The 56,434-nt window shown below is 71.8% G+C and carries 51 protein-coding genes and 8 pseudogenes (2 of these 59 running past the window's edge); 23 read left to right on the forward strand and 36 right to left on the reverse strand.

What is annotated here, in order from left to right:
* A protein-coding gene (locus Pflav_RS11660; protein ID WP_232071262.1) for a winged helix-turn-helix transcriptional regulator crosses the window boundary here: on the reverse strand, positions 1-137 show its 5' portion. The gene continues 346 nt to the left of window position 1, outside the view; the window shows 137 of its 483 coding nt (coding positions 1-137); its start codon is at positions 135-137; the stop codon falls past the left edge of the window.
* A 66-nt stretch (positions 138-203) separates the two neighbouring features.
* On the opposite strand from Pflav_RS11660, the gene Pflav_RS11665 reads away from it, so the two are divergent.
* The 3 genes from Pflav_RS11665 to Pflav_RS11675 all read left to right on the forward strand — a co-directional run bounded on the left by Pflav_RS11665 (position 204) and on the right by Pflav_RS11675 (position 2,686).
* On the forward strand, positions 204-809 hold the full coding sequence (locus Pflav_RS11665) for a dihydrofolate reductase family protein (protein WP_197938349.1): 606 nt from the start codon (positions 204-206) through the stop codon (positions 807-809).
* 160 nt (positions 810-969) lie between these two features.
* Complete coding sequence (locus Pflav_RS11670) at positions 970-1,632, forward strand: MBL fold metallo-hydrolase (protein WP_232071264.1); 663 nt, start codon at positions 970-972, stop codon at positions 1,630-1,632.
* Between the two features lie 178 nt (positions 1,633-1,810).
* Entirely contained in the window at positions 1,811-2,686 is an 876-nt protein-coding gene (locus Pflav_RS11675; protein WP_173036141.1) for an NAD(P)-dependent oxidoreductase, read from the forward strand.
* On the opposite strand, the gene Pflav_RS11680 is transcribed toward Pflav_RS11675, so the two are convergent.
* Positions 2,683-3,750: an epoxide hydrolase family protein gene (locus Pflav_RS11680; protein ID WP_173036143.1), complete on the reverse strand. Its 1,068-nt coding sequence runs from the start codon at positions 3,748-3,750 to the stop codon at positions 2,683-2,685. The genes Pflav_RS11675 and Pflav_RS11680 overlap by 4 nt on opposite strands.
* 50 nt (positions 3,751-3,800) lie before the next feature.
* On the opposite strand from Pflav_RS11680, the gene Pflav_RS11685 reads away from it, so the two are divergent.
* Together Pflav_RS11685 and Pflav_RS11690 are read left to right on the forward strand one after the other, a co-directional pair.
* Positions 3,801-4,763, forward strand: a complete 963-nt coding sequence (locus tag Pflav_RS11685) for a helix-turn-helix transcriptional regulator (RefSeq protein ID WP_173036145.1) — start codon at positions 3,801-3,803, stop codon at positions 4,761-4,763.
* Between the two features lie 82 nt (positions 4,764-4,845).
* A complete protein-coding gene (locus Pflav_RS11690; protein ID WP_173036147.1) occupies positions 4,846-5,475 on the forward strand; it encodes a carbonic anhydrase in 630 nt (209 codons plus the stop codon).
* Between the two features lie 9 nt (positions 5,476-5,484).
* Here the strand turns inward: Pflav_RS11690 and pip are convergent, their stop codons facing one another.
* Positions 5,485-6,429, reverse strand: a complete 945-nt coding sequence (gene pip / locus Pflav_RS11695; protein WP_173042373.1) for a prolyl aminopeptidase — start codon at positions 6,427-6,429, stop codon at positions 5,485-5,487.
* A gap of 37 nt (positions 6,430-6,466) precedes the next feature.
* Here pip and Pflav_RS11700 point away from each other — a divergent pair, with 37 nt between their 5' ends.
* Together Pflav_RS11700 and Pflav_RS11705 are read left to right on the forward strand one after the other, a co-directional pair.
* Complete coding sequence (locus tag Pflav_RS11700) at positions 6,467-6,967, forward strand: MarR family winged helix-turn-helix transcriptional regulator (RefSeq protein ID WP_197938351.1); 501 nt, start codon at positions 6,467-6,469, stop codon at positions 6,965-6,967.
* A 168-nt stretch (positions 6,968-7,135) separates the two neighbouring features.
* Positions 7,136-7,354 (forward strand): annotated as a pseudogene (locus Pflav_RS11705) (metallophosphoesterase family protein); the annotation flags it as partial.
* Positions 7,355-7,361: 7 nt separating this feature from the next.
* Here the strand turns inward: Pflav_RS11705 and Pflav_RS11710 are convergent.
* Both Pflav_RS11710 and Pflav_RS11715 read right to left on the reverse strand, forming a co-directional pair.
* Positions 7,362-8,198, reverse strand: coding sequence for a hypothetical protein (locus Pflav_RS11710; protein ID WP_173036150.1), 837 nt, complete (start codon positions 8,196-8,198; stop codon positions 7,362-7,364).
* Positions 8,199-8,207: 9 nt separating this feature from the next.
* Positions 8,208-8,726, reverse strand: a complete 519-nt coding sequence (locus Pflav_RS11715; protein WP_173036152.1) for a DinB family protein — start codon at positions 8,724-8,726, stop codon at positions 8,208-8,210.
* Here Pflav_RS11715 and Pflav_RS11720 point away from each other — a divergent pair.
* A complete protein-coding gene (locus Pflav_RS11720; protein ID WP_232071266.1) occupies positions 8,725-9,285 on the forward strand; it encodes an HNH endonuclease signature motif containing protein in 561 nt (186 codons plus the stop codon). The genes Pflav_RS11715 and Pflav_RS11720 overlap by 2 nt on opposite strands.
* 327 nt (positions 9,286-9,612) lie before the next feature.
* Here Pflav_RS11720 and Pflav_RS11725 read toward each other — a convergent pair whose 3' ends face one another.
* Positions 9,613-10,035 carry a nucleoside deaminase gene (locus tag Pflav_RS11725; RefSeq protein WP_173036154.1) on the reverse strand — a complete coding sequence of 141 codons (423 nt, stop codon included), beginning with the start codon at positions 10,033-10,035 and terminating at the stop codon, positions 9,613-9,615.
* 180 nt (positions 10,036-10,215) lie between these two features.
* On the opposite strand from Pflav_RS11725, the pseudogene Pflav_RS48635 reads away from it, so the two are divergent.
* From Pflav_RS48635 to Pflav_RS11740, 3 genes and pseudogenes are all read left to right on the forward strand, one after another.
* Positions 10,216-10,827, forward strand: a pseudogene (locus Pflav_RS48635) (MerR family transcriptional regulator); the annotation flags it as partial.
* Positions 10,828-10,920: 93 nt separating this feature from the next.
* Positions 10,921-12,003 carry a coiled-coil domain-containing protein gene (locus Pflav_RS11735; RefSeq protein WP_173036157.1) on the forward strand — a complete coding sequence of 361 codons (1,083 nt, stop codon included), beginning with the start codon at positions 10,921-10,923 and terminating at the stop codon, positions 12,001-12,003.
* A 205-nt stretch (positions 12,004-12,208) separates the two neighbouring features.
* Positions 12,209-12,553: an RNA polymerase-binding protein RbpA gene (locus Pflav_RS11740; protein WP_173036160.1), complete on the forward strand. Its 345-nt coding sequence runs from the start codon at positions 12,209-12,211 to the stop codon at positions 12,551-12,553.
* A 57-nt stretch (positions 12,554-12,610) separates the two neighbouring features.
* Here the strand turns inward: Pflav_RS11740 and Pflav_RS11745 are convergent, their stop codons facing one another.
* The 11 genes and pseudogenes from Pflav_RS11745 to kdd all read right to left on the reverse strand — a co-directional run bounded on the left by Pflav_RS11745 (position 12,611) and on the right by kdd (position 24,447).
* Positions 12,611-13,069: an FxsA family protein gene (locus Pflav_RS11745; RefSeq protein WP_173036162.1), complete on the reverse strand. Its 459-nt coding sequence runs from the start codon at positions 13,067-13,069 to the stop codon at positions 12,611-12,613.
* A 36-nt stretch (positions 13,070-13,105) separates the two neighbouring features.
* A complete protein-coding gene (locus Pflav_RS11750) occupies positions 13,106-13,900 on the reverse strand; it encodes an arylamine N-acetyltransferase family protein (RefSeq protein WP_232071267.1) in 795 nt (264 codons plus the stop codon).
* Positions 13,893-15,500 carry an apolipoprotein N-acyltransferase gene (lnt, locus tag Pflav_RS11755; protein WP_173042377.1) on the reverse strand — a complete coding sequence of 536 codons (1,608 nt, stop codon included), beginning with the start codon at positions 15,498-15,500 and terminating at the stop codon, positions 13,893-13,895. The genes Pflav_RS11750 and lnt overlap by 8 nt, the downstream gene beginning before the upstream one ends.
* Positions 15,501-15,930: 430 nt before the next feature.
* On the reverse strand, positions 15,931-17,211 hold the full coding sequence (locus Pflav_RS11760) for a glutamate mutase L (protein WP_173036164.1): 1,281 nt from the start codon (positions 17,209-17,211) through the stop codon (positions 15,931-15,933).
* A gap of 19 nt (positions 17,212-17,230) precedes the next feature.
* Positions 17,231-17,596 (reverse strand): 3-aminobutyryl-CoA ammonia lyase, encoded by a 366-nt coding sequence (kal, locus tag Pflav_RS11765; protein WP_173036166.1) that lies wholly within the window; start codon positions 17,594-17,596, stop codon positions 17,231-17,233.
* The gene (gene kamE, locus Pflav_RS11770; protein WP_269474491.1) at positions 17,593-18,342 is read right to left on the reverse strand and encodes a lysine 5,6-aminomutase subunit beta; all 750 of its coding nucleotides are present in this window, start codon (positions 18,340-18,342) and stop codon (positions 17,593-17,595) included. Before kamE ends, kal begins: the two co-directional genes overlap by 4 nt.
* Complete coding sequence (locus tag Pflav_RS11775; protein ID WP_173036168.1) at positions 18,339-18,908, reverse strand: RloB family protein; 570 nt, start codon at positions 18,906-18,908, stop codon at positions 18,339-18,341. Before Pflav_RS11775 ends, kamE begins: the two co-directional genes overlap by 4 nt.
* Complete coding sequence (locus Pflav_RS11780; protein ID WP_173036170.1) at positions 18,895-20,250, reverse strand: AAA family ATPase; 1,356 nt, start codon at positions 20,248-20,250, stop codon at positions 18,895-18,897. The genes Pflav_RS11775 and Pflav_RS11780 overlap by 14 nt, the downstream gene beginning before the upstream one ends.
* Positions 20,251-20,290: 40 nt before the next feature.
* A complete protein-coding gene (gene kamD, locus Pflav_RS11785; RefSeq protein WP_173036172.1) occupies positions 20,291-21,841 on the reverse strand; it encodes a lysine 5,6-aminomutase subunit alpha in 1,551 nt (516 codons plus the stop codon).
* A gap of 49 nt (positions 21,842-21,890) precedes the next feature.
* Positions 21,891-23,406: pseudogene (locus Pflav_RS11790) on the reverse strand (amidohydrolase).
* A pseudogene (gene kdd / locus Pflav_RS11795) lies at positions 23,403-24,447 on the reverse strand (L-erythro-3,5-diaminohexanoate dehydrogenase). Before kdd ends, Pflav_RS11790 begins: the two co-directional pseudogenes overlap by 4 nt.
* A 78-nt stretch (positions 24,448-24,525) precedes the next feature.
* On the opposite strand from kdd, the gene Pflav_RS11800 reads away from it, so the two are divergent.
* Positions 24,526-25,860, forward strand: a complete 1,335-nt coding sequence (locus tag Pflav_RS11800; RefSeq protein ID WP_173036174.1) for a KamA family radical SAM protein — start codon at positions 24,526-24,528, stop codon at positions 25,858-25,860.
* A 58-nt stretch (positions 25,861-25,918) separates the two neighbouring features.
* Here the strand turns inward: Pflav_RS11800 and Pflav_RS11805 are convergent, their stop codons facing one another.
* On the reverse strand, positions 25,919-26,113 hold the full coding sequence (locus Pflav_RS11805; protein WP_173036176.1) for a CsbD family protein: 195 nt from the start codon (positions 26,111-26,113) through the stop codon (positions 25,919-25,921).
* Between the two features lie 143 nt (positions 26,114-26,256).
* Between Pflav_RS11805 and Pflav_RS11810 the strand changes: the two genes are divergently transcribed.
* Entirely contained in the window at positions 26,257-26,823 is a 567-nt protein-coding gene (locus Pflav_RS11810; RefSeq protein ID WP_173036178.1) for a histidine phosphatase family protein, read from the forward strand.
* On the opposite strand, the gene Pflav_RS11815 is transcribed toward Pflav_RS11810, so the two are convergent.
* The 3 genes from Pflav_RS11815 to Pflav_RS11825 form a co-directional block, all read right to left on the reverse strand.
* Positions 26,801-27,259 carry an Lrp/AsnC family transcriptional regulator gene (locus tag Pflav_RS11815; RefSeq protein WP_173036180.1) on the reverse strand — a complete coding sequence of 153 codons (459 nt, stop codon included), beginning with the start codon at positions 27,257-27,259 and terminating at the stop codon, positions 26,801-26,803. The genes Pflav_RS11810 and Pflav_RS11815 overlap by 23 nt on opposite strands.
* A gap of 67 nt (positions 27,260-27,326) precedes the next feature.
* Complete coding sequence (locus Pflav_RS11820) at positions 27,327-28,454, reverse strand: acyl-CoA dehydrogenase family protein (protein WP_173036181.1); 1,128 nt, start codon at positions 28,452-28,454, stop codon at positions 27,327-27,329.
* 26 nt (positions 28,455-28,480) lie between these two features.
* The gene (locus Pflav_RS11825; RefSeq protein ID WP_232071269.1) at positions 28,481-29,581 is read right to left on the reverse strand and encodes a M24 family metallopeptidase; all 1,101 of its coding nucleotides are present in this window, start codon (positions 29,579-29,581) and stop codon (positions 28,481-28,483) included.
* 112 nt (positions 29,582-29,693) lie between these two features.
* Between Pflav_RS11825 and Pflav_RS45280 the strand changes: the two genes are divergently transcribed.
* Genes Pflav_RS45280 through Pflav_RS11835 form a run of 3 tightly spaced genes read left to right on the forward strand, consistent with a single transcriptional unit; the run spans position 29,694 to position 34,036 of the window.
* The gene (locus Pflav_RS45280; protein ID WP_232071271.1) at positions 29,694-30,395 is read left to right on the forward strand and encodes a hypothetical protein; all 702 of its coding nucleotides are present in this window, start codon (positions 29,694-29,696) and stop codon (positions 30,393-30,395) included.
* Complete coding sequence (locus Pflav_RS11830) at positions 30,377-33,010, forward strand: discoidin domain-containing protein (protein ID WP_232071273.1); 2,634 nt, start codon at positions 30,377-30,379, stop codon at positions 33,008-33,010. Before Pflav_RS45280 ends, Pflav_RS11830 begins: the two co-directional genes overlap by 19 nt.
* Positions 33,011-33,067: 57 nt before the next feature.
* On the forward strand, positions 33,068-34,036 hold the full coding sequence (locus Pflav_RS11835) for an aldo/keto reductase (RefSeq protein WP_173036186.1): 969 nt from the start codon (positions 33,068-33,070) through the stop codon (positions 34,034-34,036).
* A 61-nt stretch (positions 34,037-34,097) separates the two neighbouring features.
* Here the strand turns inward: Pflav_RS11835 and Pflav_RS11840 are convergent, their stop codons facing one another.
* The 4 genes and pseudogenes from Pflav_RS11840 to Pflav_RS11850 form a co-directional block, all read right to left on the reverse strand.
* Positions 34,098-35,474: a glycosyl hydrolase family 18 protein gene (locus Pflav_RS11840; RefSeq protein WP_173036188.1), complete on the reverse strand. Its 1,377-nt coding sequence runs from the start codon at positions 35,472-35,474 to the stop codon at positions 34,098-34,100.
* A gap of 123 nt (positions 35,475-35,597) precedes the next feature.
* A complete protein-coding gene (locus Pflav_RS47345) occupies positions 35,598-36,191 on the reverse strand; it encodes an ROK family protein (RefSeq protein ID WP_332107749.1) in 594 nt (197 codons plus the stop codon).
* Positions 36,143-36,766, reverse strand: a pseudogene (locus tag Pflav_RS47350) (ROK family transcriptional regulator); the annotation flags it as partial. The pseudogene Pflav_RS47350 and the gene Pflav_RS47345, both read right to left, overlap by 49 nt.
* Positions 36,767-36,892: 126 nt before the next feature.
* Positions 36,893-37,480 carry a DUF305 domain-containing protein gene (locus Pflav_RS11850; protein ID WP_173036190.1) on the reverse strand — a complete coding sequence of 196 codons (588 nt, stop codon included), beginning with the start codon at positions 37,478-37,480 and terminating at the stop codon, positions 36,893-36,895.
* 141 nt (positions 37,481-37,621) lie between these two features.
* On the opposite strand from Pflav_RS11850, the pseudogene Pflav_RS11855 reads away from it, so the two are divergent.
* Positions 37,622-38,364, forward strand: a pseudogene (locus Pflav_RS11855) (lytic polysaccharide monooxygenase).
* A gap of 113 nt (positions 38,365-38,477) precedes the next feature.
* On the opposite strand, the pseudogene Pflav_RS11860 reads toward Pflav_RS11855, so the two are convergent.
* The 4 genes and pseudogenes from Pflav_RS11860 to Pflav_RS11875 form a co-directional block, all read right to left on the reverse strand.
* Positions 38,478-39,678, reverse strand: a pseudogene (locus Pflav_RS11860) (ABC transporter permease).
* Between the two features lie 5 nt (positions 39,679-39,683).
* Positions 39,684-40,349: an ABC transporter ATP-binding protein gene (locus tag Pflav_RS11865; protein ID WP_173042380.1), complete on the reverse strand. Its 666-nt coding sequence runs from the start codon at positions 40,347-40,349 to the stop codon at positions 39,684-39,686.
* 133 nt (positions 40,350-40,482) lie between these two features.
* On the reverse strand, positions 40,483-41,547 hold the full coding sequence (locus Pflav_RS11870) for a peptidoglycan-binding protein (protein ID WP_173036192.1): 1,065 nt from the start codon (positions 41,545-41,547) through the stop codon (positions 40,483-40,485).
* A 76-nt stretch (positions 41,548-41,623) separates the two neighbouring features.
* Positions 41,624-42,172, reverse strand: coding sequence for a hypothetical protein (locus Pflav_RS11875; protein WP_173036194.1), 549 nt, complete (start codon positions 42,170-42,172; stop codon positions 41,624-41,626).
* Between the two features lie 128 nt (positions 42,173-42,300).
* Between Pflav_RS11875 and Pflav_RS11880 the strand changes: the two genes are divergently transcribed.
* Both Pflav_RS11880 and Pflav_RS11885 read left to right on the forward strand, forming a co-directional pair.
* A complete protein-coding gene (locus Pflav_RS11880) occupies positions 42,301-42,957 on the forward strand; it encodes a response regulator transcription factor (RefSeq protein ID WP_173036196.1) in 657 nt (218 codons plus the stop codon).
* Entirely contained in the window at positions 42,954-44,120 is a 1,167-nt protein-coding gene (locus Pflav_RS11885; RefSeq protein ID WP_173036198.1) for a sensor histidine kinase, read from the forward strand. Before Pflav_RS11880 ends, Pflav_RS11885 begins: the two co-directional genes overlap by 4 nt.
* A 60-nt stretch (positions 44,121-44,180) precedes the next feature.
* Here the strand turns inward: Pflav_RS11885 and Pflav_RS45285 are convergent, their stop codons facing one another.
* A complete protein-coding gene (locus Pflav_RS45285) occupies positions 44,181-44,477 on the reverse strand; it encodes a hypothetical protein (protein ID WP_232071275.1) in 297 nt (98 codons plus the stop codon).
* 90 nt (positions 44,478-44,567) lie between these two features.
* On the opposite strand from Pflav_RS45285, the gene Pflav_RS45290 reads away from it, so the two are divergent.
* Positions 44,568-45,188, forward strand: coding sequence for a PfkB family carbohydrate kinase (locus tag Pflav_RS45290; RefSeq protein ID WP_232071277.1), 621 nt, complete (start codon positions 44,568-44,570; stop codon positions 45,186-45,188).
* 81 nt (positions 45,189-45,269) lie between these two features.
* Here Pflav_RS45290 and Pflav_RS11895 read toward each other — a convergent pair whose 3' ends face one another.
* The 4 genes from Pflav_RS11895 to Pflav_RS11910 form a co-directional block, all read right to left on the reverse strand.
* Positions 45,270-47,762, reverse strand: a complete 2,493-nt coding sequence (locus tag Pflav_RS11895) for a penicillin acylase family protein (protein WP_173036200.1) — start codon at positions 47,760-47,762, stop codon at positions 45,270-45,272.
* A gap of 9 nt (positions 47,763-47,771) precedes the next feature.
* Entirely contained in the window at positions 47,772-49,187 is a 1,416-nt protein-coding gene (gene pdxR, locus Pflav_RS11900; RefSeq protein ID WP_197938353.1) for a MocR-like pyridoxine biosynthesis transcription factor PdxR, read from the reverse strand.
* 89 nt (positions 49,188-49,276) lie between these two features.
* Complete coding sequence (locus Pflav_RS11905) at positions 49,277-50,143, reverse strand: alpha/beta hydrolase (RefSeq protein ID WP_173036202.1); 867 nt, start codon at positions 50,141-50,143, stop codon at positions 49,277-49,279.
* 70 nt (positions 50,144-50,213) lie between these two features.
* Positions 50,214-50,561: a lipopolysaccharide assembly protein LapA domain-containing protein gene (locus Pflav_RS11910; RefSeq protein ID WP_173036204.1), complete on the reverse strand. Its 348-nt coding sequence runs from the start codon at positions 50,559-50,561 to the stop codon at positions 50,214-50,216.
* 130 nt (positions 50,562-50,691) lie between these two features.
* Here Pflav_RS11910 and Pflav_RS11915 point away from each other — a divergent pair, with 130 nt between their 5' ends.
* Positions 50,692-51,291, forward strand: a complete 600-nt coding sequence (locus tag Pflav_RS11915; RefSeq protein WP_173036206.1) for a pyridoxamine 5'-phosphate oxidase family protein — start codon at positions 50,692-50,694, stop codon at positions 51,289-51,291.
* Between the two features lie 55 nt (positions 51,292-51,346).
* Here Pflav_RS11915 and Pflav_RS11920 read toward each other — a convergent pair whose 3' ends face one another.
* On the reverse strand, positions 51,347-52,069 hold the full coding sequence (locus Pflav_RS11920; RefSeq protein WP_173036208.1) for a TetR/AcrR family transcriptional regulator: 723 nt from the start codon (positions 52,067-52,069) through the stop codon (positions 51,347-51,349).
* Positions 52,070-52,219: 150 nt separating this feature from the next.
* On the opposite strand from Pflav_RS11920, the gene Pflav_RS11925 reads away from it, so the two are divergent.
* Entirely contained in the window at positions 52,220-54,418 is a 2,199-nt protein-coding gene (locus tag Pflav_RS11925; protein WP_173036210.1) for an MMPL family transporter, read from the forward strand.
* 226 nt (positions 54,419-54,644) lie between these two features.
* Here the strand turns inward: Pflav_RS11925 and Pflav_RS11930 are convergent, their stop codons facing one another.
* Positions 54,645-55,850 carry an MFS transporter gene (locus Pflav_RS11930; RefSeq protein ID WP_232072660.1) on the reverse strand — a complete coding sequence of 402 codons (1,206 nt, stop codon included), beginning with the start codon at positions 55,848-55,850 and terminating at the stop codon, positions 54,645-54,647.
* A 219-nt stretch (positions 55,851-56,069) separates the two neighbouring features.
* Here Pflav_RS11930 and Pflav_RS45295 point away from each other — a divergent pair.
* Positions 56,070-56,434: pseudogene (locus Pflav_RS45295) on the forward strand (glycoside hydrolase family 95 protein) (its annotated part continues 1,840 nt past the right edge of the window); the annotation flags it as partial.

The raw sequence follows: 56,434 nt of genomic DNA on the forward strand, positions 1-56,434 counted from the left end.
CCCTCGGTCGACCCGGTGAGCAGCGCCCGGAAGTAGCGGCGGTCGCGGAAGATGACGTCGCGCAGCACGAGCAACGACCAGCGATCTCCGAGCACCTCGACGGCGGCGTTGATCGGACACCCGGACCGTGGTTCCACGACTTCCTCCTTGACAGGTATCTCGCCCTCAATATAGTAGTTGCGGAACGCAACCACTTTGAGGAAGTGGAGATAGATGGGCCGCTTCGTATATTTCATGAACGTGTCCCTCGACCTGCGGATCGAGCAGGTTCCGGGGACAACGGCGCGGGTGAGTGGCTGCGCATCAGCGAGGAGCTGCACCGCGAGTTCAACGCCCTGGCGCGGGATCTCGCGGTGATGGTCCAGGGCCGGGTCATCTACGAAGTGATGGAGGAGTCCCAGCCGCGGGCGCGCGACGACGCGTCGCTGCCGGACATCCTGCGTGAATACGGCGAGATCTGGACCTCCAAGCCCAAGGTGCTCGTCTCCCGCACCCGCCGCAGCGCCGACCACAACACCCGGATCATCGGCGGCGACGACGCGATCGAGCAGCTCGCCGCCCTCCGCGCCCAGACCGAGGGCACCATCAGTGTGGGCGGCGCGGCGCTCGCCACGCAGTTGCTCCGCGCGGGACTGCTCGACGAGCTGCTGCTCTGCACCCATCCGGCGATCCTCGGCTTCGGCAGGCCGCTGTTCGACGACTACGACGTGCCGATCGAGCTCGAACTGCTCGAGCAGCGAACCTTCGAGCGGGGCGTCACGCTGCACCGCTACGCCATCCAGGATGTAAGGGAGGCAAGCTCATGCTGAGGCAGGTCGCCGAGGGTGTGCTGATCCACCAGAGTGAGTTACTCCAGAACAACACCGTTGTCGTGCAGGGCCGGGCCGGCGTGTTGCTCGTCGACCCGGGATAACAGGCGGCGAGCTGGCCGCCCTCGCGGGCGACCTTCGTCAGCTGGGCCAACCCGTCGTGGCCGGCTTCGCGACGCATCCTGACTGGGATCACGTGCTCTGGCACGCCGAGCTCGGCGAAGCGCCCCGTTACGGCACAGCCCGCTGCGCGGCCTCTATCGCGGAGGTGCTGTCGGACGCGGACTGGAAGGCCCGCGTCGCCGAGGGGCTACCCCCGGAAATCGCCGAGGAGGTACCGCTGGACCTGTTCGGCCTCATCACCGGCCTGCCCGCCGACACCGCGCGGATACCGTGGGACGGCCCGGAAGTCCGGATCATCGAGCATCGGGCGCATGCCGTGGGCCACGCGGCGCTGTTCATCGAGGAACGCGGGGTGCTCGTCGCCGGCGACATGCTCTCGGATGTCTTGGTCCCGATGCTCGACCTGGACGGCGCCGCTGACCCGATCGAGGACTACCTCGCCGCGCTGCGGCTGTTCGAGGCCGTGGCGGACGGCGTCGAGGTCGTCATCCCCGGCCACGGGTCCACGGGCGGAGCTGACGAGCTACGCGCACGGATCGACCAGGATCGGGCGTACGTGCAGGCCCTGCGGGACAATCAGCAGGTGGTCAGCGACCCGCGGCTCGGCCCATCGGCCAAGCCCGGCTGGGAGTGGGTAGGCGACGTGCACGACTGGCAGGCCCAGCGCCTCGCCGGTCGCTCTTTGGAAAGCCATCCATAGACGGTCTATCCCGCGTCAACCGGGACCTTCTCCCTCCCAACCGTACTTACCAAAAGGTGAGTACCAGACTATTTAGTCGGTACTGGTCAACTTCTACCAGCAGCGGAGAGGATCGCCTAGACCACGATCACTCATCGGTTCAGGCCCGGTGGGCCGCACATGAGGGAGCCGGAAAAGCATGACGACGAGCCACGACGTCCAGGTGAGCGTTCTCGGGCTGGGTGCGATGGGCAGCGCCCTGGCGACCGCCCTGGTGAAGGCGGGACACGCGACAACGGTCTGGAACCGCTCGCCGGGCAGGACGAGCGACCTCGTCGCCCAGGGCGCGACCGCCGCCGGCACGGCAGGCGACGCAGTCCGGGCCAGCCGGCTGGTCATCGCCTGCCTGCTGGACCACGCATCGGTCCACGAGGTGCTCGACCCATTGTCCGGCGAGCTGGGCGGCCGGACCTTGGTCAACGTGACCACCACGACACCGGCCCAGGCGCGGGAGCTGGCCGCCTGGGCCGCCGATGCCGGCGTCACGTACCTGGACGGCGGCATCATGGCCATCCCGCCGATGATCGGCCAACCCGGGTCGTCAGTGCTCTACAGCGGGTCGGCCACCGCTTTCGACCAGTACAAGCCGCTGCTCGACCTGTGGGGAGCCAGCACCTACTTCGGTGCGGACCCCGGGCTGGCGTCGCTGTACGACCTGGCCCTGCTCGCCGGCATGTACGTCATGTTCGCCGGGTTCATGCACGGCGCCGCCATGCTCGCGCCCGAGGGTGTGTCGGCGGGCGAGTTCGCCGCGATGGCCGCACCGTGGCTGACCGCGATGACCGGCGCCTTCGGAGAGTTCGCCACGGTCATCGACGGCGGCGACTACACCGTCGACGGGCAGCAGAGCCTGGACTTCTCCGACCTCGGCGACATCGTGGCCGCCAGCGCCGACCAGGGCATCGACACCGGCGCCGTCGCCATGGTCCAGCAGCTCATCCGGCGCCAGATCGACGCGGGCCACGGACAGGAAGGCTTCGCCCGAATCATCGAGAGCATCAAGCAACCCAGCTAGGACACCTTGGCGAAGAACGCCGTGATGTCCGCCGCGTGTGCCTCCGGCTCCTCCATCGCCACGAAGTGGCCGCCCGGGTTGCCTTCCGGCCAGTGCACGATCGTGTTGTGCCGCTCGGCGAGGCGGCGGAAGAGGGCCGGGCCGCCGGAGTACACGCCGCTGGGCACCGCCTTCTGCCCGACCGGCCAGGTCGTCCGCTCCGTGTCGTACAGCGGCCACGACGAGGTGCCGAAGGTGCCGGTGAACCAGTACACGCTGGCGTTGGTGAGGAACAGGTCGCGGTCGACCACGTCGCCGAAGTCGCGGAACTTCTGCGCCAGCCAGGCCAGTGCGGCGGCCGGCGAGTCCTGCCACCCGTACGCGAACGTCTGCGGCGCCGCCCGCAGCAGCGCGTGATGGTCGACGCCGGCGCCGGCCCACTGCATCATCTCCTCGAACTCGGCGCGTTCGGCCGCGCTCATCTGCGCCACGTCCGACTCGCTCGGGAAGCCCAGCCCGCCGTCGATGTGCACGCCGACCACATGCTCGGGGTCGACGACCGCGACCTCCGGCGCCACGTACGCGCCCAGGTCGCCGCCCTGCGTGCCGTACCTGTCGTAGCCGAGCCGGGCCATCAGCTCCGCCCACATCCGGGCCACCCGGCCGACGCTGAAGCCGGCCTCCACCGGCGCCTGCGACCAGCCGAAGCCGGGCACCGACGGCACCACGACGTGGAACGCGCCGGTCAGCAGCGGGATGAGCCGCACGAACTCGACGAACGTGGCGGGCCACCCGTGGGTGAGCAGCAGCGGCAGCGCGTCCGGCCGGGCCGAGCGGGCGTGCAGGAAGTGCACGTCGAGGCCGTCGATCGACGTGGTGAACTGCGGAAACGCGTTCAGCTCGGCCTCCCGCGCCCGCCAGTCGAAGCCGCCGCGCCAGTAGTCGGCCAGCTCGCGCAGGTGCTCGACCGGCACGCCCCGGCTCCAGTCGTCGCCGGGCAGCTGGACCGGCCAGCGGGTACGGGCCAGGCGGTCGCGCAGGTCGTCGAGGTCGCGGTCGGGGACGTCGATCCGGAAAGGTGTCATGCGGTCCACGCTAGGAAGCAAGTAGGTCAGGATCTGTCACAGTTGACGGCGTGACTCGGCTGTTCAGTCTGCTGTCCCTGCTCCAGGCGCCCCGCGAGTGGCCGGGTACCGAGCTGGCCCGCCGCCTCGGCGTCAGCCTGCGCACCGTGCGGCGCGACGTGGAGCGGCTGCGCGACCTCGGGTACCCGGTGGAGGCCACGATGGGGGCAGCCGGCGGCTACCGGCTCCGCGCCGGGGCCGCGATGCCGCCGCTGCTGCTGGAGGACGACGAGGCGGTGGCGATCACGGTCGGCCTGCGCACCGCGGCCGGCCACGCGGTCGAGGGCATCGAGGAGGCGGCGGTACGCGCGCTCGCCAAGCTCGAACAGGTCCTGCCGAAGCGGCTGCGCCACCAGGTCTCCGCCCTCGGCGCGGCCACCCAGCCGATGCTGACCTGGGACCGGCCGACCGTCGACCCGGAGCTGCTCACGCTGCTGGCCGCCGCGGTCACCAACCGGGAGCGGGTCCGCTTCGGGTACCGCGGCCAGGACGGCGCGCGGACCGAGCGGCGGGTCGAGCCGCACCGCCTGGTCTCCGCCGGCCGCCGCTGGTACCTGGTGGGCTGGGACACCGACCGCGACGACTGGCGGATGTTCCGGGTGGACCGGATCGCGGACCCGGCCGTGATCGGCTACCGGGCGGCGGCCCGGGAGCTGCCCGACGGCGACGCGGCCGCGTTCGTGACCCGCCGGCTCTCCGAACGGGCACCGGTGTACCGGGCGGTGGCGACGCTGCACGCCCCGATCGAGCGGGTGGCCGGCCGGGTCGGCGACTCCCCCGGCGACCTCGTCGCGGTCGACGAGCGGACCTGCCGGCTCAACAGCCACAGCGACACGCTCGACTTCCTGGCCTGGCGGCTGATGACCCTGGGCTGCGACGTCGAGGTGCACGAGCCGCCCGAGCTGATCGCCCACCTCCGCGCGCTCGGCGCCAGGGCGACCCGGGCCGCGGGCGCACAGGTGTGGCGAACGTAAACCACTGAATATGGTTAAACATCAAGATTGAACCGGCACACTTTGGAGACGTGACCCGACTTGCCGCGGGAGTGTGTACGGGATGGACGACGACATCGACAGCGAGTGGCCGGCGTCGCCGGCCTCGGCGCTTCAGCTTCTAATCGACGGTAACAAGCGCTTCGTGGCCGGCGAGCGGCTGCACCCCCACCAGGACGCCGACCGGCGGGCCGCGCTCGCCCCGGAGCAGCGGCCGTTCGCGGTGCTGTTCGGGTGCAGCGACTCACGGCTCGCCGCCGAGATCATCTTCGACCAGGGGCTGGGTGACCTCTTCGTCGTCCGCACGGCCGGCCACGTGGTCGGGGCCGAGGTGCTGGGCAGCATCGAGTACGCGGTGGCGGCCCTCAACACCCCGCTCATCGCCGTGCTCGGGCACGACTCGTGCGGCGCGATCGCGGCGGCGTTCGACGCGGTACGGCACGGGACGACGCCGGAAGGGTTCGTCCGGGACGTGGTCGAGCGGGTGATGCTGAGCGTGCTCGCCGTCCAGAGCAACGCCCTGGCCGACGCGGACGCGGCCGTCGAGGAGCACATCCGGTACACGGTCGACCTGCTGCTGCGCCGCTCCAAGGTGATCGGCGACCGGCTCGCCGACGGCCGCCTGGGCGTGGTCGGCCTGTCATACGGCCTGGCCGAGGGCAACGTGCGCCGGATCGCCGGCAACGGCGTCTGAGCTCTTGTTTTACGGGGCCGCGGCGAAGCGGTCCAGCGCCGCCAGGCAGGCCTGGGCCATGCCGGGGTAGCCGGCGCCGTGGCCCGCGTCGTCGACCACGACGAGGTCGGCGTCCGGCCACGCCTGGGCCAGGTGCCACGCGTCATCGAGCGGGCCGCTCACGTCGAGTCGCCCGTGGATCAGCACGCCCGGGATCCCGGCGAGCTTGGCCGCGCCGCGCAGGATCTCGTCGTCGTCCAGCCAGGCCCCGTGCCGCCAGTAGTGCGTGACGAGCCGGGCGAAGAGCAGCCGGAAGTGCGGATCGGCGTACCGGGCGGAGGGCTTGTGGCCGGCGGTGACCGCGACGTGGCTGTCCTCCCAGTCGCACCAGTCGCGGGCAGCCTTGTCCCGTACGGCCGGGTCGGGGTCGGCCAGCAGCCGGGCGTACGCGTCGACGAGCCTGCCCTCGCCGCCGGCGCCGGCCTTGAACGCGGCCCACTGCGCCGGGAAGAGGCGCCCCATCGACTCCGTGATCCACTCCACGTTGCGGACGGTGGCCACCGCCACGCTGAACAGCACCAGCGCGGAGACCCGCTCGGGGTGCCGCTGCGCGTACGCCATGCCCAGCGTGGAGCCCCACGAGCCGCCGAAGACGAGCCACCGGTCCACGCCCACGTGCTCGCGCAGCCGCTCGATGTCGGCGAGCAGGTGGTGGGTGGTGTTGGTGGACAGGTCGACGTCCGGGTCGCCGGCCGACGGGGTGCTGCGGCCGCAGCCGCGCTGGTCGAACAGGACCACCCGGTAAGCCTCGGGGTCGAAGAAGCGCCGCCACGCCGGCGTGCACCCCGAGCCCGGGCCGCCGTGCAGCACGACCGCCGGACGCCCGTCGGGGTTGCCGCAGGTCTCCCAGTACACGTGGTGGCCGTCGCCGGCGTCGAGCATGCCGTGCGCGTACGGCTCGATGTGCGGGTACATCACTCCCCCAATCTAACAGCACTGTTACATTACCGTGGTGACACCATCGCCTGACCGTGAGGCCGTCGGCACGCTCATGCGCCACGTCCTGGAGCTGCTCGACGGCGACGTCGCCGCCGTCTACCGGGACGCCGGCCTGCCCGAGTACCGGCCGCGCTTCTCCCCGCCGATCCGCGCACTTGTCGCCGCCGGCCCGATGACGATCCGCGACCTGGCCACCGCGGTCGGTGTGACCCACTCGGCGGCCAGCCAGACCGTGGCGCAACTGACCCGCGCCGGCCTCGTCGAGCTGTCGCCGGGTACCGACGCGCGGCAGCGGATCGTGACGCTCACCGGCCGCGCCCGGGAGCTGCTGCCGGTCATCGAGGCCGAGTGGGCCGCCACCGCCGCCGCGATGCGGGAGCTGGACGCCGAGCTGCCGATGCCCCTCGCAGGCCTGCTGCGGGCGGTGGAGGCGGCGCTGCGCGACCGCCCGTTCCGGGAGCGGATCCAGGCCTGTCTACCGGACCCTCCGCAGGCCGCTCTAGAGAACTCATAGAGTTGGGTGGCCTTGTGTCATGCCGCGGATGAAGATCCAAATCCAAAAGGATTGAGCTACCGCGACGTCCGTGGTGGTCCGGACCGTCGCTCCCGCGGCCTCGCCCTTCGCGGTTGGTCAAGCTCACCCCGGGTTGTGGTCGGCCGGCCGCGACTCTTCGCTACCGCCGGCCGCGAGACCCGCTGCGCCGCCCGCTTCCCCGACGCGGACGTGCTCGTCTTCGGCCACTCGCACATCCCGTCGGACACGGTCGCGCCGAGCGGCCTGCGCCTGCTCAACCCGGGATCGCCCACCGACCGCCGCCGCCAGCCGTACGCCACATTCCTGACCGCGACGGTGGCAGCCGCTGCCCTCCGGGACGTCCAGCTACACCGGATAGAGCGCTGATTGGCCGTCAGCAGGAGTCGGCCTCGGCCCCGCTGGCGAGGTCCTTGCAGCCGGCCTGCTGAAACCTCGTCAGCGCCAGCGCGTACAACTCGCCGTGGTCCGACCTGAGCCTCCCGCCCACCGCCATGCCCAGAGCCAGGACCTCATCGGTGTCGACGGCGAACACGTTGGCCGGCCAGGGATCCACCGAAGGGTAGAGGGAGTCGTGCATCCAGCTGGCGACGATCAGCCCGTGGACGCACCGCCGCGCGTTCTCCCCGAACGACGGACACTCGACCCTCGGCAGCAGCAGCGTGAGGCGCTGTGCGGCCGAGACGGTCTCTCGCGTACCCCACTGGTAGACCGCGTTGAACGCCTTCTCCGCCTGGTGCCGCGCCTCGGCGTAGGCTGCCGCGCCCGGGCGGCACGCCGCGTGCTGCGCCGCGGCCAGCACGGGCGTGCTGACCCGCAGGTACATCGTCTGCTCATCGGGCCCCGGCGAGAACGCGACAAACTCCCAGTTGGCGCTGTTTTCGGCGGTGCACGCATGGACGTCGGCCAGCGTGGCATTGGCGTCGGCGACGGCGTTGAGGAACGCCTCGTACACCCGCCCTCTCGCCTCGCGCAGCTGGATGGCGCGGTCGGCCTCGGCCTGTATGCGGGTGGTGTCGCGCTGCGCGGTCACGCTGGTCCCGGCGACGTAGGCGGTGACGAGCCCACCGACCACGGCACCCAGGAGCGAGCTGATCACCGACAGGATCGCGATCAGCAGATTCTGGTCGATGCCCCGTCGCCGCGGCGGTGTGGCTGGCGCCGGTTCCTCCTCGTCGCCGGCCGGTGCGGACTCGGGCGACGTGGTTGCCATGCCGTGAGGCTAGTAGTAGCCCTTTTCGCCGTCGAGCAGCTCGCGGATCGTGTCGAGGTGCCCGGCGTGCCGCGCGGTCTCCTCGACCATGTGGATGACCATCCACCGCAGCGTCGCCTGCGCCGACCGGAACTGCGGGTGCCGGCCCACCTCGTCCAGCGCGTGCGCGGCCACGATCTCGTTGGAACGCTGGCACTGCCGGTCGTACTCGTCGAGCAGCTTCGCCAGGGGCACGCCCTCGTCGACGCGCATGTCGGCGTCCTCGGGCTCCTCCAGGTACTGCGGGTTGTCCGCGTACGAGCCGCCGAGGAACAGCACCTCGAACCAGCCGTGCTCGGTCCACCGCATGTGCGAGATAAGCCCGGCCACGGTCATCAGTGGTGAGGTGGGCAGCACCACGCGGTGGGCGTCCACGTCGGACAGTCCCTCGCACTTGTAGTGCACGATGGCCCGCTGCGTGTCGAGCCAGCCGACGAGCTGCGTACGCTCGTCGGCGACGAATGGTGGGCGCTCCCGGGGTGGCGGCATGTCCGGGACCGTACCGGACCGGCGTGGCGTGGGCACCCGCATTTGCTGGCCATGGGTCATCCTGGAGGCCGTGCTCGACCACGTGGGCGGACTGTCCAAGCACCACACACCCGAGTCGCTGCGCGCCCTGCTGCTGGCCCGCTCGACCCGCCGCCCGGACGGCTGCCTGATCGTCCAGGGCTACGGCACCCGGCGCGGCGTCTACCAGAAGATCGCCGGCCGGGCCTGGGCGCACATCGTGGCCTACGCGGTCTTCGTCGGCCCGATCGACCCCGACCTGGAGGTCGACCACACCTGCGGGGTCGAGGACTGCGTCGAGCCCACCCACCTGCGCCAGCTCAGCCACGCGGAAAACTGCCGCACCCGCGCGCAGGCGCCCACCTGCCGCAACGGCCACGGGCGCGAGGTCGACCCGTCGACCGGACGGCTGCGGCGGCAGTGCCGGGCCTGCAACGCCGAGGCCCAGAAGCGCTGGCGCGAGCGCCAGGCCGCCGAACGCGCCGCCTCCCTGACTCCCCAGGGCCTGGCCGAGTCGAAGGCCCGCTGGGACGCCCGCTAACGAAAGCTGCTACACCAGCCTAAGTCATCACACTTCATAACCGTCATTATGATGCGCGACCCCAAGTGCTCCATTTGGATTACTGGATTACCAGTAATCCAAATCCGGTAATCCGCAGACGGCATCGTCAGGGCGATTGGCGAGATACCGGCACGTCTCCTCGGCGCAAGAGGTGCTCACTGACCGCCGAGGTGAGGAACGCGTTCTACTGGCGGCGCCGCGCGACCCCGTACCCGGCCGACGACGTCGCGCGGGCGACGGCCCGGTCCCGGCTGGCTGTGAGCCCGCGGCCAGAACCAGGGCCAAAGAGCCGGCCGGGCGGCCGGCTCAGTAGTAGCCGGCGACGACCGCGCTGGCCTCGTCGTACAGGGCCGGGCCGTCCTGCGGCACGATCGGCCAGCCGCCGCCGGGCTTGATGGCTTCGAGCTGCTCGGTCGAGAGCGCGAAGACCACCCGGCCCAGCCCGGACCGCACGATCGCGCCGCCGCACATCCCGCAGGGCTCGCAGCTGGTGTACATCGTGGTCGCCGCCACCGTCTCCGCGTCCAGCTCGCGGGCGGCCCAGCGGGCGAGCTTGAGCTCGGGGTGGGCGGTGATGTCGTTGTCGGTGACCGAGCTGTTGCGCTCCTCGGCCAGCACGGTGCCGTCCGGGCCGACCAGCAGCGACCCGAAGGGCGGGTTGCCGGCCGCACGGGCCTCGGCGGCGAGAGCGATGGCACGGCGCAGGAACGCTTCGGGGGCAGGAGTCACCGCGCCACCGTAACCCCTTGACCCTCACGCGGCGTGAGGCCATAGCGTTCGCGATGTGGGAGACGGACGCACCTGGCGGGTCGGTGAGCTGGCCACCGCGGCTGGGCTGACCGTGCGGGCGCTGCATCACTTCGACGAGATCGGCCTGGTCCGCCCGGTCGCTCGTTCCCCGCCGGCCACCGCCTCTACACGGCGCCGGACGTGCGCCGCCTGTACCGGGTGCTCAGCCTGCGCCAGCTCGGCGTACCGCTCGCGGAGATCGGGGAGGCGCTCGACGGCGGCGTCGACGACGTGGAGCAGGCGGTCCGCGCCCAGCTCGGCCAGGTCGACGACCACCTGGTACGCCTGCGCGAGCTGCGCCGCCGTCTGGACGCGCTGCTGCGGGCCCGCGCCGAGGTCGGCGAACCGACGATCGACCAGCTACTGGAGACGATGGAGGCGATGATGGCGGCGAGTTACTTCACGCCGGAGCAGATGGACCGGCTGCGGGAGCGGCACCGGGAGGCGGGCGACGCCGGGTTCGCCCGGTGGCAGGCCCGCTGGGCGGAGCTGGCCGCCGAAGTCCAGTCGCATGTGGACGCCGGCCGTGACCCCGCCGACCCGGCCGCGCAGGAGACCGCCCGGCGGTGGACGGCGCTGATGGACCGGATGACCGGCGGCGACCGGGGCATCCTGTCCGCGATGTACGCGAGTATCGACGGCAAGGGCCCGGAGGCGGCCACCCGCGGCGTCGTGACCGCGCAGGTGTGGGAGTACGTGAAGCGCACCTTCGCCGTGGGCTACCCGGCCTAGCGGCCTCGGAAGCCGAGGCTCAGGCCGCAAAGAGCCGGCAGCCGCGCGTCTGCGCCTGCTCGACGGCCACCCGCGGCTAGACTCCGGGCCACGATGGACACTTCTGTCGAGACCCGCCCGTGCACGCACTGCGGCAAGCCGGTGCCGCAGCGGTCCAGCGCCGGCCGGCCGTTCCGGTACTGCCGCGACAACGACGGCGCCTGCCAGAAGGCGTCCCGCAACGTCCGGATGCGGCACCGCAACGCGCCCGGCCTGGCCGGCCAGGTGTCCCGGGCGTGGGAGGTGGTCGACAAGCTCGACCAGGCCGTGGAGACGCTGACCGAGGCGCTGCACGCCGAGCTGTCCCCGGCCGGCGTCGACCGGCAGGTCGCCGAGGTGCGCGCGGCGGCGGCCGCCGAGATCGCCGCCGCCCAGGCCGAGCGGGACGAGGCTCGCCGCGACGCGGAAGGTGCCGCCGAGGCGCTGGGCCGGGCGCGGCAGGAGCAGGCCGCCGCCGTACACGAGAAGGAGCGTGCCCTCGCCGAGGCCGCCCATGCGGCGCAGACGGCCGCGGCGGCGGGTGAGCTGGCCGCGGCGGCCGACGCGGCGCGGGAGGAGGCGCAGCGGTCGGCGACGGCCGCGGACGCGCTGCGGTTCCAGGCCGAGCGGGACCGTGACGCGGCCCGGGCGGAGGCGGACGCGCTGCGGCAGGAGCGGGACGCGGACCGCCGCCAGCTGGCCGAGACGGTCCGCGAACGGGACGCGATCCGCGTGCACGCCGAGCAGGTTGCCCGGGCCGCCACGGAGGCGGTGGAGGCCGCCGACGCGTTCCGGGCCGAGAGCGAGGCGGCCACCGCGGCGTCCGTGCGGGCCCGCACGGACGCGGAGACGGCGCGGGCGGCCGCGGAGGGGTTCCGGGCCGAGGCGGAGGCCGCCAACGCCGCCGCCGAGCAGTCCCGTGCCCGCCGCGGCGAGGCCGAGGCGGAGAAGGACCGGCTCGCCGCGGAGCTGCGGGTGACGCGGGACACCGCCGCGTCCGCCGAGGGCCAGGTGGCCGACCTGGGGGTACGCCTCACGGCCGCGCTCGCCGAGCGGGACGCCGCGCAGGCCCGGGTGATGCAGCTCTCCGGTCAGGTGAGCGACTTGGCGTCCGCCCTGGCCAACCTGAGTCCGGCGGCGGCACCGTCGGCGAACTGACACTCCCGTTAGTATGGAAATACCGGACCAATAGGTCGTTGTTGTCCGAGCGTGACCGTGGTGTCGCTCACCACGAAGATCCACCCGCTACCCTCGATATCGTTCACCGAGCCGAAACACCTAAGGGGCCGGTCGGGAATCGTCCGACCGACCCCTGTCGTTACAAAAGTGAAGACCAGCACCACGACCGAGGGGAAAGCCGATCATGGGCGAGCGCATGCTGCGCGGGAGCCGTCTGGGAGCAGTCAGCTACGAGTCCGACCGCAACACGGAGCTGGCCCCGCGACAGACCCGCGAGTACCTCTGCGCCAAGGGACACCAGTTCGAGGTGCCCTTCGCCGTTGACGCCGAGGTCCCGATGACCTGGGAGTGCAAGTTCGACGGCAGCGTGGCACGCCTGGTGGACGGCAGCGAGCCGGAGCAGAAGAAGGCCAAGCCCCCGCGCACCCACTGGGACATGCTGCTGGAGCGGCGTTCGATCGCCGAGCTCGAGGACATCCTGGCCGAGCGCCTGGAGGAGGTCCGCGCTCGGCGCGGCCGTTCCGCCTGACGCGACACGCACGACAGTGGCCCCGCCGATCCGGCGGGGGCCACTTCGTATGCCGAGTTAGACGATTTCGCCTTCGATGGCGCCGTCGGTCTCCGGGGCGCCGCGGTGCACCTTCACCTTGCGGGGGCCGAAGAGGTCACCCGCGACCGCCGACGACACGCGCCGCTCGGTCCACCGCTGCACGCCGCGCCGCGCCACCGACCGGGCCGGCGGTGTCAGCAGCACCAGGCCGGCCAGTGCGGTCACGAAGCCGGGCACGCTCAGCAGGATGCCGGCGCCCAACCCGACGATGCCGTCGATGACCCGCTCACCCGGATGCTGGCCGGCATTGGCGGCGGCGATGAAGCCCCGCCAGGCCCGCATGCCCTCGCGGCGCAGCAGCATCATCCCGAAAAACGAGGCGGCGAGAACCGCCAGCAGCGCCCAGCCGTAGCCGATCCAGCCGCCGACCAGGACAAAGACGACGATCTCCGCGATCGCCACCAGCGGCACGCCCAACGCGATTGCCCGTCCCATCCATCAAGGATGCCACGGACCGCGCCGGCGCCCCAGCTACCGCGTGACGCGGGGCACCCGGTCCAGGACCACGTCGAACCGCTCCCGGTACGCGGCCAGCACCGCCTCGTCGCCGACCAGCAGCCGCTCGTCCCGGCGGCCGGTCGGGGCGGTGACGATGAGCTTGTCGCCGCTGAGGGTCACCCGGCCACCGTCGGCGGTCACCATCGAGCAGGTCAGCGAACGGGTGAAGTGCGACGCCGGCGAGGTGGACTGCCACCAGCAGGTGGGCGCGAAGTCCTCCAGCGCGTACGGGCGGGGGTCGAGCCGGTACTGCCGCTCCCCGCCCATCAGCACGTCCAGGTCGCCGAAGCCGTCACCGGTATCGGCGTCCATGACCAGGAACGTGCCGGCCGCGTCGGGCTGCGGCCGGCGGTGGTCCAGGCGCAGCGGGTGGTGCGCGAACCGCCCGAAGCCCACGTCGACGAGCCACGGCTCGTCGAGCTGCACCCGCAGCGCGAGGTGGTCGAACGGCGGACCGTACCGCTTGCCGCTCCACACCCGGGCGGAGTGGCGGCTCACCCGGTACCCGAGGGCGGTCAGCAGCTGCGCGAACGCCCCGTTGAGCTCGTAGCAGAAGCCGCCCCGCCGCCGCCCGATGATCTTGTCGGGGAGGGTGTTGAGGTCGATGGTCTCGCCGAGGTGGATGGAGAGGTTTTCGAACGGCACCGTACCGAGGTGCGCGCGCTGCAACGCCTTCAGGCCCGCCAGGTCCGCGGCGGCCGGGCGGGCGGCGCCGATCCGCGCCAGGTAGTCGTCCACAAAGGAGTCATCGGCATCAGCATCAGCCACGGCGGCGCACCACGACAGCACCGGCCAGCAGCACCAGGCCCAGGCCCACCAGCAGCACCTCGGGCCACACACCGAGCCGGGTGGCGAGGGTACGGGACTCGCCGACGTGCAACTGGCGTACCACGACCTCCTGGGTGTTGAACCCGGTGTCCTGGTGCACCTTCCCGTCCGTGGTCACGAACCCGGACACCCCGACCGTGGACGCCATCAACGACTCGCGGCCGTGCTCGACCGCGCGGAGCCGTACCATCGCCATCTGCTGGCGTGCCTCTGCGACGTCGAACGTCGCGTTGTTGGTCTGCACCGCCAGGATCCCAGCGCCGTTGGTGACCGTGTCGCGGACGATGCCGTCGTAGGCGACCTCGAAGCAGATCACGTCGCCGACCACCACCGGCCCGGTCCGGACCACGCCGGGCCGGTCGCCGGCCACCATGTTCGCGACCCGGTCGACCTCCTCGCTCACCAGGCGGGCGATGTTTCGCATCGGCATGTACTCGGCGAACGGCACCGGGTGCCGCTTCGCGTACAGCTGGTCCAGGTCGGGGCCGGCGTCCGGCCGCCACAGGATGCCGACGTTGCGGACCTCGCCCTCCCCGGGGCCGCGCAGGATCCCGCCGACCAGGATCGGGGCGCCGATCGCGGCGGCCGCGTCGGAGATGCGACGGTTGGCGGTGGCGTCGCGGAGCGGGTCGACGTCGCTGGCGTTCTCCGGCCACACCACAAGGTCCGGCTGCGGCTCCTGCCCGGCGGCGACCCGCTCGGAGAGCGCGATGGTGGCGTTGACGTGGTTTTCCAGGACGGCGCGGCGCTGGGCGTTGAAGTCCAGGCCCATCCGCGGCACGTTGCCCTGCACGATCGCGACGGTGACCGGCGGGCCGCTCGGCGACGAGGTCGGCACGAGCAGCCCGACCGCGGTCACGGCGACCGCACCGGCGACCAGCCCGGCCGCGGACAGCACCAGGCGGCCGCGGGCCAGACGCACCCGCCACAGGTTCCACGGCCGCCACGCGGCGGTCACCAGCAGCCCACCGGCGAGCGCCACCCCGAACGTGACGAGCGGCGCACCACCCACCGCCGCCAGCCGCAGCAGCGGCGAGTCGTCCTGGGCGAACGCGAGCCGCCCCCACGGAAACCCGCCGTACGGGGCACGGTCGCGGACCGCCTCCTGCACCACCCACAGCAGCGCGGTCGCCGGCGGCCACGCCCAGCGGAACCGGTCCACGAGCGGGCTCACGTACGCCGACGCACCGCCGAGCAGCCCGATGAACGCCGCCTGGAGCCCCGACAGCAGCAGCCACGGCGCCAGCCCGGTGTGCAGGTTGGTCCAGCTCAACAGCAACAGGAAGAGCACCAGCCCGGCGAGCGCCCCCAACCCCAGCCCGGCCCGGAAACGGCGCCGGTGCACCGCGGCGGCCAGCAGCGCGACACCGACCGGGGCGAGCCACCACAACCCATACGTGGGGAACGACAGCAGCAGCGCGACACCGGCGGCCACCGCCATCACCGCACCGGCGGCCAGTGGCAGGGGATGCAGGGCGTCCCGCCGCTGCGATTCCGTAGAGTCGGCCTCAGAAGCCGAGGTCTCGGCGGGCTCCACCATCGTCACCTGCCGAAGGGTACCGCCCCGCGGGCGTCAATGTCCGATCCCATAAGGCACACGGTTGTACAACGGAAAATCGGGGCGCCGCCGTAACGGCACCCCGATGCTCCCAGGCCCTACCCGGGGCCGATGCGACAGTTGATCTCCACGACCTTCGGACCGACGGGACGATCGCTGGCTGCTCCCGCGCCGCCGTTGTCTACTGGCCGCGGTCACCCCCCTGCCGTAGCATCGACTCAGCTCCTCGGCCGGTCCGCGCCGCCCCGCCGACCCCCGCCGGCTGGACCTGGTGTCGGCTTGCTTGGCCAGCTGGCGAAGGGGCGAAGCGAACAACAGCCGCTTCCCCGTTGTAGGACCTAAAGACGGTACGTGCCGCCCCCCGCCGCCTGTCAACCACTCTGGCGTGTCGACGCACCGCGTGTTTCAGCAGTCACTCGCCGCACAGGTGTTTCCGCAACAAAGCGAGCGCCGCCGCCGGGTGGTCGGCGGCCAGAAGGCCGCCCGCGGCCAGCACATAGTCCCGATCGACCACTGTGGTCGCCGCCCGCGGGAGGGGCCACCCGCCGCCGTGATCAGCCAAAACCGCATCGAGTACGGCACGCGCGTCCCCCGTCGACGAATGGCGAAGGACGCCGCCCGAGCCGACCACAAGCGACACTTCCCGCAGGTCCCGCCGCCCGAACCCGCCCGCCTCACCACGGGCGTGCCGCCGCGCCGCCACGGTCGCGGCAAGGGTGGCCAGCCGCAGGTCGTGCCCGGATTCGGCGATCAGCCCGGGGTCGGCGGCGCGGCGCTCGGCAGCCTCGGCGAGGCCGTCGTCGTGCGGCAGCTTCTCGGCCGCGGCGGCCGCCACCACACCGGGTGCGCTCCACCGCACGCCCAGATCCCCTTCCACGGTGCGGGCCCGGGCGAGTGTGCCGGCGGCCTCGGCGGGCTGCTCCGCACCGGGCGGCAGCGCCGAGTACACGTCGGTGGTGGCCCCACCCACGTCCACGACGAGCAACCCGCGCCCGCTCCGGTCGGCGAGCAACTCCACCCCCGCCAGTACCGCGTCCGGCGTCGCCGCCCGTACCAGCCGCGCGAACCGCGCCCCGAACTTCCCGCCGATCACGTGCCGCAGGAACACGTCCCGGATCGCCGCCCGCGCCGGGCCCGGCCGCAGCACCCCGATACGCGGCAGCACGTTGTCCACAATGGTCGCTCCACTGAGGATGCTCCCCACCTCGCCCGCGGCGTCGGCGTTTCCAGCCACCACCACCGGCCACCGCTTGCCGGTCGCGGCCAGGCGCCGTGCATTGTGGACCAGCACGTCGGCGTCACCACCGTCGGTACCGCCGACCAGCAGCACCACGTCGGGGCGGGCGGCGCGCAGGGCCCGTACCCCCTCGGCGTCCAGCGGCCCGGCGGCCACGTGCACCACCCGTGCCCCCGCGGACAGGCCCACCCGGTGTCCCGCCTCCGCGGTGACCAGCCGCTCGTAGCCCACCACCGCGAGCCGCAGTCCGCCACCGGCGGACGAGCACACGTACCAAGGAAGGGAAGCGGCCTGGAGCCCCGCGGTGGAGGCCCCGACCGCGGCGCCCAACCCGGCCATGATGTCGCCGGCCGTCGTCGGATGGGCCGCGGTCGCGACAAGCCGGCCGTCGTCGACGTCGACGACCGCGACCTTCGTGTAGGTGGAGCCGACGTCCGCGCAGACCGCGACCGTCACGGCGCTCCTTGGCGCGTCTTCACGGCACGACCACGGTGCCCACCGCGGTGACCGCGACGATCGGCGGGTCGAGGACCTGCGCGCCGGACCCGCCCGTCCCGCGGCACACCACCACGCAGGAGAACTCCAGCGTCCGGCTGCGCGTGCCGACCCGCGTCACCGTCGCGGTCGCCTCCACGACGTCCCCGGCCCGCACCGGCGCCCGAAACTGAACGTCCGAATAGGACGCGAACAGACCCTCGTCCCCGTCCATCCGGATGCACACCTCGGTCGCGACGTCGCCGAAGAGCCCCAACGCGTACGCCCCGTCGACAAGGTCACCGGCGTAGTGCGCGTGCGAGTACGGCACATAGCGCCGGTGCGTCACCGTCAACCCCTCGCTCACGCCGCCACCGCCTTCTGGTTGGTGAGCGCGTGGACCAGGTAGCTGGCAACCTCGCGGGGTGTGGTGCCGCGGCCGAAGATGCGGTCGACGCCGAGGTCGGCGGCCATCATCTCGTCGAACCGTGGCCCGCCCGCCACCAGCAGCGGCCGCCGCGCCGCCGGAAACGCCTCCCGGAACGCCGCCGACATCTCCCGCACGTTGTGCAGGTGCGCGTCCCGCTGCGTGACCACCTGCGAGACAAGCACCGCGTCCGCCTTCTCCACGCGCGCCGCCTCCACAAGCTCCGCGACCGTCACCTGAGCCCCGAGGTTGAGCACCTTCAGCTCCCGGTAGTACTCCAGACCCTTCTCACCCGCGATGCCCTTCACGTTCAGGATCGCGTCGATGCCGACCGTGTGCGCGTCGGTACCGATGCACGCCCCGACCACCGACAGCTTCCGCCGCATCCGGCGCCGTACCGCCGCGTTCACGTCCTTCGCGGTCAGCAGCGGGTAATCCCGCTCCAACACCCGGACCGCGTCGAGGTCGACGAGGTGGCTCACCCGCCCGTACACCACGAAGAACGTGTAACCGTCACCCATCTGGCGGGCATGCACAAGCATCGCCGGGTCGAGCCCCATCTTCCCGGCCAGCTGCAACGCGGCCCCCTCGGCCCGCTTGTCATGCGGGACCGGCAGCGTGAACGACACCTGCACCATGCCGTCCCCAGTCATATCCCCGTACGGCCGCACGATCTGCCCACTCACGATTGCTCCCTGACCATCTCCACCAGCCGCCACATCCCCGTAGACGGGTTCTGCGTGTGGTCGCCGCCGAGTTCCTTCGCCCGCTTCGTCGCGTCACCGATCCCCGCGACGTGGTCAGCGAAGTCCAGCCGCGCCTTGTCGTAGCCCGGCACATGCTTCTTCAGCCGCACCAGCACGTCTTCGTACCCGGCACAGTGCGCACGGCACTCGGCATGGTGCAACAGCAACCACAACTCGAAGCACGGGTTCGACACGGCGAGGTTGATGTCATTGCGCCTGGCCTCGGTAACCGCGGCCTCGATGTCGAACTGGTCGACGTCCACGACGCACCAGACCTCGTCAAACGAGCCCGGCTTCCGGTCCCGGTACGCGGCGGCGGCCTGCACGAGCTGTTTTGGCGACACGCCCTGCTGCCGGACCTTGATCGTGACGGTCTGCCCGCGGATCTGCTTCCTCAGCCCGTCGAAGTAGTCCGGCTCTGTCCGGACGGCGCCGCAGTAGATCAGGACTGTGTGCCGACGTTGCGAGGCGGCCTGCCGAGCCGCGCTGCTATCACGTCGCCTCATCGGGCCCTCGCCTGGGGCGGAATGCCTCGCGGAAGTCGGAGCCCGACAGGATGGGGATCGCGCCGTAGCCACCAGCGAGGTAACGACCTTCGGTGTTCTCGTGTTTTCGCGGGTGGAAATCTGTGAGCGGGTAGAGGCGGGTAGCACCAGTATCGGCGTCCTTCTCCACGAACCACACTTCGTCCCGCGACAGCATCTCCTCGTCGAGCAGCGTCGCATCGTGTGTGGTGAACACCAGTTGCGCGCCGCGCGGGTTCGTCTCCTGATCCCTGAACAGGTCGATCAGCCGTGCCGAAAGGTGCGGATGAAGGCTTGCGTCCACCTCGTCGACGACGAGCAGGTCTCCGCTGTGGATCACGGCCAACGCGTGGGACACGAGAGCCAGCCAGCTCTTAGTGCCAGCGGACTGATCTTCAAGCCCCAGGCCTACCGCGTTCTGCCCGTGGTGGAAAAGCAGGCGAGGGTGAGTGATCCACTGGCCGCCGTCACGTATTTGGCTGAACTTGTCCCATACGACCTCCATGAGTGGCCGATCGAAGGCCGCCTCGACCAGACGCCTGAGGTCCGCCCTGGTGTTTTGGAGAATCTCCTGGTTGACCAGTCCGCGATCGACAAGATCATCAACCAGTTCGGCGGCCAACCGCTCGGTCGCGGAATCACTGACCGTCACGTCGGTTATCCCAAGATCCGCGGCCCGGACCAGGGCCAGGATTGATGCCCGGCCGCGCTCGTCCCGCAGCCGTGCCATCACCTCGTCTTGCAGTACCTCCCCGGCGTCGCCGAACACCACCGCCTTTCGGAACCACTGGAACGCGGGGTCGGCCTCCGCCAGCTCGTTTTGGGCGGCGACTCCTAGGAACAGCGCGTTGGGACGCGTCTGGCGATCCAGAGACTCCGCCCGCGCTCGATAGTCCGGAACCGTCGAGCCGAGGCGAAGACCCTTGTCGTCGCGCTCGAAGATGGCCCGGCGGCGGTTGTGCGGATAGGTGTACAGCCATTCGCTGCGCACCCGCTCACTGTCCACCTCGACGCCGTACGAATACCGCTCGCCGTCCACCGCGATCTCGACCGCGTACCCCGAAGGCGCCTCGACCGCCTTCGGGTCGAGGCGGAACGGCGTACGCGGAATCCCGGAGCCGGCCTCCCATGCCGCATACGAGGTCCGTACCGCGTTCTGGAGCCACCGCAGCGCGTCGAGCAGGTTGGACTTGCCGGAGGCGTTGGCGCCGAAAATCGCGGCGACCGGGACGACCGGCTTGCTCTTGTCGTACGCCGGCAGGAGCGACAGCTCCTGCTCGTCCTTGATCGACTTGTGGTTTTCGACGCGGAAGCTACGCAGCATGGCTACCTTCAGCCCTCATCCTGCAAGTAAACCGCAAGAATCAGCTCCTGTCTTCCAGGAGGTCGGTCGCTGGGTTGTAGTAGCCGGGCTCGTGGGCGGCCACGCCGTCCAGGCCCTTGCCGCGGTCGGCCGGGCGTTTCATGATGCCGAACGTGCCGTTGGCGATCGCCTCCAGCAGCGAACCCGACGCGATCCGCGACAGCAGCTCCACCGCCTCGTCCAGCACCTGGTGCGCGCGCTTCTGGATCAGACCACCCGGCGCCGGCACGAAGTCCTCGTGCAGGCCGCCGGCCGCGCCGAGCACGTACCGCACGTTCTGTAGGGCGATGTCCCTATCGGACAGCCACGGCGTCACCACCGCCTCGGTCATCATGCCGACCAGCAGGATGCCCTGCCCGGTCATCGCACCCACCAGGTTGAAGAAACCGTCCAGCAGGTTGCCCCGGAACACGTCACCCGTCATGTGCCGGGTCGGCGGCATCCACTTCAGCGGCGCGTCCGGGAACAGCTCCCGGGCCAACAGCGCGTGCGCCAACTCCAGCCGGAACGAGTCGGGCAGGTCCGGGTCGATCTCGAACGCGTGCCCCAACCCCAGCTGCCAGTCGGCCAGCCCCGCCTCGTGCGCGAAGTACTCGTTCAACAGCTGGGACACCGTCACCGTATGCGCCGCCTCGACCGCGTCCGCCGTCGTCAGGTAGTTGTCCTCGCCGGTGTTGATGACGATCCCGGCCCGCGCGTGCACCTGCCGGGAGAAGCGCTGGTCCACAAAGGTCCGGATGGGGTTGATGTCCCGGAACAGGATCCCGTACATCGAGTCGTTCAACATCATGTCCAGCCGCTCCAGGCCGGCCAGCACCGCCATCTCCGGCATGCACAGCCCGGACGCGTAGTTCGTCAACCGCACATACCGCCCGAGCTGCGCGGACGTCTCGTCCAACGCGGCCCGCATCAAGCGGAAGTTCTCCTGCGTCGCGTACGTGCCGGCGAACCCCTCCCGCGTCGCCCCCTCCGGCACATAGTCCAGCAGCGACTGCCCCGTCGACCGGATCACCGCGATCACGTCCGCGCCCGCCCGGGCGGCCGCCTGCGCCTGCGGGATGTCCTCGAAAATGTCGCCGGTCGCCACGATCAGGTAGATCCAGGGGCGGCGCGGGGCGTCCCCGTGCCGCCTGACGAGACGGTCCCGCTCGGCGCGGCGCCGGTCGACCCGCCGCAGGCCGGCCCGCACATGCCGCAGCGATGCCCGGCGGGCAGGACCGGACTTCGCGGGTACCGCGAACCGCACCGACCCGGCCGCCGCCTTCTGCGCCAGCAGCGTGACATCCTCGACGCCCTCCCGCAGCAGCGCGTCGAACACCGGCACCGCCACCCCATGACCCAGCCCCACGTCCGCGACAACCGCGTCGACAAGGCGGTTCACCCACGGGATGCCATCCGGGTCAGCGCCCGACACACCCGCCAGCCGCAGCACCGCCCGCTCCACCGACACCGTCGTGTGCGACCGCGCCAGATCCACCACGGGCCGCCCGGCCTCGGCCGCCAGCTCCCGCGCCCGCGCGACGGTCGTCGGGTCCAGACCGAGCTTGCCCATCCGCCTCACACCTCCAACTGGCACCCCCGGGCCACGCCCGGGGAGCGCATCACCCCTCGTAGATCACGTCTCCGCGCAGCACCGTGCGCCGGCACACCGGCAGCGCGCCGTCCGGGACAGCTCGGGCAGGCCCTTCGACAGACCACCGGAGACAGACCACACCGCGAACGTCGCCGACGCGCCCGGCGCCAACACCCCGTCGTTGTCCCGGTGCACCGCCCGCCACCCGCCCCGGGTGTGCGCCGCGAACGCCGCCCGCACACTCATCCGCTGCACCGGGTTGAAGTGCCGCACCGCCGCCCGCACACTGCCCCACGGATCCAGCGGCGTCACCGGCGAGTCCGACCCGAACGCCAACGCCACGCCCACCCCGTGCATCGCGCCCATCGGATTCGACTCCAACGACCGCGTCACGCCCAGCCGCTGCGCGTACATCTGCGACTCGCCACCCCACAGCCGGTCGAACGCCGGCTGCATGCTCGCCACGATCCCGTACTCCACGAAACCCGCGATCAGCCGCTTGTTCATGATCTCGGCATGCTCGACCCGGTGCCGGGCGTCCCGCAGCTTCTCCACACCCAGCTTCCGCGCCACCTCCGCGAACCCGGCCAGCACCGTGCCGATGGCCGCGTCCCCGATCGCGTGGAACCCGCCCTGGATCCCGTGCGCCGCACAGTCCAGCAGATGGTCACGCACCTGCTCGGCGGTCACATAGCCGTGGCCGCACCCATCGGTGTCCAGATAGGACTCGGACAGGTGCGCGGTCTGCGAGCCCAGCGCCCCGTCCGCGTACAGGTCACCGCCCGCACCCACCGCCCCAGATCACGAGCCTTGGCAGCCGCGAGGAGCTCACCCCAGTACCCGTACACCTCCGGCAGCCCCTGCCCGGAAAGCGCGAGCAGCCCCGTGAAGTCGGCCTCGCTCGACGTACCCGGCCCACCGCACTCGTGCACCGCCGCGATGCCCAGCTCCGCCGCCCGCGCCAGCGTCACCCGCTGCGCCTCGGTCCGCTGGACGGCCGGGATCGAGCCGAGCGCCAGCTCCCGCACCACGTGGTGCGCCTCCCGGCGCACCCAACCCGACTCGTCGAAGCCCGGCGTGCCGCGCGCCGCCGCGAGCAACGAGGGGGTACACAGCGCGGAGTGGATCGACGCCTGCGACAGGTACGCCCGGCGCCCACCCGCAGCCCGCTCCAGCGCCGCCGCCTCCGGCTTGGCCTGGTCCACCCACGTCGTCTCGTCCCACCCGTGCCCCAGCACCACCGCGTCGCCCGGCAGCCCCTCCGCGAACGCCGCCACCGCCGCCAGCACCTCCGCCGCCGAACGCGCACCGCTCAAATCCAGGCCAGCCAGCGCCAGCCCGGTGTCGGTCGCGTGCACGTGCGCGTCCACGAACGCCGGCGTGACAAGAGCACCGTCGAGATCCACGGTGACGTCGGCGGAAGGCGCGTCGGCGTCCGGCCCGACCCACACGATCACGCCGTCGCGCACCAGCAGGGCGGTCGCCGTCGGGTCCGCGGGACTGTAGACGTTCCCGCCGAGGTACAAGGTGGTCATGGCAGTCATGGGCTCAGTCTGCCCTCGAAGAGCCGCCGCACGGCGGAGACTTTGCGCACCAGGTCGAGGGCGTAGTCGGCGTGTCCCGGCACGTACCCGTTGCCGACCAGCATCGTGACATCCGCCGCGAGCCCCTCCGCGCCCAGCGCCGCCGCCGCGAAGCTCGTCGCCATCGAGAAGAAGATCACCGTGCCGCCCGCCGCGGTCGCCAGGATCGCCCCGTGCTCGCACCCCGGCACGTCCACACACACCACGGTCACGTCGACCGGCTCACCCACCGCCGCCGCGACCGCCACCGGATCCCGGGCATCCGCGACGACAACCTCGTCGGCCAGGCCGGCACCGCGCAGAAGCGCCGCCTCCGCCTCATCCCGAACCACGCCGACGGAACGCCCAGCCCCGCGTCCCGAGCCGCCGCAAGCGAAAGCGACCCACTCTTGCCCGCGCCGCCCAGCACCGCGACGCTCGGCCCCGCGTGTCGCCCGGCGCGCCGCTCCACGAAGTCCCTGATCGACTTCGGACGACGCGCGCGGTCAGCGCGGGAGCGCCGCAGACGTCGAGCACCGCCAGCGCCAGGCGAGGGTCCAGGTCGTCGGGGAGGACGGCGGCTACCGAGCGGGCGAACAGGATCGCGTGGCCCGAGCAGGGGACCTGCTCGCTGCGGCCGTCCCAGGTCGTACCCGTGATGCGCAGCGGCGTCAGCGTCAGCGAGACGAGCGTGGCCACCCGGTCGCCGGGCTTGAGCCCCAGCGGCGACTGCGGACCCACCGCGTCCACGGTCCCGATCAGCATCCCGCCCGAACCGGTGACCGGATTGTGCATCTTGCCCCGCCGCTCGACGATCTCCAAGACCTCGGCCCGCACCGCGTCACCGTCACCGCCGTGCTTCTCCCACAGCTGCCGGAAGCTCGCCGCGTCCAGGTTGAGCCGCTCCACCGCGATCCGCACCTCGTCGGCGCCCATCTCCGGACGCGCGTCGAGGCGCTCCGCCGCCTGCGGCAGCACGCCCGCCGGCGCCAGAACACGATGCAACCCGACCGGTGAACTCATCAGCCTTGCCCTCTTCCACGGGAAATCTTACGGTAGATTAACCAGATCACGGGATGATTTCTAGCTTGGGGGCCGAGCGTGGGGCAGCCGTACGAATACCGCCGGCGCGAGCTCGTCGAGCCCGACTGGGCCCGCTTCCCCGGCTGGCGCGACATCACCCGCGAGCAGTGGGAGTCCGCACAGTGGCAACGCGTCCACTGCATCAAGAACGCCCGCCAGCTCCGCGCCGTCCTCGGCGACCTCATCGCCGACTCCTTCTACGACGACCTGCTCGCCGACCAGGCGGCATCCGCGACGATGTCGATGCTCGTGACGCCGCAGATGCTCAACACCATGTCGGTGGAGTCGACCGAGGCGTTCTACGCCGACCCCGTCCGGCGGTACATGATCCCGGTCGGCTCCGACCGCCGCGCCGACTGGCCGTCCCACCCGCACGCCACCCGCGACTCCCTGCACGAGCACGACATGTGGGTCGCCGAAGGCCTCACCCACCGCTACCCCACCAAAGTCCTCGCCGAGCTGCTCTCCACCTGCCCGCAGTACTGCGGCCACTGCACCCGCATGGACCTCGTCGGCAACTCCACACCCGCCGTCGACAAGCTCAAGCTGACCCTCAAACCCACCGACAGGTACGACGCGCACGTCGCCTACCTGCGCGCCCACCCCGGCGTCCGCGACGTCGTCGTATCCGGCGGCGACGTCGCCAACGTGCCCTGGCGCCACCTCGAGTCGTACCTCATGCGCCTGCTCGACATCGAGACGATCCGCGACATCCGCCTCGCCACCAAGGCACTCATGGGCCTACCGCAGCACTGGCTCCAGCCCGATGTCGTCGAGGGACTCGAACGCGTCGCCCGCACCGCCGCCCGCCGCGGCGTCAACCTCGCCATCCACACCCACGTCAACCACGCCAACTCGCTCACCCCGCTGGTCGCGCGCGCCGCGCAGACCGCGCTGGAGGTCGGCGTCCGCGACGTACGCAACCAGGGCGTCCTCATGCGCGGCGTCAACGCCACCGGGGCCGACCTGCTCGACCTGTGCTTCGCGCTCCAAGGCGAGGCCGGCATCCTGCCCTACTACTTCTACATGTGCGACATGATCCCCAACGCCGAGCACTGGCGCGTGCCCGTCTGGCAGGCCCAGGAGCTCCAGCACGACATCATGGGCTACCTGCCCGGCTACGCCACGCCCCGCATCGTGTGCGACGTACCGCTGGTCGGCAAGCGCTGGGTCCACATGGTCACCGAGTACGACCGCGAGCACGGCATCTCGTACTGGACCAAGAACTACCGCACCTCCATCGAGCAGGAGGACGACGAGGCGCTGGCCCGCCGCTACCCGTACTACGACCCGATCGACACCCTGCCCGAATCCGGTCAGAAGTGGTGGCGCAAGCAGGAGCAGAGCGCGTAGCGCACAAGACGACGCGGGGCGTCCACAAGGGACGCCCGCATAAGTCGATTCGCCGCTGTCAGCCGCGGAACGAGTCCCGCGCCTGCCGACCGGCGTCCTTCACATGCTCGCCGGCCTGCTTGGCCTTGGCCTGGGCGCGCTCACCGCGACCCTCGGCCCGCATGCTCTCGTTGTCCGTGGCGTCGCCGATCCGCTCCTTGACGGTGCCCCTGAGCTCTTCGGCCTTGTTGCGTGCCTTATCCGCGAAGCTCATCGTCACTCCTTCTCGGTAGCTCACTCCTGTCTTCGATGTGCCCGTGCCCGGCTCGCTGAAAACCCGTGTCTTGTGTACGGAGGCATAACCTGTAAGGCGTCCTAGGATGCTAGGTACCTGGGCGCTCTGGTTGACTGGACGGCGTGGGCGAAGTCGTTCTCGTGCGTCATGGGCAGACCCAGTGGAGTGCGTCGCACCGGCACACGTCGTACACCGACATCGACCTGACGCCCGACGGCGAGGAACAGGCCCGTGTCACCGGGCGCCGCCTCGCCGGCCGGGCGTTCGTGGCCGTCTTCTCCAGCCCGCGCAAGCGGGCCCTGCGCACCGCGGAGCTCGCCGGGCTCACGGTGTCCGAGGTGGACGCCGACCTGGCGGAGTGGGACTACGGGGAGTACGAGGGGATCACCACCGACGAGATCCACCGCACCCGCGATCCACACTGGAACCTGTGGACCGACGGCTGCCCCGGCGGCGAGTCCCCCTACCAGGTGGGTGCGCGCCTCGACCGGATCCTCGCGAAAGCGCGCGTGGCCGCCGAGCGGGGTGACGTGGCGCTCGTCGGCCACGGGCACGCGCTGCGGGTGGCCGGCGCGCGCTGGGTCGACCTACCGCCGAGTGGGGGCGGCAAGCTGCGGCTGGACACCGCCACGATCTCGGTACTGGGGTACGAGCACCGCCGACCCGTCATCCACCATTGGAATTCATGACCCGCGGCGGCCGCCCCTCGTAGGGCGTGGAGAGCACCACGGTCGTGCGGGTGGTGACGTTCGCCGCGGTGCGGATCTGCTGTAGCAGCCGCTCCAGCGCGGCCGGACTCGCCACGCGCACCAGCAGCATGTAGAAGTCCTCGCCCGCCACCGAGTAGCACGAGTCGATCTCGGGCAGGTGGGACAGCCGCTCGGGCGCGTCGTCGGGCTGGGACGGGTCGAGCGGCCGGATCGCGATGAACGCGCTCAGCGGCAGCTCCAGCGCCTCGTACGACACCCGCGCGCCGTACCCCTTGATGACGCCGCGCTGCTCGAGCCGCCGCACCCGCTGGTGCACGGCGGACACCGACAGCCCCACCCGCTCCGCCAGGTCCGTGTACGACAGGCGGCCGTCCGCGGTCAACGCCGCGACGATGGCGCGGTCGATCTCCTCCACGGCGAGAAAACTACACCGGCCGCGGATGCCGGACGGCCCGCGACGCCGATCGGCATCCCGACAAAACCTACAGGGACTTGGCGATCACCAGGCGTTGGATCTGGTTGGTGCCCTCGACGATCTGGAGGACCTTGGCCTCGCGCATGTACCGCTCCACCGGGTGGTCCGCCACGTAGCCGTAGCCGCCCAGCACCTGTACCGCGTCCGTCGTCACCTTCATCGCCGTGTCGGTGGCGAAGAGCTTGGCCTTCGCGGCCTCGGCCGAGTACGGGCGGCCGGCGTCCTTCAGCCGTGCCGCCGACAGCATCAGCGCCCGTGCCGCCGCCACGCCCGTGGCCGCGTCCGCGAGCATGAAGCGGATGCCCTGGAAGTCCAGGATCGACCTGCCGAACTGCTCCCGTTCCCGCGCGTACGAGACCGCGTAGTCGAGCGCCGCCTGGGCCAGGCCCACCGCGCACGCCGCGATGCCGAGCCGGCCGGCGTCGAGGGCCGCCATGGCGATCCTGAAGCCGCTGCCCAGCGTGCCCACCAGGCGGTCGGCCGGGACGCGGACCCCGTCGAAGGCGAGCTGGGCGACCGGCGACGAGCGCAGGCCCATCGTCTTCTCCCGGGCCAGCGCCGCGATGCCCGGCGTGGCGGCGTCGACAAGCAGGCACGAGATGCCCTGCGGGCCCGGGCCGCCGGTACGGCAGAAGACGTTGTAGAAGTCGGCTCGCCCGGCGTGGGTGATCCAGGCCTTGGTGCCGCTCACCACGTACGCCTCGCCGTCCTGGACCGCCTTGGTGGTCAGCGACGCCGCGTCCGAGCCGCCCTGGGGTTCGCTCAGGCAGTAGGCGCCCAGCAGCTCGCCGCCGAGCATGTCGGGCAGGAACTTGCGCAGCTGCTCGCCGCCGTGCGCGTACACCGGGAAGCAGGACAGCGTGTGGACGCTGACGGCCTCCGCGACGGCCAGCCACCGGCCCGCGAGGATCTCCAACGCCTGGAGGTACACCTCGTACGGCTGGCCGGAGCCGCCGACCTCCTCGGGATAGGGCAGGCCGAGCAGGCCGGCGCGGCCGACCGTGCGGATCACCTCGCGCGGAAACTCGCCGCGCGCCTCGAAGTCGTCCACCCGCGGGGCCAGCTCGCCGTCGGCCAGCTCGCGGGTGAGGTCCAGCAACTCGTACGCCTCGGGGGTGGGCAGGAGACGATCCATACCCCATAGGTTAACGTTCGTTAGGGTTACAGCTCCACTAACGATGTAGAAAGCGTGTTGAGGCGTTCGACGCCGTCGGCCGTACACACCACGATGTCCTCGATCCGCGCCCCGTGCCGCCCAGCGAGGTAGATCCCCGGCTCGACCGAGAACGCCATGCCCGGCTCCAGCGGCAGCGCGTTGCCGGCCACGATGTACGGCTCCTCGTGCCCGTCCAGCCCGATCCCGTGGCCCGTGCGGTGCAGGAACGCGTCGCCGTACCCGGCCTCGGCGATCAGCGAACGGGCGGCCGCGTCCACCGACGACGCCGACACGCCCGGGCGCACCGCCGCGACGGCCGCCCGCTGGGCCGCGAACAGCACCTCGTAGTACGAAGCGAAGTCCGCGGGCGCGTCACCCACCACGTAGGTCCGGGTCGAGTCGGAGCAGTAGCCCGACGGCATCGTGCCGCCGATGTCCACGACCACCGGGTCGCCGAGCGCGATCACCCGGTCGGAGGTGGCGTGGTGCGGGCTCGCGCCGTTCGGACCGGAGGCGACGATCACGAAGTCCACCGTCTCGTGGCCGGCCTCCCGGATCGCCCGCCCGATGTCCACGCCGACCTCGGCCTCGGTGCGGCCGGCGCGCAGCCACTCGCCCATCCGCGCGTGCACCGCGTCGATCGCCGCGCCGGCCTCGCGCAGCGCCGCCACCTCCGCCGGCGTCTTGCGCATCCGCAGCGGCGCGAGCACCTCGCTGGCCAGGCGCTGCCGCGCCGCCGGCAGCGCGTCGCGCAGGGCCAGGACCTGCACGGCCCACATCCGGTCCGACAGGCCGACGGCACGTGCCGGTCCGCTGAGCGCCTGCTTCACCAGGGGGTACGGGTCGTCGCCGTCCTGATGGTCGACGACGAGAACTCCCGTGCCGGGTGCCGGCGACGCCTCGGCCGCGGGACGCTCGAGGCGCGGCACGATCAGCGTGGCCTGGCCCTCGGCCGGCAGCACCAGGCAGGTCAGGCGTTCGAGCGCGTGGGCGTGGTACCCGGTGAGATACCGCAGGTCGGAGCCGGGCGTGACCAAGAGGGCGTCGAGGCCAGCCGCGGCGATCGCTTTCTGAGCGTGCGCAAGGCGTTCCGGTGGGTAGAGCACGCGGCGAGCGTAATGTACGCTCCCCCTACGCATCACGTGAGCGCGGCCGGGCGGCGTCGCTCACCACCGGTCTCGCACCGGTCCCGCCCGGTTCCCTTGTAGGAGATACGCGATGCGCAAAGTCTTCTCCCGTAAAAATCTTGGTGCGGGCGTGGTCGCCGTCCTCGCGGCCTCGCTGCTGGCCTCACCCGCCAGCGCCGCGCAGACCATCGGCCTACCCACCTTCTCCGGTCCCGCGGTCCCGCAGCCGCCGGTCGGGTACACCAACGGCAACATGATGCGGGCCATCTACGACGCGGAGAGCGCCGGCACCGACTTCTGGGTCGACCGGCTGCTGTCCCGCTCGGGCAGCGACCCGTCCGACGCGGACGGCGGCATCCTGATGACCCGCGGCCGCGGCGCGTTCATGAAGGTGCACTCCCCCTCGGTCATCGGCTTCGGTGGCCGGGTCGCCTACTTCGAGAGCATCAGCGACCAGGCCGCGTACTCGGTCGCGATCACGCCCGGCACGTTCACCGAGCAGGTGTCGCAGCGCTGGCAGGCGCCCAGCCACTGGCGCAGCGTGCACACGTCCGGCTCGATCCGGGTCAACCAGACCAAGTTCATCACGGACAACAACGCGCTCGTCACCAACCTGGCGATCACCAACACCGGTACCGCCTCGACGACGCTGCAACTGCGGGCCACCTCGCCGTACGCGACCACGGCCAGCGGCACCGAGCTGACCGGGCAGCGCGCGTCGTACAACAGCCTGACGACGCTCTTCCCCGGCTGGGCGGCGACAGCGGGTTCGCGGTGTCAAGCGGCGGTCTGAACCGCTCGGTCACCGTCGGCGCTGGGCAGACCGTCGAGGCCAAGGTGGTCATGGGCTTCGTCGTCAACGAGATCCCGGAGTCGCTGTCGGAGTACAACAGCTACCGGGGGTTCAACAACGCCACCGCGTTCGCCACCCACGTGCGCGCGTACAACCGTTGGTGGGCCGACAACGTGCCGTACATCGACGTGCCCGAGGCGGCTATCAAGAAGAACGTCTACTACCGCTGGTGGCTGATGCGGTTCAACAACTTCGACGGCGACATCCCGGGGCAGACGTTCCAATTCCCCACCTCCGTCGAGGGCGCGCTGGGCTACAACAACGCGATCGTGCTGACCCAGCCGATGCACATCGACGACCTGAAGTACCTGCGCGACCCCAAGTACGCGTACGGCAACTGGCTCAACGTCGGCTCCGTCTCGCGGAACGGGCGGTACCTGGACAACCCCGGTGACCCGGCGAACTGGTCCAACTCGTACACCCAGTACATCTCCGAGGCCGGCTGGCGGGCGTACCAGATCCACGGTGGACAGCCGGCCATGCTGGCGAACTTCGCCCGGTACGCCGAGCAGGACGTGAAGGGGCAGCTCTCCTTCTACGACCACGACAACGACGGCGTGATCGAGTACGACTGGGGCGCACTGACCGGCAACGACGCGGACGCGGTGTCGTTCCACTGGCGCTCGGGCTGGCTGGACCGGGCCGAGGGCGCGTACGTGTACAGCAACGCGCTCGCCGCCGCGCAGGCGTACACGCTGCTCGGCGGCACCACCAAGGCGAGCGAGATGCAGGCGATCGCCACCCGCGTGCAGAACGGCATCATCAACCAGCTCTGGAACTCGTCGAGCCAGCTCCTCCAGCACCGGCACGTCGCCACCAACACGCTGGTGCCGTGGAAGGAGATCAACAACTACTACCCGTACGCGGTCGGGCTGATGCCGAACACCGACCAGTACCGGCAGGCGCTGCGCCTGTTCGACAACCCGGCCGAATACCCGATCTTCCCGTTCTACACGGCGAACCAGGTGGACAAGGCGGCAGCCGCCGCGGCCGGACAGCCGGGCAGCAACAACTTCTCCACGATCAACTCGACCGTGCAGTTCCGGCTGTACTCCTCGGCGCTGCGCAACTACCCCAACCAGTGGATGACCGCGGACAACTACAAGCAGCTGCTGTACTGGAACGTCTGGGCGCAGTACGTCGGCGGCAACACCGCCTGGCCGGACGCCAACGAGTTCTGGGCCGACTGGAACGGCTCGTCCCGCAGCATCCAGTACCGCTCGTGGATCCACCACAACATCCTCGGCAGCAGCAACTGGACCGTCATCGAGGACGTCGCCGGGCTGCGGCCGCGCAACGACGCGCAGGTCGAGCTCTGGCCGATCAACATCGGCTGGTCGCACTTCGCGGTCAACAACCTGCGGTACCGCGACAGCGACCTCTCGATCGTGTGGGACGACCCGGCCGACGGCGTGACCCGGTACCCGGGCGTGCCCCAGGGCTACTCGGTGTTCGTCAACGGGCAGCGGGCGTTCACGGTGGACCGGCTGACCCGCGCGGTCTACAACCCGGCGACCGGCGCGGTGTCGCTGCCGGCCGGCGGCTCGCTGCTGTTCAACACCACGTCGTCGGTGAAGGCGCCGAACGCGGTGGCCCAGACCAGCACGCGGCTGGTGGACATGTTCGCCAAGGCGGGCGCCGACCTCACCTCCACGCTGCCGAACCTGGCGCAGGGCACGACCGCGACCGCGTCGTTCACCGCCTCGGGCACCTCGACCGGCGCGGCAGTCGACGGCTTCACGATCAACGACCCGATCTGGGGCGCGGCGGGGTCGCCGAACACCCAGGACTGGTACGAGATCAACTTCGGGCAGTCGCGGACGGTGGACGAGCTGCGGCTGTACTTCCGGGACAGCCGGCCGCAGAACGCCACCTACCGGGCGCCGGCCTCGTACAACGTGCAGTACCTGTCCGGCAGCACCTGGACCAACGCCGGCTCGCAGGTGAAGACGCCGTCCGCGCCGCGGGCGAACTACAACAACGTGCGGTTCGCGCCGGTGACCACCCAGCGGATCCGGGTACAGCTCACCCACGCGTCAGGTTCGAAGGCGGGGCTGACCGAGGTCAAGGCGTACAACCGCGGCGGTACCGTGCCCGACCCCGATCCCAACCCGGACCCGCCGACCGGCAACATCGCGGGCTCGGCGACCCCGTCCGCGTCGTACACCTCGTCCTGGGAGACGGTGGCCGCGATCAACGACGGCATCGACCCGCCGTCGTCCAACGACACCGCCAACCCGCGGTGGGGCACCTGGCCGAACGAGGGCGAGCAGTGGGCGCAGCTCACCTGGCCCTCGGCGGTCTCGCTGAACCGGGCCGAGGTGTACTTCTTCGACGACGGCCAGGGCATCGACCTGCCCGCCTCGTGGAAGCTCCAGTACTGGAACGGCAGCGCGTTCGTCGACGTGGCCGGCGCCAGCGGCTACCCGGTCGCGGGTAACCAGTACAACAACGTCACCTTCGCCACGGTAAGTACCACGCAGCTGCGGGTGGTGCTCACGAGCGCGGCCGACTCGGTCGGCCTGCTCGAGGTGAAGGCGTACGCACCGGCATAGCTCCTGCCAGGTCGGTGGCGGCGCGGTCCGCGCCGCCACCGGCATAGGGTGTAGATCATGGACTATGTGCGTCTCGGCTCGACCGGCCTCAAGGTCTCGCGGATCTGCCTCGGCATGATGAGCTACGGCTCGACGGAATGGCGCGAATGGGTGCTCGACTACGACCGCGCCGAGCCGATCGTGCGGCGGGCGGTGGAGCTCGGGGTCACCTTCTTCGACACCGCCGACATGTACTCGCTGGGCGCCAGCGAGGAGATCACCGGCAAGCTGCTCGGCGCGCTCTTCGACCGGCGCGAGGACTACGTGCTGGCCACGAAGGTGTACCACCCGGTCGGCGACGGCCCCAACGATCGCGGCCTGTCCCGCAAGCACATCATGGCCTCGATCGACACCTCGCTGCGCCGGCTCGGCACCGACCACGTCGACCTGTACCAGATCCACCGGTGGGACCGCGAGACGCCCATCGAGGAGACGATGGAGGCGCTGCACGACGTGGTGAAGGCCGGTAAGGCCCGCTACATCGGCGCGTCGAGCATGTGGGCGTGGCAGTTCGCGAAGGCACAGCACGTGGCCACGGTCAACGGCTGGACCCGGTTCGTCTCCATGCAGAACCACTACAACCTTGCGTACCGCGAGGAGGAACGGGAGATGCTCCCGCTCTGCCTCGACCAGGGCGTCGGCGTGATCCCGTACAGCCCGCTCGCGCGCGGCGTGCTGGCCCGGGCGGGCCGCGGCGGCACCACCCGCGCGGAGTCCGACGCCTTCCTCAAGCAGCTGTACCAGGGCACCGACTTCGCCGTCGCGGACGCGGTGGCGGAGGTCGCCGAGCGGCGCGGCGTGCCCAGCGCGCAGGTGGCGCTCGCCTGGCTGCTGCGCCAGCCGGCCGTGACCGCCCCGATCGTCGGCGCCACGAAGCTCCCGCACATCGAGGACGCGATCGCCGCCGCGGACCTCACGCTCACCGACGAGGAGGCGGCCGCGCTCGAAGCGCCGTACGTGCCGCACGCCATCGCCGGGCACGTCTGAGCATGTGTGGGCCGCGCTCCCCATGTGCGGGAGCGCGGCCCGTTTGCTCCGGCGACGCCTCCTACGGCAGGCGCCACTGCTGGTTGGCACCGCCGAAGCAGTCCCAAATTTGGAGCCGGGTGCCGTCCGCCGAGCTGTTGCCGGTGGCGTCCAGGCACTTGTTGGACTGCGGGTTGCGCAGCGTGAGGTTGGACTGCGCCTGCCACACCTGCGAGCCGGTGCCGTTGCAGTCGTAGAGCTGCACCAGCGTGCCGTTGGCCGTACCCGCCGCCGCGACGTCCATGCACTTGCCGAGCGCGCGGAGCGTGCTGCCGCTGACCGTCCACTGTTGAGCGGTGGTGCCGTTGCAGGTGTACAGCTGGATCGCCGTACCGTTCGCCGAGCTGGCCGCCGCCACGTCGACGCACTTGTTGGCGATGCCGAGGATCTGACCGGTACGCCCGCCCGGCGGCGGGGTGGTCGGGTTGCCGCCGCCGCCCGTGGCCACCTCGTAGATGGCGCTCACGAGCGAGTTGGCGCCGGTGGCGTCCTGGGACAGCTCCCAGTTCATCATGCCGCCGCCGTTGGCCATCATGTACTGCGTCTTGCGCTTCACCGTCGGGATGCCGTTGTAGCACTGCTGGGCGCCGCCGGCGGTGGTGCAGTCGCGGTTGGCGTTGGCCGGGTCCATCGACACCAGGTTGGCGTACGTGTAGTAGCCGGGCCGGCTGTAGAACGGCACGCCCATCACGGTCTTGCTGGCCGGCAGGCCACGCGCCTTCCAGGCGTTCACGTTGCTGACCGCCCAGTCGTAGCCGGCGTGGGGGGTGCCGCCGTCGTACGTCATGATGTTGAGGAAGTCGACGTAGCCGAAGACGGCCGGTTGCACGCCGTTCGCGGTGCTGCCACCGGAGACGACCGCCGCGGTGAGCAGCTTGCCACGGCTGTGCATGGCGGTGCTGAGCTGCTGCATCAGCGCGGTGAAATTGTTGCCCGACGTACCCGGGTCCGGGTACTCCCAGTCGATGTCGACACCGTCCAGGTTGTACTGGGTGACGAAGTTGACCATCGTGTTGACAAACGTCGTCCGCCCGCCCGCGCTGGCCGCGAACGTCTCGAAGGCCGAGTCGTTGCCGTCGTTCCAGCCGCCGACGGCGATGAGCACCTTGACGTTGTTGGCGTGGCCGAGCGAGACGAGCTGCTGGAGCTTGGGGATGTTCTCCACCGGCTGGATGGTGCCGTTGGCGTTCGGCAGCGCGAACGAGTAGTTGATGTGGGTCAGCTTGCCGTACTGGATGCTGTTGACGTTGCCGGACCAGGACGGCATGTAACCGACGCTCTTGAAGCCGTTCGGCAGCACGGCGGCGCTCGAGGCGCCCGGGTTGAGCACCGCGACGAGCGCGGCGGCGGCCACGGTCGTGGCCGCGCCGAGCAGGGCGGTCAGGGCCCTTCGTGACATCGACGATCCTTTCGGTAGTCGTCCGGTCGCGGCCGCGCGCCGACCGCGGTACCGCGCAGGTGCCACAAAGGTTAGGAAGGTTTACTATTAATAGTCAATACAAGCATTGAAATAAGTGAGGCTCTAGCGGGCGCCGCCCTCGCTCAGCAGGCGCGCGACCGGCAGCGTCGCGGCCCCCACGGACACCGCGTCCGGGCCGAGGCGGCACAGCTCGATCGAGGCCTGGCCGTACGGGTGGCGCAGCGCGTGCGCGGCGGCCACCTCGCGGATCCGGGGCAGCAGCACGCCGCCGAGCGCCAGCCCGGCCCAGCCGCCGAGCACGATCCGCTCGGGGTTGAAGAGGTTGATCAGGTTGGCGATGCCGGCGCCGAGGTACCCGGCGGTCTCCTCCAGCACGCGGGCCGCGGAGTCGGTGCGCTCGGCACCACCGACCAGCGCGGCGATCCCGCTCTCCTCGTCCGGGCCGGGTACCGCGCGGCCGCGCCGGGCCACCCGCCAGCGGTCGAGCACCGCCTCGGCGCCGACGTACGCCTCCAGGCAGCCGTCCGCGCCGCAGCGGCACCGGCGGCCGCCGTACACGATCGTGGTGTGCCCCCACTCGCTGGCGCTGCTGCTGACCCTCGGTAGCTGACGCCGTCGGTGAGGACCGCGGCGCCGACGCCGGAGCCGACCAGGGCGATCACCACGTGGCGGGCGCCGCGCCCGGCGCCGAACCACATCTCCGCCCGGCCGAGCGTCTTGGCGCCGTTGTCGAAGTACAGCCGGGCGTCCGTGCCGGCGCGGAGCATCGCCTCCAGCGGCACGGCCTCCCAGCCGAGCGTCTGCGCGTGTACGGCCGCCGACGCGCCCTGCTCCACCACGCCCGGCACGCCCACGCCGACGCCGAGCAGCGCGCCCTGCGGTATCCCGGCCGAGGCGGTCACCGCCGCGAGGCCGGCGAGGATGTGGCGTACGACGGTCTCCGGCGCCGGCTTCGCGGACTCGATCGGGTAGTCCGCCTTGGCGAGGCCGGTCATCGCCAAGTCGAAGAGCTCCACCTGCACCCGGGTCTCGCCGACGTCGACGCCGACCAGGTAGCCGTAGCCGGGGCGGACGCGCAGCAGCGTACGCGGGCGGCCACCGTCCGAGTCGACCGCGCCCGCCTCCTCGACGAGGCCCTGCTCCAGCATCTCGCCGACGAGGTTGCTGACGCTGGCCGCGCTCAGCCCGGTGGCGGCGGTGAGGTCCTGCCGGCTCAGCGGCCCGTCGTGGTAGAGCTTCGACAGCAACACCGCCCGGTTGCGGCGGCGCATGTCCCGTACCGTCGCTCGCTTCGCGTCCACCGATCCCGCACTTCCATCACGCGCTGAAATAAGGGCTTCAATCTAGCCCCTCGCACGGGAGCGCGCCCATCGGCCGTCTGGTGATCTAGCGCCGATTTAGCGCGGGGTGGCGTCGAGCAGCCGCTGCATCTGCTCGATCTGGGCGGTACGGGACTGCTCGATCCGCCGCGCCAGGTCGACGAGGCGCTCGTCGGTACCGCTGGCCACCTCCATCTTGGCGAGCTGGATGGCGTCACCCTGGTGGGCCATCATCGTGTTCAGGAAGCGGCGCTCGAACTCCGTACCCGCGGACGCGCGCAGCGCCGCCACCTGCTGCTCGCTCGTGCCAGGCAGGCCGCCGTGCGCGGCGTGCGGGTCCTCCTCGCCGGGTGTGGACGGGGCCGCCGACGGCGCGCCGGAGTCGGCGAGGATGCCGGACATCAGCTCCACCTCGTCGTCCTGCGTGGCCTCGATGGCGGCGGCGAGCTGGACGAGCTCGGAGCGGGCGGCCTTGGTGTGGCCGAGGCCGGCCAGCTCCACGCCCTGCCGGTGGTGCGGCAAGATCATCTGAAGGAACATGACGTCGGTGTTGTTGAGCCCGCCGCTCGCCGCCCTCGGCGTTTCCACTGTGGAGGGCGCCGCCGGGCTCGCGGTGCAGCCGGCCAGCAGCACCGCCATCAGCGCGACCACGACTCGACGTGACATCGGCACTCCAAACCGTAAAGAAGATTAAGAGTAAGGCGCACATCTTCTCTTAACAATATTTACAGATAGTGTCGCGCCGATGTAACCTCTCGCTACCCACGGCCGGAAATCCCCCTGTTTCCCCCACAAGGAGAGAGCTGGATGAATCTACGACGAAAGCTGGCGGCGCTCGCCGGTGGCATCGCGGCGGTGCCGCTGGTGCTCCTCGCGGTGCCGTCGAGCCCGGCCAGCGGGCACGGCTGGATCACCTCGCCGCCCAGCCGGCAGGACATGTGCGCCACGGGCCGGGTGGCCAACTGCGGCCCGATCCAGTACGAGCCGCAGAGCGTCGAGGGCCAGAAGGGCCTGCGCAGCTGCAACGGCGGACTGGCCCAGTTCGCGGTGCTGAACGACAGCGGCCGCTTCCCCGCGACGAGCACGGGCAGCACGGTCACGTTCAACTGGCGGCTCACCGCGGCGCACCGCACGACCACCTGGGAGTACTGGCTGGGCAGCCGGCTGCTCGCGTCGTTCAACCAGGGCGGGCAGCAGCCGCCGTTCAGCCTGTCGCACACGGTCAGCGGCATCCCCAGCGGCCGCCAGACCGTGCTCGCGATCTGGAACATCGCCGACACCCCGATGGCGTTCTACGCCTGCGTCGACCTCCAGGTCGGTGGCGGCAACCCGAACCCGAACCCGACCACCCCGCCGCCGAACCCCACCACGCCTCCGCCGAACCCGACCACGCCCCGCCGAACCCGGGCGGCACGTGGGCGGCCGGCACGGCGTACGCGGTGGGCGCGCGTGTGACGTACGGCGGCCGGACGTACCAGTGCATCCAGGCGCACACCGCGATCGCGGGCTGGGAGCCCCCGAACGTCCCCGCCCTCTGGCGCGCCGTCTGACGGCCACGCCGATGTGAGACCCGGGCCGGTACCGGCGGCGATGGCCCCCGCCGGTACCGGCCCGCCCCATGCTGGTCAGGCGCCCGCCGCGACCCGGTCCAGCAGCCGGTGGGTCAGGGTGTGGCCAGTGCCTCCGTCGGGGGAGGCGGGCGGCGCGGATCGCCGGGTACAGGCCGGCGGCCGCGCCGATGACCAGCGTCGCGCCGATGCCGCCGGCCGCGGCCCAGGGTGGTACCACCGCGGGCCAGTCCTGCGTCGCGGCGTAGATGGCCGTGACCGCCGTGCCCAGTACCACGCCGCCGGCGCCGCCCAGTGCGGACAGCAGCAGGGACTCGGACAGGAACTGGACGCGGACCTGGCCCCGCGTCGCGCCGAGCGAGCGGCGCAGGCCGATCTCGGCGCGGCGTTCGAGCACCGAGATGACCATCGTGTTCGCCACGCCCACGCCGCCGACCAGCAGGGCCACCGCGCCAAGCCCCAGCAGCAGGCCGGTGAACGCCCGATCCGCTGCCTGCTTCGCCTCCAGCGCGTCGGACGGGCGGGAGACGTCGACCTCGCTCGGGGCCTCCGGGTTGGCGGTGGCGGCGAGCACGTCACGGACGGCCGTGACGTGCTCCTCCTCGGCCCGGGTGTACACAGTGGTCGGATGGCTGTCGAAGTCCAGATAGGACTCCGCGGCCCCCAGCCGATCAGTGCGGCCGAGTCCAGCTCCGGGGCGAGCGGCGTCGGGTCGAGCACCCCGATGACGGTGAACCATTCGCCGCCGATGTACACCTGTACGTCCTGGCCGGCCGCGCCGATGCCGAGCCGGTCGGCCGCCGCGCTGCCGAGCACGACCGCCGGGTACTTCGCGGTCGCCTCGTTGAGCCAGGTGCCGCTGGCCACCGTGGCGCTCACCGTCGACAGCAGGTCCACCCGGGCGGCCAGGCAGAGCAGACCGTTCGTCTCGACCTCGGGGATGCGGTCGGAGCGGTACACCTTGGCGTCCGGCACCTTGCCCACCGCGGACACCGCCGTCACCGGTCCGATCCGGCGGATCATCTCGACCGACTCGTCCGGGAGCGTCGCCGCGTCGCCGAAGATGTCGTTGCCCGGACCCGCCGTGAGCAGGTTGGTGCCGAGGCGGTCGAGGGTCTCCTGGAGGTCGGCGCGGCTGGACGTGGAGACGCCCACCACCGCGACCATCGCGGCGATGCCGATCGCGATGCCAAGTGCGGACAGGAACGCGCGCATCGGCCTGGTTCGGAGCCCGGCGGCGCCCACCATGAGGACGTCGGACGCCCGCATGCGCGCGGGCGCCAGCCGATGGGTCATGGTCGTCATACCGTCACCGCCGCCTCGACCATGCCGTCGCGCATCCGCACCTGCCTGGGCACGCTCGCGGCGATCTCCAGGTCGTGGGTGATGACGACGATCGTGGTACCGGCCGCGTGCAGCTCGCGCAGCAGCGCCATGACCGCCGTGCCGGACGCGGTGTCCAGGTTGCCGGTCGGCTCGTCGGCGAGCAGCAGCGCGGGCTCCCCCACGACCGCGCGGGCGATCGCCACCCGCTGCCGCTCGCCGCCGGACAGCTCGTGCGGCCGGTGTTCGAGGCGGTGGCCCAGCCCGACGCGTTCCAGCGCCGCGGCGGCCCGCTTGCGCCGGTCCCGCCTCGACACCCCGGCGTAGAGCAGGCCGTCGGCGACGTTGTCCACCGCGCGCACCCCGGCCGCGAGGTGGAACTGCTGGAACACGAACCCGATCCGGGTCGCCCGCAGCGCGGACAGCTCCCGGTCCGAGAGCCGGGACACGTCGAACCCGTCGACCCGTACGGTGCCTGTCGTGGGCCGGTCGAGCGTGCCGATCAGGTGCAGCATCGTCGACTTTCCGGAGCCGGAGGGGCCGACGATCGCCGCCATCTCGCCGCGGGAGACGGCCAGCGACACGCCGCGCACGGCCGCGACGCCGCCGGGGTACGTCTTCGTGACGTCCGCCAGCTCCAACACGTGCTCGCTCACTGTGCCTCCGGGTTCGCTCGCTCGTGCGGCGCCAAAGGCGACGTCTTCCTCCGCCGCCCCGAAACCCCGACTTCGTCGGCGGGACGGCTCCGTCCAGACGCCGCCGCGCCAACTCGCTCGCTCACGAGGCCACGCCCACGGTCATGCCCTCGGCGAGGCCGTCGCCGGTCACCTCGACCCGGCCGCCGGAGAACATCCCGGTCTCCACCGGGACGATCCGGGTGGTGGCGCCCTCGACGACCTGCACGCCGTACCCGCCCTCGGCGAGCGCGAGCAGGGCGGCGACCGGCACGCTCAGCACGTTCTCCCGCTTCTCCGCGGTGAACGAGACGTCCACCGCGGCCTGGTCGAGCGTGCCGAGGCCCTTCTGGTCGGCGAGCGAGACGGTCACCTCGAGCTTGGTCTCCGGCTCCTGCTCCTGGCCGCCGCCGCCCAGCTCGATGACGGTCTCGACGGCGGCGACCTTGCCCTGGGCGGTACGCCCGTCGGGCAGGGTGACGCTCACCGCCGTCCCCTTGCCGGCGAGCCGCTGCTGGTCCACGTCGAGGTCGACGGTGACCACCCTGGTGGTACCCGTGTAGGAGAGCACCGCCTGCCCGCCGGCCGCGTCGCCGACCTGCCCGCCCACCTCGTAGATCCGCACGTCGCCGGCGGCGTACGCGACGCGCCCGACCTCGACGGTGCCGGTCTCCTCGATGCCGAGGTCCTCCTGCCACTCGCGCACCGCGTCGGCCGTGGAGTCGGAGTACTCGTCGTCGACCGTGAAGCCGTCGTAGCCGAGCGCGGCGAGGTTCTGCTCGAACTGCTTCACGTCCGCGCCCTCGACGCCCGGCGCGAGCGGCCGGTACGACGGGAGCGTGCCGCGCAGCAGCACCACCGGCGTGTCGTCGACGCCGTAGAGCCGCTGGCCCCGCTTGACCGTCGAGCCGGCCGAGGGCAGCCAGGTGACGGTGCCGCGGAGGCGGGGCGTGACCGCGGTCTCGGTGCCGTACCCGAGCGTGCCGTCCACCGTCTCGGTGTCCGTCAGGGTGGAGCGCTGTACCTGGGCCGTGGCCGGCGGCAGGGTGCTGGCGCCGGCCGTACCACTGTCGCCGCCATCGAGGGTGACCGCCGCCGCCGTACCGCCCGCCGCGGCGACCGCGACCCCCGCGACAAGCAGCGCCCGGCCGCGCTTGCGAACGCTCATGGCCGTCCTCGCTTCGCTGCGGGCGGCCATGAGGCTCCAAAGGCGCTGTGCCTGATGATTCGCTCGCTTCGCTCGCTCATCCGCCGCTCCCCGGCGGTACCGGGCGCAGCTTCTCGCAGGCCTTCTGCGCGGCCGCGAACTTCGGGTCGTTCGGGTCCAGACCGCTGTCGGGCCCGCCGCGGAGCATGATGCCGCCGGTCTCCGGGTCCGGGTCGGGGAAGGCGGTGATGCCGTTGTCGCGCATGCACTTCGAGTACTGGCGGGACCTCTCGAGGCGTTCCGGATCGGCCTTCGGCAGCTCGCCGCCGTTCGGCATGAGGTGGCGGCACTTGGCCATCGCGGCCTCGACCTTGGCCGGGTCGGTCCCCTGGAACCGGAGCTGGATCCCCTGGCCGGGTTCCGGGTCCTGCATCTCGATGCCCTCGCCGCGCATGCACTCGGTGAACTCGAGCATCGCCTCGTAGTTGTCCTTGCTGGCCGATGGGCTGGCGCCCGCCGCGGCGGCGGGTGTGCCGCCCGCGGAGGCGATCCCACCGTCGCCGCCGTCGTCCCCGCCGCAGCCGGCGAGCGCGAGGGCTGCCGAGCACGCGACCGCCGCCGCGACCGCCCATGCCGAACGTCTCATCGTCACTCCCTGTCCGGGCCGGCCCCGATGGCCGGCGACCGGTCACGAGTGAACGCGGCGGCGCGTTACCCGGCGGTTTCCGCGGCCGTTAACGCGGAACGAACATGACCGTCGGCGATCATTGAGCGATGCGTGTACTGGTCGTCGAGGACGAGCGGCTGCTCGCCGACCTCATCGCCCGCTGGCTGCGGGGCGAGGCCCATGCCGTGGACGTGGCGTACGACGGCGACGCCGCGCTGGAACGGCTGGGCGTCAACGACTACGACGTGGTGGTGCTCGACCGCGACCTGCCGGTCGTGCACGGCGACGACGTGTGCCGGGCGCTCGTCGACTCCGGCGCGCAGGCCCGGGTGCTGATGCTCACCGCGGCGGCCGAGGTCGGCGACCGGGTGGCCGGGCTCTCCCTCGGCGCGGACGACTACCTGCCCAAACCGTTCGCCTTCGCCGAGCTCGCCGCGCGTGTGCTGGCCCTCGGCCGGCGGTCCCGGCCGGCCGCGCCGCCGGTGCTCAACCGCGCCGGCATCACGGTGGACCTGCCGCGGCGTGAGGTGTACCGGAACGGGCGGTACGTGGCACTGTCCCGGAAGGAGTTCGCGACGCTGGCCGAGCTGATGCGGGCGGACGGCGCGGTGGTGAGCGCCGAGCACCTGCTGGAGAAGGTGTGGGACGAGCACGCCGACCCGTTCACGGCAGCGGTGCGGGTAACGATCCTCAAGCTGCGCCGCAAGCTCGGCGACCCGCCGATCGTGGAGACGGTGCCGGGCGACGGGTACGTGATCCGATGAGCCGGCTCACGATCCGGGCGCGGCTGACCGTGCTGTACGGCGGGCTGCTGTTCGTCGCCGGCGCGGTGCTTGTCGCGGTCATGTACGTGCTGGTCAGCACCCGCCTGCCGACCACGATGAAGCTGCTCACCACCCGTACCGGCACGCCGGACCAGCCGCTGCCGAACGCGGACCAACTCTACGCGAACGAGCTGCCCGCCAAGCTGCGCGAGGCGGCCCTGAACGACATGCTCACCACCGGCATCGTGTCGCTGGTGCTTGTCACGACCGTGGCGGTGGCGTTCGGGTGGCTGCTGGCCGGGCGGGCGCTCCAGCCGCTGCACCGGATCACCGAGACCGCGCACCGGATCGCGGCCGCGCCCGCCGCCGACCGTGGGCTGCACGAGCGCATCGCGCTGGCCGGGCCGCCCGACGAGATCAAGGAGCTGGCCGACACGTTCGACACGATGCTGGAACGGCTGGACCGCTCCTTCGACGGCCAGCGCCGCTTCGTGGCGAACGCCTCGCACGAGCTGCGCACCCCGCTCACGCTGAGCCGGGCGGTGCTGGAGTACGCCGCCCACCGCGACGCCCTCCCGCCCGAGGTACGGCAGCTGACCGAGCTGCTGCTCGACATCAACCTGCGGCACGAGCGGCTGATCAACGGGCTGCTGCTGCTCGCCCGTACCGACAACGACATGCTCGACAAGAGCCCTGTCGACCTGGCCGACGTGGTCGAGCACACGGTCACCCACCTGGCACCGGAGGCGAAGAAGGCGGACGTGAGCGTGGGCGGCGAGCCCGAGCCCGCGCCGACTCTCGGCGACCCGGTGCTGCTCGAACGCCTCGTGCAGAACCTCGTCGAGAACGGCATCCGGCACAATGCGGGCCCCGACGGCTGGGTGCGGGTCGCCTGCCGCACGCTGCCCGACGGCCTCGTGGAGCTCACGGTGACCAACTCCGGGCCGGTCATCCCCCGGTACGAGATCCCGGGGCTGTTCGAGCCGTTCCGCCGGTACGGCGCCGAGCGCGTCGACCGCGACCGTGGCGCCGGCCTCGGCCTGTCGATCGTGCGGTCGGTCGCCCGGGCACACGGCGGCGAGGTCACCGCCGAGCCACGCGACGGCGGCGGGCTGCTCGTCCGCGTTACGTTGCCCGCCGAACGGGACCACAACGTGGCATGATCGGCAGATGTCGGCCACTGTCGAGGGGGACCGCCTGGACCTCTTCGTGGCTGGCATCGTCTACCTCGACATCATCTTCACCGGCCTGCCGGAGCTGCCCGCGCCCGGTACCGAGGTGTGGACGCACGGCATGGGCTCCAGCCCCGGCGGCATCGCCAACCTCGCGGTCGCGGCCAGCCGGCTCGGCGTCCGCACCGGGCTCAGCTCGCCGATGAGCTCCGACGCGTACGGGGAGTTCTGCTGGCAGATCCTCTCCCGTGAGGAGAACGTGGACCTCTCCGCCTCCCGCCGCTTCGACGACTGGCACTCGCCGGTGACGGTGTCGCTGGCGTACGAGCGGGACCGCAGCATGATCACACACGGTCACCCCGCCCGGCCACCGTCGACGGCCTGGTCGGCGAGCTGCCCGCGGCCCGCAGCGCGTACGTCAGCCTGGAGCGGGAGCCGGTGCCCTGGGTCCGCCGCGCGCAGCGGGCCGGCACGCTCGTCTTCGCGGACGCCGGCTGGGACGCCACCGGCAGCTGGTCCGCCGAGGCGCTCTCGGTGCTCGACCACTGCCACGCGTTCCTGCCGAACGCGGTCGAGGCGATGCGCTACACGCACACCGGCAGCCCGGACGCCGCGCTGCGTGCCCTGGCCGAGCGGGTACCCGTCGCGGTGGTGACCTGCGGTCCGGCCGGCGCGCTCGCGCTCGACGGCCGTACGGGCGAGGAGGCGTCGGTGCCCGGCATCCCGGTCGAGGCGCTGGACCCGACCGGCGCCGGCGACGTCTTCGGGGCCGGGTTCGTCACCGGTACGCTCGCCGGCTGGCCCCTCGGGGACCGGCTCGCGTTCGCCAACCTTGTGGCCGCGCTGTCGGTGCAGCACTTCGGCGGCTCGCTGTCCGCGCCCGGCTGGGGCGACATCGCCGACTGGTGGCGCACCACCAGGACCCGCGCCACCCGCGGCCACGCCGAAGCCGAGGTAGCCCGCAGATACGCCTTCCTAGACGAAGTAATCCCGACGGGCCAAATCCGCCAGGTCCGCCGCGCCACCGCGACAATCGCGCGCCTCTCCGACGCCCGCTGATCCCTTCGCGGTTGATCAGGGAGTTGGTGGGCGTGTCGAGCGGCGCGTCGCTCCACAAAGTCCCTGATCAACCCCCCACCATCACGCGGGGACGAGGCGGAGGGTGTGTTTGGATTCTTTGCGGATGGTTTCGCGGGTCCAGCGCATCGGGAGTAGCTCACCTCTGCGCCACGGGCCGAACTGGTCGGCGTAGTGGGGGCTGAAGGCGTGGCCTGAGTTGCCGCTCAGCTGTACCCACCGCGAGCCGTCCAGGTTGCCGAGGTCCACCACCATCCGCATGGACGGGACCGCGTCGACCTCGTAGCCGGCGGCGGCGTCCCAGCCCGTGGCGTTCACAATGGACGAACCGCCGGCGACCGGCTCGGGGCCGCGGTTGAAGAGCCACTCGATCGGGCCGACGCCGGACTCGCCGAAGCTCTGGTTGCGCAGTACGAGCGTGTGCAGGTCGCCCCAGCGCCACGCCGCAGGATCGTCCCCCAAGCGGTCGGTCAGCTCGGCGGACGCGTCCGCGAGGGCCGCCGAGAGCATCTGGTCCATTGTCTCCACGGCGGGCGTACCGCGGTCGTCCCACCACGGCGACGACGGCTTCTCCAGCAAGCCGCGGACGACCTCCCACCACCGGTCGCCGCCGTCCGCCTTGTGGCCGGCCGGCAGCTCGTCGAACGTCCGCGCGAGCAGTGCCCGCCACACCGCGTTGAAGTACGCGGCCGGCGCCGAGTCGACCGGCTGCTGGTAGTCCCAGCCGCGGAGCAGGTCGCGGGCGGCGCCGTCGAAGGGCACGCGCAGCAGGTGCGGTACGAGCACCGGCGCCAGCGCGTTGTACCCGTCCATCTGCATCCGCCCCACGTCGTCCACAGTCACCATGCGGCCGGCCTGCTCGACGAGCTGGTTGATGCGCTCGGAGCGGTAGCCGTACGACCAGTCGTGGGTGAACATGTACGGGTAGCCGGAGCCGATCACCGCCTGGTTCGCGGTGACGACGTACCCCTGCGCCGGGTTGAGCACGCTGGGCAGCTCGTCGAACGGGATGTAGGACTGCCAGCCGTACTCCGGATCCCATCCCGGTGCTGGCCACCGCCCGTCGCCCTTGCCCCGCACCGGGATGCGGCCGGGTGCCTGGTAGCCGATGTTGCCGGCCACGTCCGCGTACACGAGGTTCTGCGCGGGCACCTCGAACCGCGCGGCCGCCGCCCGGAAGCTCGTCCAGTCGCGGGCCCGGTTAAGTGCGAAGAGCGCGTCGACGGTGCGGCCCGGGTCGAGGGCGGTCCAGCGCAGCGCCACCGCGTACCGGCCGCCGACCTCGCGCAGCTCGGCCGAGGCGTCGGAGAGCAGCGGCCCGTTCCGGCTGGTCCGGACGGTGATCGTCACCGGCCCACCGCCGGCGACCTTGATGGTCTCGGTCTGCTTGGTGAGGTCCTGCCAGCCGGGGCCGACCCGCACCTTGTCGCCGTCGACCTCCTCCAGGTAGAGGTCGGTGACGTCCGGGCCGAGGTTGGTGAAGCCCCACGCGATCGCGTCGTTGTGGCCGATCACCACACCAGGCACCCCGGCGAACGTGAACCCGGACACGTCGAACCCGCATTCGCAGTGCAGCCCGGCCTGGAACCAGATGCCCGGCATGCTCGGCGCCAGGTGCGGGTCGTTGGCGAGCAGCGGCTTGCCGCTCGACGTGCGGTTGCCGGCGATCACCCAGGAGTTGGAGCCGAGGCCGGTGCCCTGGCGACCGAGGAGCGCCGGCAGGTCCGCGAGGCCGTCGCGCACCGCGGCCAGCGCGGGCAGCCAGCCGCCTCCGGCGCCACCAGAGTCCACGGCGTCCGCGGCCACGAACGCGCCGCGGGTCACCTGCCCGCCGCCGAGGATGGGCTTGTTCCGCGCTTCCGGGTACGGCGGGTACAGCTCGCCGACCTGGTCCCTGGTGAGCCCGCCGCCGGCGAGGACGGCCCGCTCGATCTCGTCGGTCATGTTGCCGCGCAGGTCCCAGGCCATCGCCTTGAGCCAGGCGAGGCTGTCCACCGGGCTCCACCGTTCGATCTTGTAGCCGCGGGTGGTGAGGCCCAGCACCGTGTACTCCAGGCTCACGTCGCCGCTTGGGTCGCCGCCGCCGTGCTGGTCGAGCCAGGCGTTGACCCCGTCCGCGTACGCCTGGAGGAAGCCTCGGCTCTCCTCCGAGATGATCCCCCACTCCCGCTCGGCGACCCGGCGCCAGCCGAGCGTGCGCAGGTACGTGTCGGTCTCCAGCTGGTCGCGGCCGAACAGCTCGCTCAGCCGGCCGGCGGTCACGTGGCGGCGGAAGTCCATCTCCCAGAAGCGCTCCTCGGCGTGCACGTACCCCTGGGCGCGGAACAGGTCCGGGGCGGTGCCGGCGTAGATCTGCGGCACCCCGTACGCGTCGCGGTACACGGTCACCTCGGCGGCGAGCCCGGGCAGCGACTGCTCCCCGTCGTACTCGGGGAAGGAGCGGCGGACCGTCCACACCGAGAGCAGCCCGGCCACGACGGCTAGCGCGGTGAGCCCGGCCAGACCGATAAGCGCGATCCGCCCGATCTTCCGCCACCGCCGGCGCCGCTCGCTCATGGCGCCGCATCATATGCGCAGGACACCCGATCCGCTGATCAGGTCGGCGACCGCCGCGACACCGGTTTCGATCGCCCGCTCGCCGAGGTTGCCGAAGCCCAGCACGAGCTGGCCGGGCGTGGTGGCGCCGGACAGCCGGAAGGCGCTCATGCCGTACAGCCCTACCGACCGCGCCCGCGCCGCCGCGACGACGTCCTCCTCATGTACGCCCGCGGGCAGGTGGGCCACCGCGTGGAAGCCGGCCGCCAGCCCGGTCAGCCGTACCCCCGGCGCGTGCCGGGCGAGCGCGTCGACAAGCGTCCGGCGCCGGCTCGCGTAGACACCGCGCAGGCGACGCAGGTGCCGGTCGTACCGGCCGGACTCGATCAGCCGGGCGAGCGCGAGCTGGTCGAGGACCGGCGAGCCGCGGTCGCTGAGCCGCTTCTCCTCGACGATCCCGGCGGTGAGGTGCGGCGGGCACACCACCCAGCCGAGCCGCATCGCCGGCGCGAGGGACGTGCTGACCGTGCCGAGCAGCACGACCCGGCCGGCGGCGATGCCCTGGAGCGTGCCGACGGGCTCCCGGTCGTACCGGAACTCGGCGTCGTAGTCGTCCTCCACGATCACGGCGTCCCGCTCGGCGGCCCAGGCGGCCAGCGCGTGCCGGCGGTCGGGGGCGAGCACCACGCCGGTCGGCGACTGGTGGGCCGGCGTGAGCACCACGGCGGTCGCGCCGCTGCGGGCCAGCGCGGACACGTCGATGCCGCCCTCGTCCACCGGTACAGGTACCACCTCGAAGCCGAGCCGGGTGGCGACGGTGAGCGGCTCCCCCTGGCCGTACCCGGGATCCTCGAACGCGACAGTGCGCGCGCCGGCGCTGAAGATGACCCGCAGGGCCAGCCCGAGTCCCTGGGCGAAGCCCGCGCAGACCACGATGTCGGCCGGGTCCGCGACGGCGGCCCGCGCCCGGCGGAGGTAGCCGGCCAGCACCGCGCGGAGGGTGCGGTCGCCGCGCGGGTCTGGGTAGTGGAGGTCGGCGGCCGGCACCGCGCGGCAGGCCTCGCGGACCGCCCACGCCCAGTCGGCGCGCGGGAAGCTGGCCAGGTCGGGCACGCCGGGCGCGAAGTCGATCTCCAGCCGCTCGGGGACGACGATCGCCGGGCGGGCGGCCGGGGCGGGCGCCGGGGTCGCCGCCACCCGGGTGGCCGAGCCGCCCCGCGCGGTCAGGTATCCCTCGGCGAGGAGCTGGCCGTAGCAGTCCTGCACGAGGCCGCGCGAGACGCCGAGCTGCCGGGCCAGGTCGCGCGACGACGGCAGCCGCTCGCCGGGACGCAGCCGTCCCGAGCGGATCGCCGCGCGCAGCCCGCCCTCCAGCTGCGCCCGGAGCGGCTCCGGGCCAGCCCGGTCGAGCGGCGGCAGCCCCCAACCGGCCCACTCGATCGACACAGGACTGGAGCCTAGCGGGGCCGGGCGCCGTGCCCGACCCCTCGCTTGTCCCCGGTGCCTGTTTCTGTGGAGGGCCGAGGCGACAGGCGCTAGGCGGCGCGGATGACCGCGTCGAGGCGGCGCGCGAAGGTCGGCGTCTCCAGCCCGAACCCGCCGTGGTCACCCGGGAACGTCGCGGCCGGCACGCCGAGCAGCCCGGCCAGCGCCTCCGCGGCCCGGGCCGGCGGCTCCCCCACGGACGCCGCGCCGACCGCCGGCACGACCCGGGTACTGCCACCCTTGAGCGCGGCGACGTCCGGCACGTACCGGGAGAACGGCGGCACCTCGAACGCGAAGAAGAACTCGTTGTTGACGGCGAACCGGGCCAGCATCGCCGCGGTCTCCGGGTCGAGTTCGGCCGGCGCCTCGCCCCCGCCCGGGATCCGCTCCTCGCCGGCCTCGTCCGTCGGTGACCCGCTCATCCCGAGCGCGGCGCCGAGCACCTGCCCGGCCGCCGCCGACCCGCCCTCCTGGTACGCGGCCTCCACCTCGCGGATCACGCCCCGCCAGTGGTCCCGCTCCGGCAGGACCTCGAAGAGCGGCGGCTCGTGCGCGACGAGGACCCGCACGAGCTCCGGACGCCGGGCGGCGAGGTCCAGCCCGATGATCGCGCCGGAACTGTTGCCGAATACGTATGCGGGCGCCGCTTCGGACACCCCGACCGCAACCAGCAGCCGGTACGCGTCGTCCCCGTGCTCCGCGATGCTCTGCGGCCCGGGCGGCCCGGCGAGCGGACTGCGCGAGTTCCCCCGCCGGTCGTACGTCACCACCGTGTACCGGTCCGCGAGCGCGTCAGCCAGCGGCGCGAACCCGGCCGCGTCGTACACACCCCCGCAGACCAGCAACAACACCGGCCCGGCACCCCGCACCTCGTAGTGCAGGACCGCCCCCGGGACGGCAAGCCTCTTCGTCTCCATGACTCACTCCTACTCCGTTCAACGGATCTGGAAATGAGTCGGAGCCGCCGGCCCGCCCTCGACATGCCTCCTAGGTGCTTCTGCTCAGCGCGCGGCGGGCGCTGCGGTTGGCGCGGCGGAGCTGGACGATCCGCGCGCTGCCCGGCACCGCCACGATCAGGGCGCCCGCCACGGCCGACAGCAGCAGTGCCACGCCCAGCGGGATCCGGCCGTTGGCGCCGGCGAACGAGACGTTCACGTGGCCCAGGTTCTGGAGCACGAAGATCAGCAGCAGGATCAGCACGATCGCGCCGAGCACCGCGCTCATCCAGGCGCCGCCGATCCGGGAAGGGCCGGGCTTCCGTGGCGGCTCGGGCCGGCGTGCCGGCTCGGTGTCCGCGGGTTGTGGCGGTGGTGCGTTGTTCCTAGGCTCGCTCATAGTTGATCACCTACCCCTGTAGGGCTTGCCCGTATTGTCCTGCTTACCCCATCTTCACGCTCATGAACCGGGCGTCCACGCAGCGGAATCACGCGGGATCCGGCAGCGGCACGGGGCGATAATCGTGATCATGGGGAAGGTTCACGAACGCATCGACGGACGGCTGCGGGACTTCATCGAGACGCAGCCGATCTTCTTCACCGCGACCGCGCCGCTCGCCGAGGACGGCACCATCAACCTCTCGCCGAAGGGCCTGCGCGGTTCGCTCGCGGTCCTCGACGAGCTGACCGTGGCGTACCTCGACTTCGCCGGCAGCAACGCGGAGACCATCGCCCACCTGCGGGAGAACGGCCGGGTCACGCTCATGTGGTGCGCCTTCCAGGGGCCGCCCAACATCGTGCGGGTACACGGGCGCGGCGAGCCGGTCTTCCGCGACGACCCGCGCTGGGGCGAGCTGATGGCGCACTTCCCGGAGATCGACACGAGCCTCCACGGGCTCCGCGCGATCATCGTGGTGCGGGCCGAGCTGATCCGGGACACGTGCGGCTACGCGGTGCCGTTCATGCGGTACGAGGAGGACCGCGACCTGCACGGCAAGCGGTTCGCCCGGGAGGACGACGAGTCGCTGAGCGCCTACTTCGAGAAGAAGGAGCACGTCGCGACAAGCATCGACGGCCTGCCGGGGCTCCCGCTGCCCCTGCCGCCGACGCCGGTCGCCGCCGCCCACTGAGACGCCGGGCCCACGGCCGCCAGCGGAGTAGACGACGGCGGCCGCGGAGCCCCAGCTAGGACGGCACCGGCAGCCCGGCGGCCTCCGCGGCCAGGCGGAGCTGGCCCAGGAACAGCGCGTCCCGCGCCGCCTGGTCCATCCAGTCGAAGTGGCCGTTGGCCTCCAGCGACGTGAACCCGTGCAGCGGCGCCCAGGCGTGCAGCATCGCCTGGAAGTGCTCCGGGCTGACCTCGATCTCGTGCTTCTCGTGCTTCACCCGCGCGCACAGCTCCACCGCCGGATGTACCTCGCGGATCCGTGGCGGCCCGAGCTGCCCCAGGTGGAGCGCTTCGACGAAGAGCGACGACAGCTGGGCCATCGCCCGGCCGGCGGCCTCGGTGGTGCTGCCGTCCGCCGGCGCCGCGTAGTCGGGCAGCGGCATGCCCAGGATCAGCGCGAACTGCTGCGGCTCCTCGTGCGCCCACCGCCGGTACGCCTGGGCGGCGGCCACCCAGGCGGCGGCGACGTCGCCGGGCGGGACCTCGGCGCGGGCCTTGGCGACGGTCTCGCCGAGCGCCTCGTACGCGTCCTGGATGAGCGCGCTGAACAGCTCGTCGCGGTCGGCGAAGTAGCGGTACAGCGCGGGCGGCGTCATGTCCATCACGCGGGCGATGTCGGTGAACCGCACCTCCACCGTCCCGCGCTCCCGCATGAGGGCGAGGGCGGTCTGCTTGATCTCGTCGATCGTGGCTGCTCGCGCCCGTTCGCGGCGGGGGGCGGTCCGCGGACTCGGGCTCATGTGATTCCTCCATGTAAAGCTTTGCGTTAAGCATCGTTACAGACGTGAAGCCGCTTGACAAGTGACGGGTCCTCGTGTTTGTTATGAGCCATAACTCAACTGACATGACATCACTGGGGGAACGATGATGAACGGCGGAGAGCGACGATCATGAGCAACGCAGGACCGCTGGGCAGGATCGCCCGGCTCGCCTACCGCAACCGCGGCCGCACGGTACTGCTGTGGCTGGCCGCCCTCATGCTCGCCGCCGGGCTCTCGGCGGCCTTCGGTGGCGACTTCTCCGCCGACTACTCGGCGCCCGGTTCCGACTCCAAGGCCGCCGAGGTGCTGCTGCGGGACAAGTTCCCGGCCCAGTCCGGCGAGGTCGTCGACGTCGTGGTCCGGGCCGACGGCGGGGTGACAGCCGCGCGCGGCGACGTGCAGGCGCTGCTCGACGAGCTGACCGCCGTACCGCACGTGGCGAGCGTGGACGACCCGTTCACCGCGCCGGGCGGCATCTCGGCGGACGGCGGCACCCTCGTCGCGCACCTGCGCCTCGATGTAAACAACCCCAACGACATGCCGCGCGCCGACAGCGAGCGGCTCCTGGAGATCGCCGGCGGCGCCGAGCGGCCCGGACTCGACGTCGCGCTCGGCGGCCAGTCGATCAACCTGGCCGAGCAGGGCGAGATCGGCTCGGAGGGCATCGGCCTGCTCGCGGCGGCGGTGATCCTGCTGCTCACGTTCGGCTCGGTGGTCGCCGCCGGCCTGCCGATCCTGACCGCCGTCGCCGGTCTCGCGGTGAGCAGCACGCTCACCGGCCTCGTGCTGCGCATCGTGGACGCGCCCGACTGGTCCACCGCGCTCGCCACGATGATGGGCATCGGTATCGGCATCGACTACGTGCTGCTCATGGTCACCCGGTTCCGCGAGTGGCGGGCCGCCGGGCTGGACCCGGAGGCGGCCACGGTCGCGACGCTCGACACCGCCGGCCGCGCGGTGATGGTCGCCGGCAGCACGGTCGTGGTGAGCATGCTCGGCCTGTTCGCGATGGGCCTGTCCTTCATGCGCGGCGCCGCGGTGGTCACGATCCTCGGCGTGTTCGTCGTGATGGCGGCCAGCGTCACGCTCTTCCCGGCCCTGCTCGGCTTCCTCGGCAAGCACGTCGACCGGCTGCGCCTGCCGCTCGGCCGGCGCCGCCAGGCCGAGGTCGCGGTCGGCGGGCACATCGAGCCGAGCCGCGGTTGGCTGGCCTGGAGCCGGCTCGTGCAGCGGCACCGGGTGATCGCCGCGCTCGCCGGCGTGGCCATCCTGCTCGCGCTCGCCGCGCCGTTCCTGGGCGTCCGCTACGGGTTCCCGGACGCGGGCAACAGCCGCGCGGAGACCTCCACCCGCCAGGCGTACGACATGCAGGCCGCCGGCTTCGGTGCGGGCGCCAACGGCCCGCTCGTGCTGGCCGCGGAGCTGTCCCGACCGGGTGACGCGAGCGCGCTCGACGGCGTCCGCGCGGCCGTCGCGGCGACACCGGGCGTCGCCATGGTCACGCCGGCGCAGCTCAACCCCGCCGGGGACACCGCGGTGCTCACCGTGCTGCCCGCGACCGGGCCGCAGGACGAGCAGACCGAGGAGCTGGTACATCGCCTGCGCGACGAGACGATCCCGGCCGCCACCCGGGACTCGGGTGCCACGGTGCTGGTCGGTGGCGTCACGGCCACGTCGATCGACAGCACGGAGAACATCTCCCGCCGCCTCCCGCTGCTCATCGCCGGCGTGGTGCTGCTGTCGATGGTGCTGCTGCTCGCGTCGTTCCGCAGCGTCGCGGTGGCGATCAAGGCCGCGGCGATGAACCTGCTGTCCGTCGCCGCCGCGTACGGCGTGGTCGCCTACGTGCTCCAGGGCGGCTGGGCCGGGCAGCTGATCGGCATCGACACGGAGACGCCGCTGCCGTCGTTCGTACCGGTGCTGATGTTCGCCGTCCTCTTCGGACTCTCCATGGACTACGAGGTGTTCCTGGTCAGCCGGATGCGCGAGGCGTGGAACCGCACCCGCGACAACAGCCGCGCGATCACCGAGGGCCTGGCCGGCACCGGGCGGGTGGTCACCGCCGCCGCGGCCATCATGATCGCGGTCTTCGCGGCCTTCGTGCCCAGCCCGGACGTCGTGCTCAAGGTGATCGGCGTCGGCATGGCCGCCGCGATCTTCGTCGACGCCACGGTCGTACGCATGCTGCTCGTCCCCGCGGTCATGCACCTGCTCGGCCGCGCCAACTGGTGGATGCCCCGCTGGCTAGGCCGCATCCTCCCCGAACTCCACGTAGAGGGCGAACCCGAGCGCTACCTCCCAGTCCCCCAGAACCCGAGCTGGAACTAGCCGCCAGCACCCGCTAGCGCTAGCCCCCTCTGTGCGGTTGATCAGGGATTTGGTTGGGCGTGTCGTCGGCGCGCCGCTCCATCAAGTCCCTGATCAACCGCCGCGACCATGGGTTGTGGGACGCGGAGGGTGAGGCCGCGGGAGCAGCGGTCCGGTGCCCGGCGGACGTCGCGGTAGCTCTGATCTTCTGTGTGGGGTGGCACGTCCCGTAGGGCGTCCTAGGAAGCTAGGTCAAGTTGTCCGGCCCTGTCGGGGGCGGCTCCGCCGCGCGGCGGCGGCGTTCGCCCAGCAGCACGGTCAGCGCGACCGCGAGCCCCACCAGGCCGGTCGCCGCGAAGCCCCAGGGCGGTGACCTCAGGTCCATCACCGCGCCGGACAGCGGCGCGCCGACCGCCAGCCCGACGGTGACCGCCGAACCGTGCAGGCCCATCGCCACCCCGCGCACCTGCGCGGGCGCCAGGCGGCTGATCACGTCGGCGGTCGCGGCGAGCGTGGGCGCGCACAGGACACCGGCCGGCAGCAGTGCGAGCGCCAGCAGCCACCACTGCCCGCCGCCCAGCCCGACCGGCACCGTGCACGCGGCCATCAGCACCAGCAGCGCCGCGGGACCGGGCGCACGGGACGCCGCGCCGTACGCGAAGCCGCCGGCCAACGAGTACGCACCCCACAAGGCCAGCACCACCCCGGTCCAGCCGACCTGGTCCGCGTCCCGCATCGCGGCGACCACGGCGACGTCGCTGCCGCCGAGCACCAGCGTCGTGGCCGCCGCGACCGCGAGCATGCCCACCAGGCGCGGGCGCAGCCACTGCCGCAAGGGCACCGCCGGGTCCGTGCCCACCCCCTCCGCCTCGGTCCGGACCGGGGGATCGAGCAGGTAGAACGCCACCCCGGAGGCGAGCGCGGTAGCGGCCAGCGCCAGCATCGCCGCCCGCGGTCCGGCGGTCGTGGCCAGCAGCACCGCCAGCGCCGGCCCGACGATGAACGACAGCTCCACCGCCATCGAGTCCAGCGCGTACGCGGAGCGGCGCCGCTCGGGCGGGACGATCGCCGCGATCGACTGCCGGACGAGCGGGAACGCCGGAAGCCGCAACAGCCCACCGGCGAGGGCGGCGACCGCCAGGGCCGGGTACGGGAGCGCCTGCGCGGTACACCAGAAGATCGCCTCCACCACCGCGGTCGCCGCGACGACGGGGCGCAGGCCGTAACGGTCGACGAACCGGCCCAGGAGCGGTGTCCCCAGCGCCGCGCCGATCGTCACTCCCGCCCCGATCAGGCCCGCCGCCGCGTACCCCCGGTCGAGGTCGAGCACGACGTACAGGGTGAGCACGATGGCCGCGCACGCGCTCGGCAGCCGCCCCAGCAGCCCGACGGCGAGCAGCGACCGGACACCCGGCAGCGCCAGGACCGCACGGTAACGGGACATGTTCAACATGCCGATGATCATCGAGCCTCTGTCCTGTTTTTTCGAGTTTCATCGAAGTTCTTGCATCTATCAGTATGTTCTTTGTACCGTCCAGCGCATGGGCACCCACCCCCTTCCCCCTGCCCGGCGCTGGCTCGCTGCCGCCGCCGGCGCCGCACTCATCGCCGGTACGCTCGCCGTCGTGTCCGGACTCCCCCGGCCGCCGCGGCGGCGAACCCCGCGCTCGCGTTGTGGTACGACGAGCCGGCCACCGACTGGGAGACGCAGTCACTGCCGATCGGAAACGGCGCGCTCGGCGCGAGCGTCTTCGGCGGCATCCAGACCGAACGCCTCCAGTACAACGAGAAGACACTGTGGAACGGCGGTCCGGGCGACGGCCAGTACAACAACGGCAACTGGACCTCGCCCCGCCCCACCGCCATCGACGACGTGCAGGCCCAGCTCGACCGCGACCAGCGGATGGCACCGTCCACTGTGGCGAGCCGGCTGGGCGGACCACGGGCCGGGTTCGGCGCGTACCAGAACTTCGGCGACGCCTACATCGACATGACCGGCACACCCGGCGCGGTCAACGGGTACCGCCGCGAGCTCGA

Origin of the sequence: Phytohabitans flavus (assembly GCF_011764545.1) — a bacterium.
GTDB classification, from domain to species: domain Bacteria; phylum Actinomycetota; class Actinomycetes; order Mycobacteriales; family Micromonosporaceae; genus Phytohabitans; species Phytohabitans flavus.

Excerpts from the sequence above, each read along its gene's own strand:
- Pflav_RS11930 (WP_232072660.1), bottom strand. The coding sequence starts at position 55,850 with ATGTTGAACATGTCCCGTTACCGTGCGGTCCTGGCGCTGCCGGGTGTC.
- Pflav_RS11735 (WP_173036157.1), top strand. The coding sequence starts at position 10,921 with ATGGACACTTCTGTCGAGACCCGCCCGTGCACGCACTGCGGCAAGCCG.
- Pflav_RS11690 (WP_173036147.1), top strand. The coding sequence starts at position 4,846 with ATGGACGACGACATCGACAGCGAGTGGCCGGCGTCGCCGGCCTCGGCG.
- pip (WP_173042373.1), bottom strand. The coding sequence starts at position 6,429 with ATGTACCCGCACATCGAGCCGTACGCGCACGGCATGCTCGACGCCGGC.
- Pflav_RS11675 (WP_173036141.1), top strand. The coding sequence starts at position 1,811 with ATGACGACGAGCCACGACGTCCAGGTGAGCGTTCTCGGGCTGGGTGCG.
- Pflav_RS11840 (WP_173036188.1), bottom strand. The coding sequence starts at position 35,474 with ATGTCACGAAGGGCCCTGACCGCCCTGCTCGGCGCGGCCACGACCGTG.
- Pflav_RS11920 (WP_173036208.1), bottom strand. The coding sequence starts at position 52,069 with ATGAGCCCGAGTCCGCGGACCGCCCCCCGCCGCGAACGGGCGCGAGCA.
- Pflav_RS11915 (WP_173036206.1), top strand. The coding sequence starts at position 50,692 with ATGGGGAAGGTTCACGAACGCATCGACGGACGGCTGCGGGACTTCATC.
- kamD (WP_173036172.1), bottom strand. The coding sequence starts at position 21,841 with ATGGGCAAGCTCGGTCTGGACCCGACGACCGTCGCGCGGGCGCGGGAG.
- Pflav_RS11775 (WP_173036168.1), bottom strand. The coding sequence starts at position 18,908 with ATGAGGCGACGTGATAGCAGCGCGGCTCGGCAGGCCGCCTCGCAACGT.
- Pflav_RS11740 (WP_173036160.1), top strand. The coding sequence starts at position 12,209 with ATGGGCGAGCGCATGCTGCGCGGGAGCCGTCTGGGAGCAGTCAGCTAC.
- Pflav_RS11880 (WP_173036196.1), top strand. The coding sequence starts at position 42,301 with ATGCGTGTACTGGTCGTCGAGGACGAGCGGCTGCTCGCCGACCTCATC.
- Pflav_RS11885 (WP_173036198.1), top strand. The coding sequence starts at position 42,954 with ATGAGCCGGCTCACGATCCGGGCGCGGCTGACCGTGCTGTACGGCGGG.
- Pflav_RS11680 (WP_173036143.1), bottom strand. The coding sequence starts at position 3,750 with ATGACACCTTTCCGGATCGACGTCCCCGACCGCGACCTCGACGACCTG.
- Pflav_RS11805 (WP_173036176.1), bottom strand. The coding sequence starts at position 26,113 with ATGAGCTTCGCGGATAAGGCACGCAACAAGGCCGAAGAGCTCAGGGGC.
- Pflav_RS11905 (WP_173036202.1), bottom strand. The coding sequence starts at position 50,143 with ATGGAGACGAAGAGGCTTGCCGTCCCGGGGGCGGTCCTGCACTACGAG.
- Pflav_RS11780 (WP_173036170.1), bottom strand. The coding sequence starts at position 20,250 with ATGCTGCGTAGCTTCCGCGTCGAAAACCACAAGTCGATCAAGGACGAG.
- Pflav_RS45280 (WP_232071271.1), top strand. The coding sequence starts at position 29,694 with ATGCGCAAAGTCTTCTCCCGTAAAAATCTTGGTGCGGGCGTGGTCGCC.
- Pflav_RS11925 (WP_173036210.1), top strand. The coding sequence starts at position 52,220 with ATGAGCAACGCAGGACCGCTGGGCAGGATCGCCCGGCTCGCCTACCGC.
- Pflav_RS11820 (WP_173036181.1), bottom strand. The coding sequence starts at position 28,454 with ATGGATCGTCTCCTGCCCACCCCCGAGGCGTACGAGTTGCTGGACCTC.
- Pflav_RS11850 (WP_173036190.1), bottom strand. The coding sequence starts at position 37,480 with ATGTCACGTCGAGTCGTGGTCGCGCTGATGGCGGTGCTGCTGGCCGGC.
- Pflav_RS11870 (WP_173036192.1), bottom strand. The coding sequence starts at position 41,547 with ATGAGCGTTCGCAAGCGCGGCCGGGCGCTGCTTGTCGCGGGGGTCGCG.
- Pflav_RS11875 (WP_173036194.1), bottom strand. The coding sequence starts at position 42,172 with ATGAGACGTTCGGCATGGGCGGTCGCGGCGGCGGTCGCGTGCTCGGCA.
- Pflav_RS11835 (WP_173036186.1), top strand. The coding sequence starts at position 33,068 with ATGGACTATGTGCGTCTCGGCTCGACCGGCCTCAAGGTCTCGCGGATC.
- Pflav_RS11710 (WP_173036150.1), bottom strand. The coding sequence starts at position 8,198 with ATGGCAACCACGTCGCCCGAGTCCGCACCGGCCGGCGACGAGGAGGAA.
- Pflav_RS11745 (WP_173036162.1), bottom strand. The coding sequence starts at position 13,069 with ATGGGACGGGCAATCGCGTTGGGCGTGCCGCTGGTGGCGATCGCGGAG.
- Pflav_RS11895 (WP_173036200.1), bottom strand. The coding sequence starts at position 47,762 with ATGAGCGAGCGGCGCCGGCGGTGGCGGAAGATCGGGCGGATCGCGCTT.
- Pflav_RS11720 (WP_232071266.1), top strand. The coding sequence starts at position 8,725 with ATGTCCGGGACCGTACCGGACCGGCGTGGCGTGGGCACCCGCATTTGC.
- Pflav_RS11910 (WP_173036204.1), bottom strand. The coding sequence starts at position 50,561 with ATGAGCGAGCCTAGGAACAACGCACCACCGCCACAACCCGCGGACACC.
- Pflav_RS11715 (WP_173036152.1), bottom strand. The coding sequence starts at position 8,726 with ATGCCGCCACCCCGGGAGCGCCCACCATTCGTCGCCGACGAGCGTACG.
- lnt (WP_173042377.1), bottom strand. The coding sequence starts at position 15,500 with ATGGTGGAGCCCGCCGAGACCTCGGCTTCTGAGGCCGACTCTACGGAA.